Raw genomic sequence first — 57,671 nt, 5'->3', positions numbered from 1 at the left:
CGGTCCGCGTCGGCTACCAGAGTCCGAATGCGCGCCTGGCCGCAACGGTAGGCGCGATCGCCAAGGCGTGCGCACCCGCGGGCATCACCGTGCAGGACGTGGCCTCCGGCACCACCGGCCCGCTGGCGCTACGCAACAACGAGATCGACGTGCTCATCGCCAGCACGGGTGGCGCCGCGGGCAGTGGGTCCACCGGCTCCTCGGCGATGGACGCCTATGACCTGCATACCGGCAATGGCAACAACCTGTCGGGCTACGCCAACGAGCGGATCGACGGCATCATCGCCTCGATGGCCGTCACGTCCGATCCCAAGGAGCTGGCGCGGCTGCTGGGTGAGGCAGGACCGATCCTCTGGGCAGACATGCCGACGCTGCCGCTATACCGTCAACAGCGAACCCTGCTCACATCGAAGAAGATGTATGCGGTGAGCAGCAACCCGACTCGATGGGGCGCGGGATGGAACATGGACCGCTGGGTGCTCAGTCGGTGACGGGCTCGTCCGAGATCGGGCGGCTGATCGCCTCCCTGACGCGCGAAGTGCCCGACTTTCCCGAACCGGGCGTCGACTTCAAAGACCTGACCCCGGTGCTGGCCGACGCGCGCGGCCTGGCCGCGGTGACCGACGCGCTCGCGGAGATCGCCGAGGGCGCCGATCTGGTGGCCGGAGTAGACGCCCGCGGGTTTCTGCTCGGCGGCGCCGTGGCCGTCAAACTCGGCATCGGCGTGCTGGCGGTCCGTAAGGGCGGAAAGCTTCCGCCGCCGGTATTCAGCGAGACCTACCAGCTCGAATACGGCACAGCCACCCTCGAGGTGCCGGCCGACGGGATCGAGATCGCCGGGCGCTCGGTGGTGATCATCGACGACGTCCTGGCCACCGGCGGAACCGTCGCCACCACCGCCGCGCTGCTCCGGCAGGCGGGCGCGACCGTCCCCGGTGCCGCTGTGGTGCTCGAATTGTCCGCGTTGGGCGGCCGCGACGTGCTCAAACCGCTACCGGTCAGCAGCCTGTACACGGTCTGAGCGATATCCTCGAAGTCTGGCGCTGCGAACGGACGAGGACGAGGAGGTGACGATGGCCAGCGAGACTCACACGGATGCGAGCACGGCCCAGGCCGTGCAGTCACCGCCGGCGGGCGGGCAGATTCCCGAGATGCAGCCGCTGGAAATCCCGAAGGCGTCGACGAGCGCCTCGCGGCGGGTCCGGGCGCGGCTGGCGCGCCGGATGACCGCCCAGCGCAGCGCCGTCAGTCCGGTGCTCGAGCCGCTCGTCGCGGTTCACCGGGAGCACTACCCGAAAGCCAACCTGACTTTGCTGCAGCGGGCCTACGAGGTGGCCGAGCAGCGGCATGCCGACCAGTTGCGACGCTCCGGCGATCCCTACATCACCCATCCGCTCGCGGTGGCCAACATCCTGGCCGAGCTCGAGATGGACACCACGACGTTGATCGCGGCGCTGCTGCATGACACCGTCGAGGACACCGGTTACACCCTTGACGCGCTCACCGAGGAGTTCGGCGCCGAGGTCGGCCACCTCGTCGACGGCGTGACCAAGCTCGACAAGGTGGCGCTGGGCACCGCGGCCGAGGGCGAGACGATCCGCAAGATGATCATCGCCATGGCCCGCGATCCGCGCGTGCTGGTGATCAAGGTCGCCGACCGGCTGCACAACATGCGCACCATGCGGTTCCTGCCGCCGGAGAAGCAGGCCCGCAAGGCCCGCGAGACGCTGGAAGTCATTGCCCCGCTTGCGCACCGACTGGGAATGGCCACCGTCAAGTGGGAGCTCGAAGACCTGTCGTTCGCGATCCTGCATCCCAAGAAGTACGAGGAGATCGTGCGGCTGGTCGCCGATCGGGCGCCGTCGCGCGACACCTATCTGGCCAAGGTGAGTGCGGAGATCAGCGCGTCGCTGACCGCGATGAAGATCCATGCCGACGTGGAGAGCAGGCCAAAACACTACTGGTCGATCTATCAGAAGATGATCGTCAAGGGCCGTGACTTCGACGACATCCACGATTTGGTGGGTGTACGTATCCAGTGTGACGAGATCCGCGACTGCTATGCCGCTGTGGGCGTTGTGCATTCGCTGTGGCAGCCGATCGCCGGGCGGTTCAAGGACTACATCGCCCAACCTCGGTTCGGCGTGTACCAGTCGTTGCACACCACCGTCGTGGGCCCTGAGGGCAAGCCGCTCGAGGTGCAGATCCGCACCCGCGACATGCACAAGACGGCGGAGTACGGCATCGCGGCCCACTGGCGTTACAAGGAAGCCAAGGGCCGCAACGGCGTTCCCGCCGGACACGCCGCCGCCGAGATCGACGACATGGCCTGGATGCGCCAGCTTCTCGACTGGCAGCGGGAGGCCGCCGATCCCGGCGAGTTCCTGGAGTCGCTGCGTTACGACCTTGCCGTGCAGGAGATCTTCGTCTTCACCCCGAAGGGCGACCTGATCACGCTGCCAACCGGGTCCACGCCGGTGGACTTCGCCTACGCCGTGCACACCGAGGTCGGGCACCGGTGTATCGGCGCGCGGGTGAACGGCCGACTGGTGGCCCTGGAGCGCAAGCTCGAAAATGGCGAGCGAGTAGAGATTTTCACCTCCAAGGCACCCAATGCCGGCCCCTCGCGCGACTGGCAGACCTTCGTGGTGTCGCCCCGCGCCAAGGCCAAGATCCGGCAGTGGTTCGCCAAGGAGCGCCGCGAGGAGGCGCTGGAATCCGGCAAGGACGCGATCGCCCGTGAGGTCCGCCGCGGCGGGCTTCCGTTGCAGCGCCTGATGAATGGCGAGTCCATGGCCGCGCTGGCGCGTGAACTGCGCTACGTCGACGTGTCCGCGTTGTACACCGCGGTGGGAGAGGGTCACGTCTCGGCACGGCACGTGGTGCAGCGGCTGGTCGCTCAGCTCGGCGGTGACGACGATGCCGCCGACGAGCTGGCCGAGCGCTCCACGCCGACGACCATGCCGGTGCGGCAACGCAGCACCGACGACGTCGGCGTCTCAGTGCCCGGCGCCCCGGGCGTGCTGACCAAGCTGGCCAAGTGCTGCACACCGGTGCCCGGTGACAACATCATGGGCTTCGTCACCCGCGGGGGCGGGGTCAGCGTGCACCGTACCGACTGCACGAACGCCGCGTCGCTGCAAGAGCAATCCGAGCGCATCATCGATGTGCAGTGGGCACCGTCGCCGTCATCGGTGTTCCTGGTGGCCATCCAGGTCGAGGCGCTGGACCGGCACCGCCTGCTCTCCGACGTGACGCGCGTGCTGGCCGACGAGAAGGTCAACATCCTGTCGGCGTCCGTGACGACATCCGATGACCGGGTGGCCATCAGCCGGTTCACCTTTGAGATGGGCGACCCGAAACACCTCGGTCACCTGCTCAATGTGGTGCGCAACGTGGAGGGCGTGTATGACGTCTATCGGGTGACGTCCGCGGCCTGATCTCGACGTCGGCAAGGCGGTTGTCTGAGGGTGCCCGCAGGCGTTGTCTTGCTGTCAAGCGCCCGAACCCGTATGGCGCTCGCACAAGGGGACCGAGAGAACCACCCCGCCGAGTTCGGTTCAAAGTCCCCGAGCAAGGCTCCTTTCACGCGGTCCGGGGGGCGCAACCGAGCCGAGTCAGCCGACCCGCACCGACGTAATGGTCACGTCCATGGCGGGTTTGCCGTCCTGGCTGCCGCCGGCGACTCCGGCCGCGGCGACCTTGTCGATCGTGGCGAGCCCGGCGCTGTCGATCGTGCCGAACACCGTGTAGGTCGGCGGCAGCATCGAATCCCGATACACCAGGAAGAATTGGCTGCCGTTGGTGCCCGGGCCGGAATTGGCCATCGCCAGCGTGCCGCGCGGATACAACGCAGGCACCGTCAGCGCGGGGTCCGTCATCCGGAACTGGTTCGTGGGGTACTCGTTGGGGAACCGGTAGCCGGGGCCGCCGGAGCCCGTTCCCGTCGGGTCGCCGCACTGCAGCACGCCGAGATCCGCTGTCGTCGTCAGACGGTGGCACGTGGTGTTGTCGAAGAAACCCTGCTGGGCCAGGCTCGTGAAGTTGTTGACCGTGCAGGGCGTCCTGCCGTTCTCCAGCTGTAGCCCGATCGTGCCCCGGTTGGTGCGCAGCGTCGCGCTGACGAGCGCCGGGTCGGTCGGGATCCGCCCGTTGCGAGGAGGTTTGGCGGGTTTGCTGGCTGCTTCGGTGGTGGCCGGGTACTGACAGTTCGAGCCGAGGGTCGCCGGCGGCGCGAACGGCGGCAACGTGTGGTCCGGCGGCGGGAAGGGTGACGCGGTGAGGCCGGGATGGTCGGGGATCAACCCGTCCAGGCGCTCGAGATCCCGCGCCACCATCACCAGGAACAGCACGCTGAGCACCACCACGAGAACGGTGAGGGCGGAGATCAGGTATCCGATCACCAGGCCGGCGATCGCCAGCCCGCGCCCTTCCTCACCGGTCTTCTTGATCTGGGACAGCGACATGTGGCCGAACACGATGCCCAGCGGCGCGAACAGGAACCCGCACACCAGCGACACGATCGCCAGTGAGTTGGTCGACCGGGGCGGCGGATAGGCGCCTGGGTAGCCGTAATACCCGTCGTACGGCGGTGGTGAATACGCCCCGTACGGCGGGGGCGGTGTCGTCACGGCTTACTCGGTCCCGGTCAGTCGAGCAGAATCGTCTTCACCTGGACATCGTCCTTCGGCTTGCCGTCCTGGCCGCCGTCCGCGACGCCGGCCGCGGCGATCTTGTCCAGCGTCGCCAGACCGGTCTGGTCGATGGTGCCGAATACCGTGTAGTTCGGCGGGAGCTGCGAATCCTTGTACACCAGGAAGAACTGGCTGCCGTTGGTGCCCGGGCCGGCGTTGGCCATCGCGATGGTGCCGCGCGGATACAGCACCGGCTGCTGCAGCTTGGGGTCGTCCGGCTGGTACTGGTTGGTCGGGTACTCGTTGGCGAACTGGTAGCCCGGACCACCCGTGCCCTGGCCCGTCGGGTCACCGCACTGCAGCACCGACAGTCCTTCGGACGTGGTCAGCCGGTGGCACGGGGTGTCGTTGAAGAAGCCCTGCTGAGCCAGGCTGGCGAAGCTGTTCACCGTGCATGGCGACTTGGCGTTGTCCAACTGCAGGCCGATGTTGCCCTGATTGGTCGTCATGCTCACGCTGACCTGCGCCGGGTCGGTCGGTACCTTGCCGGTGCGCGGCGGGTTGACCGGCTTGCTGGCCTTTTCCGCAGCGGGGTACTGGCAGTTGGCGCCCAGGTCGGCCGGCGCCGCGAACGGCGGCAGCCCACCCGGAGCGCCGGGCGCGGGCGGCGCGCCGCCCGCCGGCGTGCTCGATGTCGGGGTCGAGGTGGAAGCCGACGCCGTCGTGTTGCCGGAGTCGCGGTTGGTGATGACGACCGTGGCCACCACGGCGCCGATCACGACGATCGCGCCCACGACCGACCCGACGATGGTGAGAAGGCGGCGCCGGCGCGCCTTCTGCGCCCGGCGTTCCAGCTGTCGCTCGAGTTTGCGCTTTGCTTTCGCACGCCGTTGTTCGTTCGTGGGCACCGCCGGTGTCCTCCTCGTGATCGTGTCAGTCGGCAACGAGTGTGCCAGGAGTTGCTGAGTGCGGGCGCTGCGACCCACTCCAACGCGGGGTGGAAAACTGGACGCCGTGTTGATCACCGGATTCCCGGCGGGCATGTTGGCTTGCAACTGCTACGTGCTCGCACAACGGGCCGGCTCGGATGCCATCGTCGTCGACCCTGGCCAGCGGTCGATGGGCCGGCTGCGAAAGATCCTCGACGAGAATCATCTGACCCCGGCGGCGGTGCTGCTGACGCACGGGCACATCGACCACATCTGGTCGGCGCAGAAGGTGGCCGATACGTACGGCTGCGCGGCCTACATCCACCCGGAGGACCGGTTCATGCTCGCCGACCCGATCAAGGACTTCGGTCCGCGACTGGCTCAGCTGGCGTTCGGCGCGCTGTTCCGTGAGCCGAGGCAGGTGGTCGAGCTCGACAAGGACGGCGACAAGATCGATCTGGGTGGCATCACCGTGATGGTCGATCACACGCCCGGCCACACCCGGGGCTCGGTCGCGTTCCGCGTCGAAGCAGGCCTCGGGGCGGACCCCGGGTCGGTGGTGTTCAGCGGGGATACGCTGTTCCGAAGATCCGTCGGCCGCACCGACCTGCCCGGAGGCAGCGGGCGGGACCTACTCGGCTCGATCGTGACAAAACTGTTGGTGCTCGATGACGACACCGTGGTACTACCGGGACACGGTGAGAAGACCACGATCGGCTTCGAACGCCGCACCAACCCGTTCCTCGAAGGTTTGACGTGATGAGTTCCTGTGAGTGACTTTCAGGCGCCCAAGGGTGTCCCTGACTACCTGCCGCCCGACTCGGCGCAGTTCGTACTCGTCCGCGACGGCCTGCTGGACGCCGCCCGCCGCGCGGGCTACGGCGACGTCGAACTGCCGATTTTCGAGGACACCGCCCTGTTCGCCCGCGGGGTGGGGGAGTCCACCGATGTGGTTTCCAAAGAGATGTACACGTTCGCCGACCGTGGCGACCGGTCGGTGACGCTGCGACCCGAGGGTACCGCGGGTGTGATGCGGGCGGTGATCGAGCACGGTCTGGATCGCGGTGCGCTGCCGGTGAAGCTTTGCTACGCCGGGCCGTTCTTCCGTTACGAACGCCCGCAGGCGGGTCGCTACCGCCAACTGCAGCAGGTGGGGATCGAGGCCATCGGCGTCGACGATCCGGCGCTCGATGCCGAGGTGATCGCGGTGGCCGATGCGGGCTTTCGATCGCTCGGGCTCGACGGATTCCGGCTGGAGATCACCTCGCTGGGTGACGACAGCTGCCGGCCCCAGTACCGGGAACTCTTGCAGGAGTTCCTGTTCAAGCTCGACCTCGACGACGAAACTCGCCGGCGTGCCGAGATCAACCCACTGCGGGTGCTCGACGACAAGCGGCCACAGATGCGCGAGATGACCGCCGACGCACCCGTGATGCTGGATCACCTCTCCGACGTAGCCAAGCAGCATTTCGACACCGTGCTCGGGCATTTGGACGCGCTCGGCGTGCCATACACGATCAACCCACGAATGGTGCGGGGGCTGGACTACTACACGAAGACCACGTTCGAATTCGTCCACGACGGTCTCGGCGCGCAGTCCGGCATCGGTGGCGGGGGCCGCTACGACGGGCTGATGCGACAGCTCGGTGGAAAAGACCTGTCCGGCATCGGCTTCGGCCTCGGCGTGGACCGCGCACTGCTGGCCCTGAAGGCCGAGGGCAAGACCGTCGGCGGAAACGCCCGCGTCGACGTCTACGGGGTGCCGCTCGGCGAGCAGGCCAAGATCACGCTGGCGGTACTGGCCGCCCGGCTACGGGCCGGCGGGGTTCGTGTGGACCTCGCCTACGGCGACCGTGGGGTCAAGGGAGCGATGCGCGCCGCCGACCGCTCGGGTGCCTCGCTGGCGCTGGTGGCCGGCGACCGTGACATCGAGGCGGGCACGATCGGTGTGAAGAACCTGGCGACCGGCGATCAGGTGAACGTAGCCGTCGACGACGTGCTGACCGAGGTCCTCTCGCGGCTCAGCCGCGTCTAGCGAACGTCATCCGGGACAGCATGTGGTCCCGGAGTGTGAGCGTGTGCAGCAGCACCGCACTCACGTGCGCGGCGATCACAGCGACCAACACGTACGCGAGGATGGAATGCGTCTGACGGAGTGCGAAGAACAGATTGGCGTCAAACGGCGCGATGGGCGGCAGACGCACCGCACCGAAGACGATCACCGGCCTGCCCGACGCCGACACCATGGCCCACCCGACCAACGGCTGCGCCAACATGAGTATGTAGAGGCCCAGTTCGGATCCCACCACCAGCTTGTGCTCGAACCGTCCGACCGTGTCGGGCAGCGTCACGGCGCGCTGGGTCGAGCGATTCGCAATGCGCACCACGACGATCGTCAGGATCGTCACGCCCAGCGTCATGTGCAGGCCGAACAGCGTCCGGTAGGAGCCGATCGAGTTCACCATCACGAACCCGACGAACAACCCGGAGAAGATCAGGACGGCGCTGAGCCAGTGCAGGATCCGGGTGCGCACCGGATACCGCAGCGCGTTCCCGGGCGCTTCCGTCAAATGGCCACCTCGTTGTCCACCTGGACCGCGGACGGGGATTTCGGTTCGCCCGAGCGGGCGCGATAGGACGCGCCGTACACCACGGAGCGGGCACTGAGCAGGGGATCGTCGGACGGTTCGATGCCATCGGGCAGGACGAGCGGGTCGAAATTGATGTCGCGGGCGTTGCCGGGTGCCTCGGTCTCGATGTCCGTCAGCGTCAGCACGCCGGCGTCGACGGTGCGGCGGTCGCTCGGCCAGGGAATCGTGGCATCACGGGTCGGATCATCCGGCGTGCCGACCGTCAGGATCAGCTTCCACCGCAGCGCTCCCTTGCGCATCTGGACGATCAGCGCGTCGAACAACGCGTTCTTCTTGTCCGGCCGCGGTGACATCGCCTTTTGCAGCGGGACGAACTCCCAGCGAACGGGGGTCTTCTCGCCCGCCTCGTTGACGAAGAAGAACGTGATGAGTCCACGGAACGTGCTGTCGGCAAACCCGGCCGACGGGGGAGTCTGCTCGATGAGCGCCATGGCAGCCGCCGATTCCGGATGGGCGGCGAAGAAGGCGGACATCGCGGCAGGATCGGGCTGGCCAGTCTCGGACACCACCTTTGTGGCCAGCAGCCGGTCGTAGAAGCCTTGCGGCGAATTGTCCGTGAAGACAGGGAGATTCATCATCGCCGTTCGCCACTGCGCGTTGCCGGGAAATCCGATGGCAAGCCCGAGGCCGCGCGTCGCGCGCGCGGTGTCGGCGACAGCGGGATCTCCACCGCTGCCCGAGAACCGGCCGATCACCGGTGTCTGCCCGGGCCGGAAGACCGCCGCCCGCGACAGCTCGCTGCCGTTTCCGTTGCTGTCGAAGTGTCCAGTGACGGCCACGCCCTTGGCGTGATTCCGGCGGAATCCCGGATGGAGGCCGAACACTGCGCGAAACCGGTCGAGAAACATCTCGCTGGTCAGGGCGCTGCTACCACCGATCCATCTGTTCGCGACCGCGACGGCGCCCAGGTCGGCGACGAGAAAGGCACCCACTGCACCGAGGCCCAGCAGAACCGAACGGCGGCTTAGCGGCCTCCCATGCCACGTCGACATCTCACGGGAAGACCTGGCCATTACACGCAAAACGCCACATGGTGGGCATTTCGTTTCCGGTGTGAGCCAGATCACATAGCCGATCAGCCGCGCTGCGCCACCGCTCGCAATGGGTCGCGACCCAGCCGAAGTCGCCGACGACGAGTGCGATCACGCCGAGGACGAAGGCCATTACCGACAGTGCACCGGTGCGGCGGTCGATGACGAGTACCCGACGACCGTCATCGGTGACGACCAGACCACCCATGTCAGCCAGGGTCCGTGTCTCCGTTGTCGCCTCCACACCGTGCACGGTGCGATCTCAGGGGCGGGAAGCGGGGTCGAACGCGGGGCGCCGCCAGAACGCCATCCGCGACAGCATTCCGTCGCGGAGCGTCAACGTGTGCAGCAGTACAGCACTGACGTGCGCGGCAACGACCGCAACGAGGGCGTATGCAAGTACCGAGTGGGTCTGGCGGAGCACGAAGAACAGGTCGGCGTCGGCGGGTGCGATGCGCGGCAGGTGTACCGATCCGAAAATGACCACCGGCCTGCCCATCGCCGATACCATCGCCCACCCGACCAGCGGCTGCGCCAGCATCAGCGCGTACAGCGTCAGCTCGGATCCCACGACGAGTTTGTGCTCGGCCCATCCGACGGTGTCGGGCAGTTTCGGGGCGCGGTGGGTGAATCTGTTGGCGATACGCACTACGACGATGCACAGGATCAGGACACCGAGCGTCATGTGAATGCCGACCAGCGCCGCATACGTGCCCAGCCAGCTCACCATGACGAACCCGATGAACAGCATGGTGAAGATCAGGATCGCGGTGAGCCAGTGCAGGATTCGGGTTCGCAGCGGGTAGCGGCCGGTCTGGTCCGTCATGGTGTCACCCTGTCCACCTGCACCGCGGACGGCGACTTCGGTTCGCCGGTCCGAGCGCGATAGGACGCCGCATACACCGTCGATCGTGCGCTGAGCAGTGGATCATCGGAGGGTTCGATGCCGTCGGGCAGCACCAGCGGGTCGAAGTTGATGTCGCGGGCGTTGCCCGCGGCCTCGGTCTCGACCCCCGTCAATGTCAGCACTCCGGCATCGACCGTACGGCGGCCGCTCGGCCAGGGCAGCGTGGCGTCGGTGACCGGGTCACCGGGAGAACCGACGGTCAGTATCAGCCGCCACTGCAGCGGACCGGTGCGGATCTGGCGTACCAGCGCGTCGAATAGATCGTTCTTTCCCGCGGACCGCGCCGGAAGCGCCGGCTGTTGCGGCACGAACGCCCACCGCACGGGGGTCCGCACGCCGGCGTCGTTGACCAGGAAGAACGTGATCAGACTGCGGAAGGTGCTGTCGGCGAAGCCGGGAGTGGGTGGGGACGTCTTCATCACCGCCATGGCGGCGGCGGTCTCTGGATGCGCTTTCAAGAATGCCGCCATCGCGGCGGGGTCGGGCTTCCCTGTCGCGGGCACGACCTTGGATGCGAGCAGTCGGTCGTAGAAGCCCTGCGCCGAATTATCGGGGAAGACGGGAAGGTTCAGCATCGACGTTCGCCACTGCGTGTTGTCGGGGAACGCGAACGCCAGCGCGAATCCGCGCGCCGCCGCGGGCATGTCGGCGACGGCCGGATTGCCCCCGGTGAGTGAGAAGCGCCCTGTCACCGGTGTCCGACCGGACCGGAAGACCGCCGCCCGCGACAGCTCACTGCCGTTTCCGTTGCTGTCGAAATGCCCGGTGACCGCGACGCCCTTCGCGTGATTGACCCGGAACCCGGGGTGCATTCCGAATACGGAACGAAACCCGTCGAGGAACGTCTCGCGCGTCAACGCGTTCCCGGGGCCGATCCACTTGTTGGCATACGCGACCGCAGCGAAGTCGATCGCCAAGAAAGCACCTACCGCACCGATGCCGATCAGTGCGGAGCGCCGGTTCAAGTCCACGACTACAGCACGCTCCTCGGGTTGGATTTGTTCACGTCCGTTCGGGAACGTGTAACAGATCACAGAACACCCCACCATTCTGTGAAGTGCCTGGTCGTCGCGGTGCGCCGAAGCCGATCTGACGGCCCGTGTAACGCTCGGGTACCGTGCGGCGATGTGACGGACATGCGAACAGCTACAGCCAGGGTCGGGGCGGCGCTCGCGGTTGCGGCCGCCGGAGTTGCCGGCAGTTTTGCCACGGTGCATGCCGAACCGGCCGGTCATCAGGTCCGGTACACGCTCACGTCGGCGGGTGATGCGGACTTCAACCTTTTCTATTTGACGACACAGCCGCCGAGCAAGGCGGCCTATAACGCCGATGCGTACTCGTTTGTGAAGCAGGAGCAGGTGCACCTCGCGGCGGGTGTGCCGTGGGTATTCGAAACCACGCTCGCGGACCCGCAATGGGCGATCTTCACCGTCAGCAGCACCACGCATGGCGGCCAGGCCGCGCCGAATCCGCATTGCGACATCGCCGTCGACGGTCAGGTCGCCGTCCAGCAGGACGGTCCGTACAACCTGCAGTGCCAGCTCGGCCAGTGGTAGTCGCTCCTCGCGTGCCCTGAACCTCGGGTTGACGCGGCGTGCCATAGGAGAACAGCCGTTCCGTCCGATCGAGCGTGACTGATAGTCAATCAGCGTACGTTCACAAGAGTCGGACGAAGGAGCTGGTAATGGCCGTCGACGACGACAAACTCAATGCATTTCTGGGCAAGGCGGTAGGCGATCTCGGGGCGGCGATGAGTGCCGCGCTGGTCCTCATCGGCGACGAGCTCGGACTGTATTCGGCTCTGGCCGAGGGGCGCCTGACCTCGTCGGAACTCGCGGAGCGCACCGGTACGAGCGAGCGTTATGTGCGCGAATGGCTCGCCAATCAGGCGGCCGGCGGATATGTCGAATACGACAGCGCCACCGACGAGTACTACCTGAGCAGGCGCTGTGCCTGGCGAATCCGAACGGGCCGGTGGATCTCCCCGGTGGCTACTCGATTGTCGAGGACGTCTTCCAGGTGAGACAGCGCGCCGTCGAGAACTTCCGTAGCGGCGCCGGAATGGAATGGGGAGAACATCATCCGCGCCTGTTCGAAGGCACCGAACGATTCTTCAGGGCCGGTTACAACGCGAACCTGCTGTCCCACTGGCTGCCTGCACTCGACGGTGTGGTCGAGAAGCTTCGAGCGGGAGCCCGGGTCGCCGACGTCGGATGCGGGCATGGCGTGACGACCCTTTTGATGGCGCAAGCCTTTCCGGAGTCACAATTCGTCGGCATCGACTATCACGACGCGTCGATCGACACCGCGCGCAAGCAAGCGACCGCGGCCGGCGTTACCAATGTCAGCTTCGAGGTGGCCGACGCGACGTCATACAAGGGCAATTACGACCTGATCGCGTTCTTCGACTGCCTGCACGATATGGCCGATCCGGTGGGCGTGGCCCGGCATGCGCGTGAATCGCTGGCATCCGACGGGCACTGCATGCTGGTCGAGCCCGCCGCCGGGGATTCCCTGTCGGACAACCTCAACCCGGTCGGCCGTGTCTGCTACGGGGCGTCGTCGCTCATCTGCGTACCCGTTTCGCTCGCCCAGAACGGGCCGGCGCTCGGAGCGCAGGCCGGCGAGCGGCGACTCACCGACGTGATGGTCAGCGGTGGCGGCTTCGGCCGGTTCCGGCGTGCCGCCGAGACTCCGTTCAACCTCGTCTTCGAAGCCCGCCCCTAGCCGGTTGATGCGCGTATCGCGCGGACGAACGAGGCGAGGGCCTTCCCGATCTCGTCCGCGCTGTCCTCCTGGATGAAGTGCACACCCGGCACAGCGACTTCGGTCTGATTGGGCCACGTGCGGGCGAAGTCGAGAGCGCGACCGCGGACGAGTGCCCCTGGCTCGCCTTTGATGAAGAGTTTGGGCACGGCGCTGCCCGACAACCACGCGCCGTACTCCTCGACGATCGTGGCAACGTCGGCCGGCTCACCCTCGATCGGGATGTTGCGTGGCCACGACAACGTCGGCCTGCGGTCCTCGCCCGGATCACGGAACGGTTCGCGGTAGTGGTCCATCTCTTCGTCGGTGAGTTGACGCTTGATCGAGGCCGGCAGCACCGCCTCGACGAACATGTTCTGCTCCAACACCATTGATTCGGCTTCCGGGGATCGGAAGCCCTGGAAAACGCTCCGCATCGGACCCGGAAAGTCCGACCACTCGATGGGCATGACGACGGCCTCCATGTACGCGATGCCCGCGACCCGGTCGCGGTGCTGATTGGCCCAGTCGAAGCCCAACGCCGAACCCCAGATCGTGCAGCACGAGGATCACCCGATCGCCGAGATCCAGCGTGTCCCACAGCTGGCAAAGATAGTCACGCTGCTCGGCGTAGTGATAGCGATCGGGTCCGGAGTCGTCGAGCTTTGCCGAGGCGCCCATCCCGATCAGGTCACAGGCGACGAGTCGGCCCAGCCCTTCCAGATGCGGCATCACGTTGCGCCACAGATACGACGAGGTCGGGTTGCCGTGCTGAAAGACGATGGCATCACCTCGCCCCTCGTCGACGTAGGCCATCCGCTTGCCGTTGATCTCTCGGTGCCGCAGCTGTCCGTATGGTGTGGCCCCTGCCATGGCGTCCTCTCAATCCCGTTCGGTGCCGGCTCATCATGGCATTGGTACGCCGGACACCGGGCGGCGCGGGCCTTGACATCGCGTCGAACATCAGTTCGAATAGAGTCATGCGGTGGGACGGGCAGGGTGTCAGCGTCGACGACGGCGCACTACCCGGCCTGCAACGGCTCGGTTTCGTGCGCAGTGTGCGTACCCCGCAGTTCGACGGGATCACGTTTCACGAGATTCTGTGTAAGTCGGCGCTGAACAAGGTGCCAGCCGCTCGGTCCAATGCCGCCGGCAGACCGGCTCCGTCGATGCTGCCATTCAGTTACACAGTCAACGGCTATCGCGGCTGCTCCCACGCGTGCCGCTATTGTTTCGCGCGTCCCACCCACGAGTACCTGGATCTCGATTGCGGCACGGATTTCGACACGCAGGTGGTCGTCAAGACAAACGTGGCCGATGTGCTGAGCCGCGAACTGCATCGGCGGTCGTGGCAGCGGGAGACCGTCGCACTGGGTACCAACACCGACCCGTATCAGCGCGCGGAGGGGCGCTACGCGCTGATGCCCGGGATCATCAGCGCGCTGGCCGAATCGGGCACTCCATTCTCGATCCTCACCAAAGGCACGCTTCTGCGACGCGATCTGCCGCTGCTCACCGAGGCCGCCGGGAGCGTCGACGTCAGCGTCGCGGTGTCACTGGCCGTCGGTGATCCCGGGCTGCACCGCGACGTCGAGCCCGGTACGCCGGCGCCGCAAGCGCGGCTCGGGCTGATCTCGGCGATTCGCGATGCCGGCCTGGCCTGCCACGTGATGGTGGCACCCGTGTTACCGCGGTTGACCGACTCCGTCGAGCACCTCGACTCCCTTCTCGGTCAGATTGCCGCTGCCGGTGCCAACGGCGTGACGGTGTTCGGACTCCATCTTCGCGGTTCGACCCGCGGGTGGTTCATGTCCTGGTTGGCTCGCTCACATCCGGAGTTGGTGGGGGAGTATCGCCAGTTGTACCGGCGCGGAGCGTATTTGCCACCGGATTATCGGGCGATGCTGCAAGAGCGAGCCTTACCGTTGGTGGCCAAGCACGGCCTGGCCCCAGACCGACGGTCGTTCCGGGCGGCCGCGATCCCGGCGGCGGCGAACGTCGAGGCGGATCAGCAGACGCTGTTCTAGACGCCGCTCGAGCGATTGCTCAGCGCCAGCGCGCCTGCTCTCCTAGGCTCTCCCTGTGCGTTTGACGTGGCCGCTGACCGGCCGCTCGCAGGAGATGCGAATCATCCAGGACGCCATATCGGACCATGGTTCGGCGGGAATCGTCATCCACGGCGCGGCTGGTGTCGGGAAGAGTCGGATCGCGAGCGAAGCGCTGTCATCGGTGACTTCGCAGGGTTACGAAGCCCGTTGGGCAGTGGGAACGTCGTCCGCGCGGGAACTGCCGCTCGGTGTCTTCGCGCAGTGGGTGGGCTCAGCGGGTCCGCACACTCTGCTCGTTGTCCGGGAGGTGCTGGAATCGTTGACCAATGTGTCGCCCGGCGCCAAAGCGGTGGTGGGTGTCGACGACGTCCACCTCCTCGATGACCTGTCGATATTCGTACTCCATCAGATTGCTGCGCGTCGGGCTGCGCACCTGGTGCTGACGGTTCGCGACGGCGAGCCGGTTCCCGCGGCGACGCACGAATTGTTGACCAGTGGCCAGCTCGAGCGACTTGATCTGCAACCGCTTTCACGCGAGGAAATGGCCACGTTGGTAGCAGCCAGCCTGCGCGGGTCTGTCGACCCGGACGCCCTGCGGCGTCTCTGGCAGATGACCCGGGGCAACGTGCTGTATCTGCGCAACATCGTCGATCAGGAGGTGGCCGCGGGTCGCCTCGAGGCGCTTGGACGCTTCTGGCGGTGGACCGAGGACCCCGTCGTCCCTCCCGGACTGGTCGAGACGATCGAGGTGCGGATCGGCGAATTACCCGCTCCGACGAGGGATGTGGTGGACGTACTGGCCGTCGGCGAGCCTCTCGAATTCTCCTCCCTGCACCGCATCACCGACCCGGCAGCGGTCGCCGACGCCGAAGCGCGCGGTCTCATCGTGATCGAAAAGGTCGACGACACGGCGGAAGTCCGTGTCGCGCATCCTCTTTACGGCGAGGTCCGCCGCCGTGGTGCGGCGCTGCTTCGGCTGCGTCGGCTGCGCGCGCTGGTCGCCAATGAGCTGGCGGCCGGCTATCGCGCCGACGACATGCGCGTCGTGGTCCGGCGCGCGGCGCTGAGCCTTGACTCCGACCTTGTTCCCGACCCCTGTCTCCTGCTCCGAGCGTCGCAGGGCGCGGTGATGCTCGCCGATCTGCCCTTGGCACATCGCCTGGCCGCCGCGGCGGTCCGCGCGGGCGGAGGCACGGAGGCGGATCTGGTGGTGGCCCACGCCTTGTCCTGGCTGGGTCGCGGTCAGGAATCCGACGCGGTGCTCGCGCACATGACGATCGACGACGGGGCAGCCTCGACGCGGGCCCGGGTGACCTTCCTGCGGGCCGTGAACATGTTGTGGCCGCTCGCCGATCCCGACGGCGCGAAGGAGTTCATCGACGGCGCGGCCCTCGGCACGCCGCCGCACGCCCAAGGCTTCATCGACGCGTTTCGCACCGTCTACTGGGCCACCATGGGCAGGCCCGATGCAGCGATTGCGTCGTCGAAAGACCTCGCACTCGACGGGTTTCCCGCCGTGGTGGGCGGCGTGACCGCATGGGGGATCACGGTGGCAGCGGGGGACTCTGGCCGCACGGGCGAGGCGTTGGCCGCGGCCACTGCCGGAGCCGCCATCACGACGTGCTCGTTCGATGCTGCCCAGATGGGGTACATCATCGCCGACGGCCACGTCGGAGCGCTCCTCCTCGCGGGCCGGATCGCCGAAGCCACTGAGGTCGCCGACCGGCTGCGAACGAATGCGGCCGATCTGCCCGGCGCGGCGTCGCTGCTGAGTGCGGGGATCGCGGGCCGCGCCGCCGTGAGTGCGGGGCGACTGGAGACCGGCTGCGCGCTGCTGGGGCCGGTGGTCGAATTCATGTTCTCCATCGGCGACACGAATGGATTCGGTTACCAGTACCAGCTGCCGCGCACGACCGCGCTCGCGATGCGCGGTTGCGATACCGAGGCCGGCGCCGCCCTCGAACAACTCGAGAAATGGCGGTATCCGAGTACCCGGCAACTCGACTATGCGTACGGGATCGCCCGCTCGTGGGTCGCGGCCAGCAAGGGCGCCATCAGCGAAGCGATCAGAATAGTGCTGGCCGCCGCCGAACTCGCAGGTACCAACGGGCAATTCGCGGCGGAGGTCATGTGCCTGCAGACGGCGGCCCAGTTCGGCGACGGTGCAGCGGCACCCCGTCTGCAGGAGTTGGCGGCGATCGTCGAGGGCCCCCGGGCTGGTATCGGTGCGCGCTTCGCCGAGGCTGTGCGCAGCGGTGATGGCGCCGTATTGTCTACGGTTTCAGCCGATTTCGAAAACATTGGTGACTTCGTCGCCGCCATCGATGCCGCCGGCCATGCCGCAGTCGCATACCGCCGAAGAGATCAGCGTGGGTCCGCGTTGGCCTGGTCGAAACGCGCCGCGGAGCTGGCCGAACGGTGCGGGGCGCGGACCCCGGCACTTCGCCTCGCGACCGAGGAGCTGCCACTGACCGACCGGGAACGCGAGATCGTCATGATGTTGGGCAACGGCCTGTCCAGCCGTGCGGTCGCCGACCGGCTCTGGCTGTCGGTCCGTACCGTGGAAGGTCACATCTACCGTGCGATGTCGCGGACCGGCACTACCAGTCGTGACGAGCTCGCGGCGCTTCTCCGGCGGCCCGGTTCGCCCCGCGCCCCGGGAGAATCCGGATGACCGCTGCCTGCCGCTCGTGCGGTGCCGATGCGCTTGCGGATGCCCGGTTCTGCCATCGCTGTGGTTCTCAGATCGTCCCGGCCGACGCGCGCGCAGAGTACAAGCAGGTGACGGTGCTGTTCGCGGATGTGGTGCGTTCGATGGACATCGCGGCGACGGTGGGTACCGAGCGGTGGCGAGAGATCATGGCCGACTTGGTCAGTGGCTCAACGCGAGTTGTGGATCGGTACGGTGGGACGGCTGAACAGTTCACCGGCGACGGGGTCATGGCGGTGTTCGGCGCGCCGGTGGCACTGGAGGACCACGCGCTTCGAGCCTGTCTGGCCGCGCTGGCCGTGCAGTCGGAGGCGGCGTCGCTGTCGAGTGAAGTCCGAATCCGGGACGGTGTCGATTTGCGACTACGGGTGGGGCTGAACTCGGGAGAGGTGATCGCGGGCGATATGGGCCCGGGTGCCCTTCGTTACACGGCGATCGGCGAGCAGGTCGGAATGGCCCAGCGGATGGAGTCGGTGGCGGCGCCGGGCGGCGTCATGCTCAGCGCGTCGACGGCCCGGTTGGTCGAGGACGCCACCGTCCTGGGGCCAACGGAAATGGTGCACATCAAAGGAGTGGCTCAACCGGTCGTCGCACGACGGCTCGACGCCATCGCATCGCAGCGGCCTCGGACCGAACTGCGCGAGCCGACGCTGGTGGGGCGCCAATGGGAACTCGATGCGCTGGTCGGCCTCCTCGACCGGTCGGTCGCCGGGCAAGGTTGCGTGGTCGGTGTGGTCGGTCCGGCCGGTATCGGCAAGAGTCGACTGAGCCGAGAGCTGATGTCGGCCGCGGCGGTGCGCGGTGTGGACGTCTATTCGACCGTCTGTGAGTCCCATGCCAGCGACATTCCATTCCACGTCGTCGCGGACCTCCTGCGCACGGCGTTCGGAGTGGAGGCCATGGACGAGGTTGCGGCGCGAGCCCGGCTGAGATCGGCAATACCCGACGCGGCCATCGACGATCGGTTGTTGTTCGACGACCTGCTGGGGGTCGCCGATGCCGCCGTCGCGCTGCCCAAGATCGACACCGACGCTCGTCGCCGACGCCTGACCGCGCTGGTGAACGCGGCGGCGCTGGGACGGCGCACACCGGCGGTGTACGTCATCGAGGACGTGCACTGGATCGATGAGATCAGCGACTCGATGTTGGCCGAATACCTGGCGGTGATCCCGCAGACGTCGTCGCTGGTAGTCGTCACCTACCGCCCCGAGTATCGGGGCGCGTTGACCGGACTGACCGGCTCGCAGACGATATCTCTTGCGCCCTTAGGGAATTCGCCGTCCGTCACGCTGACCACCCAGCTGCTCGGGGTTCACTCTTCGGTGGCGCAGGTCGCCGAACGGATTAACGCACAGGCCGCCGGGAACCCCTTTTTCATCGAAGAAATGGTGCGCGAGCTAGCGGCACGTGGCGTGCTTCGAGGCGCCCGCGGCACCTACGAGTGCCGTTCGGACGTCGGCGAAATCGCGGTGCCCGCCACACTGCAGGCGACCATCGCCGCCCGTATCGATCGGCTCGGTGTTCCCGCCAAACGAACACTGGGTGCGGCAGCCGTGATCGGAACGCGCTTCGATCCCGGATTGCTCGCGAGCCTCGGCATCGACCCGGTCATCGATGAATTGGTCGAGGCTGAATTGATCGACCAGGTGTCATTCACTTCCCGAGTGGCGTATGCGTTCCGCCATCCGCTGATCCGCACCGTGGCCTATGAGTCACAGCTGAAGGCCGATCGCGCCGATGTGCATCGCCGCCTCGCTGCGGCCATCGAATCGAAAGAGCCCGATTCGGTGGGCGAGAACGCCGCCGTGATCGCCGAGCATCTGGAAGCCGCGGGCAATCTGCCGGGCGCCTATACGTGGCACATGCGTGCGGGGCGGTGGTCATCGCAGCGCGATCTTTCGGCCGCACAGGCGAGTTGGCGACGTGCGCGTGATATCGCCGACCGGCTGTCCGCAGATCACCCGGACCGGACAGGGAAAAGGATCGCGCCCAGAGTCATGCTCTGTATCAGTGCCTGGAGAACGGAGGCGACGCTCGCCGACACCGGTTTCGAAGAGGTCCGCGACCTGTGCAACACATCCGGCAACGCGGCGGCGTTGGCTTTGGTCATGGCGGGCCAATCGCAGGCACTGCTGTTCCGCGGCCGCTATGCGGAGTCGTCACGTCTGGTCTCCGACTGGCTCGCACTTGTCGACGCGGAAAAGCAATCTCCACCGGACATGGGTTTTTACCTCGCAGGCAGCAACACCAAATTACAAGCCGGAGAGGCCGCCCAAGGGTTGCACCTCGCCGAGCGCGTCATCGAGATCGTCGATGGTGATCCGACGAGGGGACAAAACCTCTTCGTCGGTGGATCACCGCTGGCGCTTGCGCTCGGTTTGCGGGGGGCGTACGGACTCTGCCTGGGGACGCAGGGCTGGCGAGACGAGTTGGACGAGGCAGTCGAATTGGCGAGGGGACTCGACGCGAACAGTTATGCGTCGGTCATCGCCTATAAGTCGTTCGCCGTGTTGAACGAGGCGCACATCCCCGATGACGCCACGATCCTTGACACCGCAGAAGCACTCAAGCGGGCCGAGCAGTCCGGTGACGACCTCGCGCTCATCGCGGCCCGATTCGCACGCGGAGCCACTCTGGTCAATTGCGCAGACCCGGACATCGACGTATCCGACGAACTCGATCAACTCCTCGAGGCCATCGTCAGTCGGCGGTACGCGCCCGGTGAGGTGGTGCGGTTCCGCATCCACATCGCCAAACAGAAGGCCAGGTCCGGTGACATCGACGGGGCAATCGAAATTTCGCGGAGCATCATCGACAGTCTCACCGAGTCCGGGGAGATGCTCTGCCGCGGCCCCGCGACCATGATCCTGGTCGAGTCACTGCTGCGCCGGGGCGCCGACGGGGACATCGCGGAGGCCAGGGCCGCGATCGCCCGACTCGAAGCCGTGCCCACCGAACCCGGCTTCGTGTTGCACGAACTCCCGTTGCTCAGACTGCGAGCGCTGGTGGCGCCCGCCGACGGCGACGAGCCCGGCTATCGCAGCTTGGTCGACAGGTACCGGGCCCGGGCAACGGAATTGGCCTTCGAAGGGCATATGGCGTTGGCCGACAGCATGTCGTGATGCGCCTCGCTCAGGACTTGTTGCGCTTGACCTGATTGAACGGCACGCCACGATCGGCGGCGTGCTCGCGGAAACCCCAGCACCCGTTCGCCGATGATGTTGCGCGCGATCTCGGTGGTGCCGCCGCCGAGCGCCGCGGTCTGCCGCGACAGGTAGCGCTCGCCGTAGCGGATGCGGCCGTCGTCACCGTCGACCACGCCGGCACTGCCCGAAATCGCCACCGCGGTGTCGAACTCCAGAGGATGGGTCTCGGCGCAGTCGCATCGCGCCGAGCGTCGACTGCATGATCAGGGCGGCCGTGGCGTCGACGTCGAGGCCGGCCCGGAAGGAACCTTCGGCGATACCGCGGTCGATGATGTCCTTGATCAGCTCATGCAACGGGAGGAGCACACGGGCGTACTCGCTGGGCAGCGCCCCGGCCAGGCGGTCGTTGTAGTCGGTGACGCCGCGGTTGACTCGGTCCTGGGTCGTCAATTCGGCGGGTGTGCAGATGCGATCGATGAGCACCCGAAGGGCCGCAATGCTCGGCAGGGCGGCCGTGTCGTCGCGCCACTTGCGCGTCGACTCGGACATGATCTTGTCGACCAGCGCGAGAAGCAGCTCATCCTTGGTGGAGAAGTGCTGGTAAAAGGACCTTAGCGAGGTCTTCGACCGCTCTACGACCTCGAGCACGGTGAAGTCGGTGCGGCCGGTTTCGCCCAGGATCGCCAGCGCGGACTTCATGAAGCGCTTGGGGCGCGACTCCGGGTCGACGCCGGCGATCTCCGTCGCGGACGCTCGGCCGCTCGGCTTCGCCATGGTGGACACCTTCCGGCTCGTGGTGATGAGTGGTAATGACGTTACCGGTTTTGCAGAAGCTCGGTTACTGTTCCTTCCCATGACGACAGACGCAGCGCCGAGGCCGTGGACCGTCCAGCGATTGCTCGACCTGCTCGACGTGGCGCCCGACGGCGAGAACCGGTTCACCGCCCAGACGGGTCCTGCGGGGCAGGACGAACGACAGGCGGTGGAGGGCACCCAGGTATTGGCACAGGTGACTGTCGCTGCGGCCCAAAGGTTTCCGGAGAAAGTCGGTGCGGGCGGTCTGTGCGGTGTTCGCCCGCGCTGTCATGGTCGGCGCCGGACCCGTCGACCTGAAGATCGATGTCGTCGGTGAAGGCCGTTCGACGGCCACCGCGATCGTGACGGCCAAGCAGAACGGGAAGCGCTGCATCACGGTGACGGTGCTCCTGGACGTCCCGACCGGCGACGTGGTCCGTCATCATCTGCCTCGTCCCGAGGTGGCCGCACCCGCCGATGCCAACGTGTCGGGAATGGCGATGACCGGACGCGAGCTGCGCCTGGTCGACGTGGTGGACGTCGACAGCCCCGATGAAGTCGGGCCGCCGGAGTTGCACGCCTGGCTGCATTACGACCTGATCCCGACGCGTGACGATCTGGCCAAGGCGTTGGTCGCCTATTTCACCGGCCACCTTGGTATTTGGCGATGCGGGCGCACGAGGGCATCGGAACCAGCCAGGCGCACTTGACGGTGTCGACCCCGCCGATGACGGCGTCGGTCAGCTTCCACGAACCGGTTCGGTGGGACGGCTGGCTGCCCTACACTCACGAGAGCAGGCAGGTGGGTGCCGGCATGTCCTAGGTCCGTGGCGCGGTGCACACCGAGGACGGTGAGCTCATTGCGTCGTTCGCACAGGACGCGCTGATCCGGCCCCTGCGGACCACCGACACCGGCATCAAGGAACAGTCACGGCTGTAGCAAGTGGCCCCAGTTCGCCGCTCGGAAGTGGCCCACATTGAATGCCGGATCCGGACTAGCGTCGAATGCATGTTGGCTGCAGGTAGCGTCAAGATCTCCGATCTGCTGAGCGTCACCCCTCCGTCGATCGCCGCGGGGGCGCATGCGATGACACAAATGGTCGAACTCCCGCCGGCGGACGCCGGTCTGGCCCCGCATCGCCATTCCGGTCCGGTGTTCGGTTACGTCCTCGAAGGCAGGATGCTGTTCGAGCTCGAGGGCGAAGAGCCTCGAGAAATCGTTGCCGGGGAGGCATTTTGGGAACCCGGCGGTGATGTGGTGCATTACCAGATGGTCAACCTCGACGAGAGCACCTGGACTCGATTCCTGGCGGTGTGCATCTGCGCACCCGGGGTCGAGATGATCACCATGCTCGACTCGGATGAGATCACGGCCCGCGACCATCTGCGCCACCCGAGCGCCCGCCGGCACCAGAACTGAGCACGATGCAGGCGATCATCGCGCGTGACCAGGCTGCCGGCGTCGACGGACTGTCGTTCTCCGAGATGCCCCATCCGCACGCCGCCGAGAATGACGTCATCGTCCGGGTGCACGCGGCCGGCTTCACCCCGGGGGAGCTCGACTGGCCCGCAACCTGGGTGGACCGGGCCGGCCGCGACCGGGCACCCAGCATTCCCGGGCATGATGTCTCCGGTGTCGTCTCCGAACTGGGATACGGAACCACCGGATTGTCGGTCGGCCAACGAGTCTTCGGAATCACCGACTGGGCCCGCAACGGTTCACTAGCGGAATACGTTGCGGTGGAAGCGCGTAACCTGGCACCGCTGTCTGCCACGATCGAGCACACCGTGGCTGCTTCGATACCGATTTCGGGACTGACGGCGTGGCAGGGGTTGTTCGACCACGCCAACCTCGCGGCAGGGCAGACCGTTCTGATCCACGGCGCCGCCGGCGCGGTCGGTTCCCTGGCGGTGCAACTCGCACGCGAGGCGGGCGCCTCGGTGATCGGGAGCGGACGTGGGACGCAGCGAGACGCGGTGCTCGATCTCGGTGCCGACGGGTTCGTGGATTTGGATCGGGATGAACTGGACGGCGTCGGTGAGGTTGATGTCGTATTCGATGTGATCGGCGGCGAACTTCTCGATCGATCCGCAACGCTGGTCCGCTCCGGTGGCATCCTGGTGACCATCGCTGAACCACCGCGAGTGCGGCCGGACAATGGAAGGGCAGTCTTCTTTGTCGTCGAAGCCGATCGCGCCCAGCTGGCCCTCCTCGAACAGAGGGTGCGCGACCAACGGCTCATCCCGAGGGTAGGGACGGTGTACCCACTGGCCGACGCCGTCACAGCGTTCGATCCGGCCCGTCGCACCCACGGCAAGGCCATCGTCCGTGTCATCGGTGACGAATAATCCACGCCGGGCCACCGCATTCGACGGGCGCGGTGGAGGATAGGCCAATCGTCCGGCCCGCCGAGCATCTTTGTGCCCCGCTGCTCGTCCACCTCGCCCGTCGGATGCAAACCGAGGCCGACATCGCGATGGCTACCGGAGTCGGCCTGCGCGCGCGTCACGTCATCGCGCTGACCCTGCTGCGCGACCTCGGCGAGCAGAACCAGTCGGACCTGGCGGCTACCCTCGGGATGAACCCCACCAATGTCGTCGCGCTGCTGAACGAACTGGAGGCGGAGGATCTGCTGCGGCGACTGCGGTCACCGCAGGATCGTCGGCGCCACAGCGTCGCCCTCACCGCCGCAGGCAGGGCATTGTTGAAGGACATCGAGGACCTCCTCATCGGCGTCGAGCAACGGGTGCTCGACCCGCTGACCCCGCAGGAACGACAGACGTTGTACACCTTGCTCAGACGATCGACACTGACTCGATCATCGATGTCGGCAAGTCCTGACGAGTGAACTCGTATCTCGATGACAGCGACCAGCGACGGGCGAAAAGGCCCCTGCGATCAGCACTGAGAAAGCTTGGCCGCGGCAGGCGCCATCTTGGCCTGCTCGGACTCTGCCGCAGCCTGATCAGTACGAACGGGTATGTCCGGTGAAACTCGCCGAGGATTCTCGGCGGGAGAGTGTCATGTCGGCAGGTGCGGTGATCGCTGAGAACGCTTGCCTTGCAAATGAATGCGGACCTGCCGGTTACCCCACAAGCGCAGCACGTTGACGACTACCTGGTTCACGGTGGTCACTCCGTGCTGGCAGCGCCGCGGATGTCGACGGTGTGGTGAACGACGTCGTGGAGGTGATAGACGGCGATGGACGCGACGGTGAATTCGCTGCCGTTGCTGCGCAGACCGCGCCGCGACCATGCATCGGCGGCCACGCCGTCGTAGGTGTCGGCGACGACGCGGGCGGCGTCCAGCACCTGGTCCGCCACGACTGCGGGGTTTTGCGATGCGTAGTCGTCGGCTACGGCCGTCTCATCCTGATCCCAGTCGGGAAAGACCGGGACATCCACGGTGAGCATGAGCCGGACCCGCTGGTCGAAGATCCGGTGCACGTCGCGAATGTGGCAGCCGTATTCCAGCGGTGACCAGACTGACGGCCGCGGTCTGGCGCGGACATCGGGTGCCTCGAGCGCGCTGGCCCACACCACCGCATTGCGACGGATCCGACCCGGCACGTCGGTGGGGTGGACGGCCGACGGGTCGAAGCTGCATTCGTCGCACGACCGGGTGATCACCCACGTCCAGTCCTTGGTGTCGGGGGCGATCGCGTCGTCGTTCGCGCTCACTATCGCGCCTGCGTGACCACGAAAGGCAATTCGGTGAGCGGCAGCATGCCGGCCTTGTCGGCGTACAGGCCCAAGGTATAGGGGCCCTCCTGCTGCACGTGGAATTTCAGCACCTTCGGACCAGCAAGATATTTGTACGCACGGTCGGGCTCATCCGCCCAGTGGAAGTTCCACTCCTCACCGCCGACCACCTCGCCATCCGGTGACTTGCTGAGAATGAAGAGATGCGGGTCGTTGTCTTCGCCGTTCTTTGCCAGTAGCACCACGACAAGCGGTATGGCGACCGGCCCGGGTATGTGGTCCGCGGCGAACGCCGGCATCGGCATGCCCGTAGCGCTGACGCCGAGGTCGGCGAGATCGGTCCAGTGCACCGGCACAAAAGCAACGACTTTCACCACGCTGACCCTAATCGACCATTGGCGCGCCGCCCGACTCTGCCGCGGGCGAACGGTTGCCGCGTCGCGAAGCCGCGGGTTGGCGACGGGCGTCGTGGGTACAAGTTCCACGGCCTCTGAGCCGCAGGAAGGACCACCCATTCATGTCGGAGATAACCGCTCACCATCCTGGTCTGCCCAGGCCGACGTGCTGCACTCGGCGGGTTACCGGGTGATCGCCTACGACCGCCGAGGATTCGGTCGCAGCGACAAGCCGCTCATCGGTTACACCTATGAAGTCCTGTCGGATGACCTGTCCGCGCTCATCGAGGAGCTCGATCCCCGCGATGCAACGCTGGTGGGGTTCTCGATGGGCGGCGGAGAAGTGGCCAGCTACTGCGCCCGCAAGGGCGTCGGGCGGCTTCGTAGCGTGGTCTTCGCCTCATCGGTCACGCCGTACATGCTCAACAGAGAGGACAACCCTGACGGACCGTTGAGCAAGACGCAGGCGGCGCAGATGGCGGCCGCGTTGACAGCAAATCAGGATTCCTTCTATGACCAGTTCATCACCGAGTTCTTCTCCGTCGACGGCACTTTGAAGGTCGGCGAGCAGCAACGCAAGGAGGCGCTGGCAATGTGTCACCAGGCCGGCAAGGCGGCCGCGCTGGCATGTCTGACCACATTCGGCGCCACCGACTTCCGTGAAGACCTCCCCACGGTGTCGGTGCCGAGCATGGTGATACACGGCGACGGTGACCAGACGGTGCCCTTCGCCGGGTCTGGCAAACGCACCCACGAAGCACTTCCGGGGAGCCGGCTGCACGTCATCGCCGACGGCCCGCACGGCGTCAACGTCAGTCACGCCGATGAGTTCAACGACGCGTTGCTGGCGTTCCTCGGCGACGATGCCGCCGACGGTAACTGACGGTCAGTCGTCGCCGAGTTGGACTGCGGCGTCCCGAATCCGGTCACCTGCACCCGACCCGATGGGGTCGCCGTGGCCGAAACATGCGGTCGCGACATCGAGGGCGGCCAGACGCCGGAACGACGCGACGGCGCCGAGCCGGTCCTGATTGAAGGTGCCCAGGATGACGGTTCCGACGTTGGCGATCGCATCGCCGGTGAACAACACGCCGTGCGCGGGGAGGTGGACTGCGATGCTGCCCTCGGTGTGACCGGGTACGGCCAGGATTTCGGCTCCGCCGCCGAAGTCGAGCACCTCACCGCCCGTCAGTTCACGGTCCACCGGCACCGGCGGCGCGACGTGTCGGAGATCCGCCGAGACGCGTTCCAGGATCGGTCTCTCCCAATCCTCCAGCACCGGGGGCGGCATGGTCGCCGTTCCGCGTATCGCCGCGGCGTCACCGGCACCGGCCATCACCGGTGCCCCGGTCGACGCTCGCAGATCAGCGGCCGAGCCGACATGATCGACGTGGCCGTGGGTCACCACGATCCGGTCGATGCCGGGGAGTTCCGCAAGGATCTCGGCGGCCGATCCCGGTGCGCCCGTATCGATCAGGGTAACCGAATCGCGGTCCCGCCATACGTAGAGCTGCCAGCCGTTCACCCGCAGCATGGTCAGATGGGGGGTGACGTCGATCGACTCCATGCCTCGACGCTAGGCGGCGGTGTCGGCGGGCGACAGCGGATCAGCTGGTGGCGAAATCGCGTGTCAATGCCGATCTGAGCACATCGAGCGGCAACCCGCCGAGATCCAATGCACGGCTGTGAAACTCCTTCAGCGACAGCCCGCGGGTGGTCAGTTCGTCGCGGAGTTGCTGCCAGATTCGTTGCCCGATCGCATAGGACGGCGCCTGGCCGGGCCAGCCCAGATATCGGTCGAGCTCGAACCGCAGGTTGTCCTCGGCCATAGCGCTGTGCGACTGCAGGAAGGCCCACGCGCGGTCGGCGTCCCAGACGCCGCCGTCGGGTGCGGTGAATCCGCAGTGCACGCCGATGTCGATGACCACCCGGGCCGCCCGAAAGCGTTGGGCGTCAAGCATTCCCATCCGGTTTCCGGCGTCGTCGAGCCAACCGAGTTCGGCCATCAACCGTTCGGCGTACAGTGCCCAGCCCTCGCCGTGACCAGACACCCAACAGCCCAGTCTGCGCCATCGGTTCAGCTGATCGGCCAGCACCACCGCACGTCCGATCTGCAGGTGGTGGCCCGGTACGCCTTCGTGGAAAACGGTCGTCGTTTCCTGCCACGTGTGAAAGCTGTCTGTGCCGGGCGGGACCGACCACCACATCCGGCCGGGCCGCGAGAAGTCCTCCGAGGGCCCGGTGTAGTAGATGCCACCCGTCTGCGTCGGTGCGATGCGGCATTCCAGCCGGCGAAGCGGCTCCGCGATGTCGAAGTGGGCGCCCGCGAGGGTCTGGACGGCGCGGTCGGACAACTCCTGCATCCAGGCCTGCAGCGCGTCCGTGCCATGCACCAGGTAGCGCGGTTCGTCGTTCAGCCGTCTCAACGCCTCGGCCACCGACGATCCGGGGTACAGCAGATACGCGATCGACTCCTGTTCGGCGACAATGCCTTCCAGCTGGGCAAGTCCCCACTGGTAGGTCTCGTCCAGATCGACCTCGGTGCCGAGGAACTGACGTGACATCAGCCGGTACGCATCACGGCCGAACGCGTCTTGTTGGCGTGCGTGCGGCGCGACGTCGTCGCGCAACACCGCGGCCAGGTCGTGGTATGCCGTGGCCGCGGCGGTGGCACTGCCATGAAGTTGGCTGCGCAGCCTGTGGTTTCCCGGTGCGGCATCGGTGACCATCTCGACGAACAACTGCTGTATCTGGGCGGCCTGATCGATGGCGCGATTGACTTGGCGCAGCGCCGGCGCGTGCCCGGTTGCCGCCGCGGCGCGCAACGACTCGGCATAACCCGCAACGCGCTCGGGCAGGCGCGACAGCCGGCGGTTGATCGTCGCCCAGTCGTCGTCGGTCTCGGTGTCCATCAGATCGAACACATCGCGCATCGTCTGAAGCGGCGAGGCGATCACGTTCAACTCCCCGACGTCGAACCCGGCATCGTGTATTTCGATCTGCGTGCCGAGCCGCTCCCGCATCGCGGCCACCGTGACCGAGTCGACCTCATCCGTCGCCGTGGTGCCGTCGAGCTCTCGAAGCGCCGACCGGGCGGCGTCGACGCGGGCCGCCACGCCGTCGGGGGAATAGTCGGTGATGTCGTCGTCGTGGCCTGTGATGCCCGCTTCGGTTGCCGCGCAGGGGTCGAGCTCGGCGAACGTCTCGAGATAGCGCTCGGCGACGGCGTCCACGGCCGTTAAGGGCCTACCCAAGGTTGTCGGTCGCGAACGTATTGCATTTCTTCGGGTCACCGGTCTGATAGCCGACGGTGAACCACTTCTGCCGCTGCTCGGATGAACCGTGGGTCCATGCCTCGGGATTGACGCGGCCGGTGGCGGACTTCTGGATCCGGTCGTCGCCCACGGACGAGGCAGCCGATAACGCGTCGGCAATATCTTTGTCGCTCAACGGTTCCAGGAACGTAACCCCCGTGCTCTCCTGCTTGTCGATGGCCGCGTAATGCGCCCAGACGCCGGCGTAGCAGTCCGCCTGCAGTTCGGTGCGTACACCGCCGCCCTCCGCGCCCTGGGGGTCCTGCTGGGCCCGGCCCAGGTCACCCAGGAGGTTTTGCACGTGGTGGCCGTATTCGTGCGCGACCACATACTCCTGCGCCAACGGTCCACCACTGGAACCGAATTGGTCGACGAGCACCTGGAAGAAGTCGGTGTCGAAGTATGCCGTCTGGTCCACCGGGCAGTAGAACGGCCCGACGTCGCTGGTTGCCGGACCGCAACGGGTATCGACCTGGCCGGTGAACAGGCGGGTGTGGGGGCGCTTGTAGCCGGGGAGTAGCTGTTGCCACACGCTGTCCACCGAGTTCGTGGTCGCCACCACCCGGCACTGCACAATGCGGTTGGCGTCCTCACCGGTCTTGCACTGGGTCAGGTCGAAGCCGGGCGCCTCGACACCTTCGGTGCTGCCGATCTGTCCCTGTTGCGGTATCACCGTGCTGGGATCGACGCCGAGAAACAGCGCTACCACCACGATCACCAATCCACCGAGTCCACCGCCGATGGCGATCCCGCGGCCGGGTCCGCGGCCGCCGCCACTGGTCGACGTGGTGCTCGTGTCGATCTGCATACCTTCGTTGAAGGTCATCGCACCACTCCGTCGCTCGCACCGTTTGGACCAGGTCACTCCAGCTTTGCACACTACGATTTGGGTGTGGCGGTCGTTGCCGGACATTCCTCTGTTGTGCACACCGGGTTGGGTGACCTGCGCGGTACCACCGAAGGAGGCGTGGGTGTCTGGCGCGGTGTCCCCTACGCCGAACAGCCGGTGGGCCGGCGGCGGTTTCTGGCGCCCTCGCCGCTGGAGCCGTGGACCGGTCTGCGGGATGCCCTCGAGCACGGGCCACTGCCGCCGCAGACGAAGTCCTTCGTCGGCGGCGGCCGAGACGACCCCAAGGTGCGCGACGAGGCGTGCCTGACGCTGACGGTGTGGTCGCCCGATACCACCGCGTCGCTACCGGTGATGGTGTGGATACCCGGTGGCGCCTTCGTCTACGGAGCGGGCCAGTTCCAGCTGTACAACGGGTCGAGGTTGGCCGCGAACGGAAACGTCGTGGTCGTCAACGTCACGTACCGGATCGGGGTATTCGGAGGCTTCGAGCTCAGCGACCTCGGTGCGGGATTCGACGACAACCTGGCGCTGCGTGATCAATTGGCCGCGCTGCTGTGGGTCCGCGAGAACATCGCCGCCTTCGGAGGTGACCCCGACCGGGTCACCGTGTTCGGCGAATCGGCCGGTGCCACCTCGGTGCTGGCCCTTTTGGCCAGTCCCGCCGCCGACGGCCTGTTCAGCCGTGCCATCGCGCAGAGTCCGGCACTGCCGCTGATCGCAGACCGCGAGGTCAGGGCCGAACGTGCCCACGAGTTTCTGCGGCGGCTCGGGGTCGGCGCCGACGAGGTGAAGGCACTTCCTCAGCGCCAGCTCCGCCGCGCTGCGGGTCGACTACAGCTGCGCAGCGCGGCCGTGACGCCGACCCTCGCCTACGGGCTGACCTACGGTGTCGACCTGCTGCCGCACCATCCGGTGGATGCCGCGCGCGCGGGAGTGATTTCCCGTGTTCCGCTGATCATCGGCACCAACAGTCACGAGGCGTCGATGTTCGCGTGGACCAAGCCACCGATGTTGCCGACCACACAGGCCTCCGTCAGCGCCTACTTCGACCGCGTCGCGCCCGGCAAGAAGGACCGCGTGCTGGCGGCGTATCCGGACTACCCGAGTCGGCGGGCACTGGTGGCCTTCGGTTCCGATGTCATGTTCGGCGGACCGGCGTGGGCGTTCGCCGACGCCTACAGCGGGGTCGCGCCGACCCACGTGTACCGGTTCGACCACTTCGGCTGGAGCTTGCGGGTGCTCGGGCTCGGCGCCACCCACGGCAGCGAGATCGTGCACGTGCAGCACAGCTATGCGTCCTTCGTCGGGCGCAAGCTGCATCCACTCGGGCGGCGGCTGCAGCCGCCGGTCGGGCGGCGGATGCAGCGGGCCTGGCTCGACTTCGCGACCAAAGGCTGGGAGACCTCCGAGATCCGTTGGTCCAGTGGGCACGACTGGCCCATCTACGACACCGAAAAACGCGCTACGCGCATCATTCTGTCCGCCCATGACAGCGTGGTCTCCGATCCCGACGCCGAGCGCCGCAAGGCCTGGGCGGGGCTTTACTGACCGAGTTTCTAGCCGGGACCGTCGCTGGCGGCGGCCAGCAGCGGCACGATCACGTCGCTGATCGGCGTGGCGATGCCCTGCCCGGCCGCCTTGCGCCGGATGACATCGTTGCGGATGTCCCACTCCAGGCGTCGGCCGGCCTCACGGTCGGTGAGCATCGAGGTGGTGACATCCGGCGGTGCCTGCGCCAGCATGCCGACGATGTCATCGATCACCCCATCGCCGAGATTCGCGCCGTCGGCCCGCGCCACCACAAGGCATTCGGTCAGGTAGCGGCGGGCGAGCGCGTCGACGTCGTCGCGGCGGAACATTCCGGAACGACGGCCGGTGAGCACCATGAAACCGACCACCGAGTTGAGGATCAGCTTGCGCCATGCGGCGGTCGCGAAATCGCGTTCGAGTTCGATAGTCATCGCGGTATCGCGGAAAAGTTCGGCGATCGTTTCGCCCGCAGGGGTGTCCGGCAGCACCAGCCGCGTCTCGACGCGCACCCGAACCCAGCCTTCGGGTTGTCGCTCGCCTGAGATCCACACCGCCGCGGGCACCACGTGCGAGGTCGGGCAGAAGCGGCCGACCCGCTCCACCTGTTCGACACCGTTCTGGAGCGCACACACCACGGAGCGCTCATCACACAGCCGGGCCAGCCATGGCGCCGCATCTTCGTTCTGGGTGTCCTTGACCGCGAGGAAGACCACATCGCGGGGGCCGTCGACCTCGCCGGGATCGGTCAGCACCGGTCCCGGCACGATGATCGGCTCCCGGTCCTCCAACCGGACCTCGATGGACTCGCGCGGAGTATGCCCGCACAACAACACCTGATGACCGGCGGTATGCAGAAACGCTGCCACGGTCGAACCGATCGCCCCTGGACCCACGACTGCGGTGCTCGTACCCACGAAGGCCAAGGTACCGGCGGTTGGGCCCCCACTACACTGTGGCAGTCCTCATCTCAGGTCTTTCCCAGGGAGTTTTTCGTGCTGCGCACTCATGCCGCCGGTTCGCTGCGGATCACCGACGCCGGGCAGACGGTGACGCTCGCCGGCTGGGTGGCCCGGCGCCGTGACCACGGCGGTGTCATCTTCATCGATCTGCGCGACTCGTCCGGGGTGTCGCAGGTGGTGTTCCGCGAGAGCGGCGTGCTGGAGCAGGCGCACCGACTGCGCGCGGAGTTCTGCATCGCCGTCAACGGCGTCGTCGAGATCCGGCCCGAGGGCAACGCCAACGCCGACATCCCCACGGGCGACATCGAGGTGAACGCGACGTCGCTGACCGTACTCGGGGAGAGTGCGCCGCTGCCGTTCCAGCTCGACGAGGTCGCCGGTGAGGAGGCCAGGCTCAAGTACCGCTACCTGGATTTGCGACGCGAAGGCCCGGGTAACGCAATTCGCCTGCGCTCCAAGGCGAATGCGGCCGCCCGCGACGTGCTGGGCCGCCACGACTTCATCGAGATCGAAACACCGACGATGACCCGGTCGACGCCGGAGGGGGCGCGCGACTTCCTGGTGCCCGCGCGGCTGCAGCCCGGTTCGTTCTACGCGCTGCCGCAGAGCCCGCAGCTGTTCAAGCAGCTCCTGATGGTGGCAGGCATGGAGCGGTACTACCAGATCGCCCGGTGTTACCGCGACGAGGACTTTCGCGCCGACCGCCAGCCCGAATTCACCCAGCTGGACATGGAATTGAGCTTCGTGGATTCCGAGGACGTCATCGCGGTCGCCGAGGAGATCGTCACGGCCCTGTGGGCGTTGATCGGCTACGACGTGCCCCTGCCTCTGCCGCGGATGACCTATGCCGACGCGATGCGGCGCTTCGGCTCGGACAAGCCCGATCTGCGGTTTGGTCTCGAACTTGTCGAATGCACCGAATTCTTCACAGACACCCCGTTCCGCGTGTTCCAGGCGCCCTACGTCGGCGCGGTGGTGATGCCCGACGGTGCCGCTCAGCCGCGCCGCACGCTGGACGCCTGGCAGGAGTTCGCGAAACAACGCGGGCACCGCGGATTGGCGTACGTGTTGGTGGGCGAGGACGGCACCTTGAGCGGTCCGGTGGCCAAGAACCTGTCCGACGCCGAACGCGACGGTGTGGCCGGTCATGTCGGCGCGTCGCCCGGTGACTGCATCTTCTTCTCGGCGGGTCCGCCCAAGTCGTCGCGCGCGCTGCTGGGTGCCGTGCGAATCGAGATCGCCAGGCGGCAGAATCTGATCGATCCCAGCGCATGGGCGTTTACCTGGGTGGTCGATCCGCCGTTGTTCGAGCCGGCCGACGAGGCGACCGCACACGGCGACGTTGCCGTCGGGTCCGGGGCATGGACCGCCGTGCATCACGCGTTCACTGCGCCCAAGCCCGAGTACGCCGGCGGCATCGACACCGACCCTGGTGCCGTTCTGGCCGACGCCTACGACATCGTGTGCAACGGCAACGAGATCGGCGGCGGCTCGATCCGTATCCACCGCCGCGACGTCCAGGAGCAGGTGTTCAAGGTGATGGGCATCGACCAGGACGAAGCAAACGAGAAGTTCGGGTTCCTGTTGGACGCCTTCACCTTCGGTGCGCCGCCCCACGGCGGTATCGCCTTCGGCTGGGACCGGATCAATGCGCTGCTCTCGGCGACGGACTCGATTCGCGAGGTCATCGCCTTCCCCAAGTCCGGAGGCGGTGTGGACCCCCTGACCGGTGCACCCGCGCCGATCACACCGCAACAACGCAAGGAATCCGGAATCGACGCCAAGCCGGAGAAGCCCGAGAAATCGTGACCGGTCCGAAGACGAGCGCAGCGGACTTCAACGCCGAGGTCGTCGCGGAGTTTCGTGCCAACGGCGGTCAGGTCGCGGCGTTCGAGGGCAATGAGCTGTTGCTGCTGACGACGACCGGCGCCAAATCCGGTCGGCCGCGGCTTTCTCCGCTGTCGTGCAAGCGAATCGACGGAAAGATGTTCGTCATCGCCGGATACGGCGGCGCGGACGTCAACCCGGCCTGGGTGTACAACCTGCGGTCGCACCCGAAGGCGCACGTGGAATCGGGCGAGGCGTCATTCGACGTGACGGCGCGCGAATTGCCGCCCGCGGAGCGCAACGAGATCATTCCCAAACTCACCGCTGCAGTGTCGGCTTTCGCGGAGTACCAGGCCAAGACGAGCCGCATGATTCCGATCTTCGAACTCCAGCGCGCGGATTAGGTCGCAGTCGGCCCGCATTAAGTAGGGCATGACCGAATCGCTGGACATGGAAGGGTGGCGGGCGATCAACGTCCCGGTCACCGAGGAGTTCCGCGCCAACCAGGGCAGGGTGGGTGGCCGCTTCGAGGGCAGGGATCTGCTGCTGCTCACCACCACAGGTGCGAAGTCGGGGCGGCCGCGTGTGGCACCCCTGACGTACTTCACCATCGACGGCAAGGTGATCGTCGTCGGCTCGCGGGCCGGCGCGCCCAAGCACCCCGACTGGGTGCACAACCTGCGGGCGAATCCCGCGGCACATGTGGAGATGGGAGGAACGGACTACGACGTCGTCGTTCGCGAGTTGCCCGCCGCAGAGCGCGACGACACGTTCGGCAAGATCGTTGAGCAGGCCCCGCGTTTCGGGGATTACCAGGCGAAGACCGGGCGCGTCATCCCGCTCTTCGAGCTGCAGCGCGTCTGATTGCGCCGACGACGGAATAGATCCGCAGACCCCACGGCTGGAGGAATCATGACCGAGTCCACAGAAGAAGTCGCCGCGTTTCGCGCGATGAACGAGCCAGTCGTCGATGAGTTCCGGGCCAGCGGGGGCAGGGTGGGCGGCCAGTTCGAGAACATCAACCTGCTTCTGCTCACCATGACAGGCGCAAAGTCCGGGCAGCCGCGCCTGGCGCCGCTCGCGTACTTCGTGATCGACGGTAAGACGATCATCGTCGGATCCAAGGGCGGTGCGCCCAGCGATCCGGACTGGGTGCGCAACATCCGGGCGAACCCGCGTGTGCAGGTCGAGGTGGGAACCGACACGTACGAGGCAATTGCCCGCGAGCTGCCATCGGAGGAGCGCGACGAGACCTACCCGAAGGTCGTTGCGGTGCAACCAGGCTTCGGAGAGTATCAGGCCAAGACCAGCCGTGTCATCCCGCTCTTCGAGCTGCAAAGGGTCTGATTTGCCGGCCTCGGCACCTCGCCGCCGGCTGGCATCACACGCTGACTTTTCGTTAGTCTCAGAAGTAACAGCCGTTACATTCGAAGAAGGTGATGAGTGAGCGCCGCGGCTCTGTTTTTCGCGGTCTTCCTGGCCTGTGCGGTCGAGGCCGTGGAAGCCCTGACCATCGTGCTGGCCGCGGGCACCGCCCGCGACTGGCGCTCGGCCATCACCGGCGTTGTCGCCGGAATGGGTGTCCTGGCCGTCGTCGTCGCAGTGCTCGGACCCGCGCTCTCGGCGATTCCGCTCGACGGACTGCGCTTGTTCGTCGGCGCACTGCTGCTGGTTTTCGGGCTGCAATGGTTACGCAAGGCGATCCTGCGGGCCAGCGGGCATAAGGCCATACACAATGAGACGCTGGCCTTTGCCGCGGTCCTGGCCGACGCCCGGCAGGCGGAGACCCGGCGCCGCTGGGCGGTGACCGATTGGTACGCGTTCACCCTGGCGTTCAAGGGCGTCGTGCTCGAAGGACTCGAGGTGGCTTTCATCGCGCTCACGTTCGGCAGCAATCAACACAACATCCCACTGGCCGCGATGGCGGCAGTGGCCGCGGCACTGGCGGTGACCGCGGTGGGCCTGGCCATCCGCGCGCCGCTGGCGCGCGTCCCGGAGAACAGCATCAAGTTCGTCGTCGGAGTGATGCTCACCGCGTTCGGGTTGTTCTGGAGCGCCGAGGGTGCCGGCGCGCACTGGCCGGGGCAGGACGCGGCACTGCTGGTGATCATTCCTGCGATCGCGATCTACGCCCTTGTCCTCGTCGCCGTCTTCCGCCGTCCGACCACCGCGGCGGGTCAGAACATCACCCCCGGGAGGGCCTCCGCATGATCGCGAGATTCCGTGCCTTCGCGGGGTTCTGGTACGCCTTCGTCATCGGTGACGATTGGCGGGTGGCGTTCGGGGTGGCCGTCGCCCTCGCGCTCACTGTCGCGCTCAGTGCAACGACCCACCTGCCCGCGTGGTGGATCGTGGTGGCGGCGGTCGCCGCGCTGCTGCCGCTGAGCATCCGCCGGGCCATCCGGCCCAAATCCTGAAATCAGCCGCCACAGTCCTGCCCGCCGTTCGATCTGCAAGGGACGGAATAGGGTGCGGTTTGTCAGGCATTGAGCAAGGCGTGACCGAAACCAGAGATGCGGCGGGGTGGCAAGCGTACAACAACGCCATCGCCGAGGAGTTCCGCGCCAACAAGGGGCGGGTGGGCGGCGAGTTCGACGGCGCAGATCTGTTGTTGTTGACCACAACCGGCGCAAAGACGGGCCGAAACCGGCTGGCGGTGCTGGCCGATGTGAGTGTCGAGGGCCGGATGATCATCGTCGGCTCGTTGGGCGGCGCCCCCAATCACCCCGACTGGGTGCACAACTTGCGGGCGAACCCGCGCGCGTCCGTCGAGGTGGGGGGAGTCCGGTCACGACGTCGTCGCCCGCGAGCTACCGCCCGCGGAACGCAATGAGATGTTCCCGAAAGTTGTTGCACTGCAACCACTCTTTGGTGAATACCAGAACAGGACCACGCGAGTCATCCCGCTGTTCGAGTTGCGGTGCGTCTGACGCCGAAACAGAAGCCAGGGTCGTGAAAGGCACTTGAGTAGCCTCGTGGTAAGTGCGCCGGTGAGGCGCCCAGCTTCCAGGCCACCAACGCCGCGATCGACCGCGCCCCGGTCGACCCGCACAACCCGTCGTGATCCAACTCCGCGACGATCTGCACAATGCGCCCATCAATGGCATTGCGCTGCCCCGCCAACTCCGACAACTCCCCGAACAACACCTCAACCCGCTCCCCAGCCCGCACCACCGGCACCTCAAGCGAAGCGGTCGACGACATAACCCCAACATCGCAACCAGGTCCGACAAATCAGGACCGCCGATCCACACCCGGCCAAGGCCCTCATCAGATACCAAGAGAAACAGCGTGATTGGCCACCAACCGCTGCGCAGCCGTAGCTTTCGGCGCGGAGAAGCTGCCTTGAATGGTTCATCCCCGGACCGCCACGCATGCTGATCCGGTCGATCTCCTCACTCGCATTAGTGGTAACGCTTATCGAGTTGGGGCACCGTGAAACCGGCGAATGGCGGTGGTATGCGAGACGGTCGGATGCTCCTCTCGTCGGCGCCGTTGCGCGCTCACCCGGATCGCCGCGGCTGAATCTGGATCACCGGACAACGTCTTCACCAAATGCCCGGCCAGTGACGAGAAATTTCTGACGATGCCGGCCAGATCTGGGGTGCCGGTCTTGTTCTCGACGAGCTGGAGGCGCTCGGGGTGCGGATCGCTACGGTGATCCACCGCTCGACCGCCGCGCGTCGAGCATGGCGAGTGTCCGCGACGCCAGTTCGTCTCGAATCCCGCTCTGCGCATAAGGAATGAAGGCGCGCAGCAGATCAGGATTCGTCATCGGGGTCCGCGTCTCCAGAGCCATTTGAAAGTTGGATCGGTGGGCTTACAGCGGTTTCGGTGATGGTGGCGTTCGCCGTTTGGCCGCCCGCGGGACTGTTGAGGGGTTAGTTATGACGGGCGTGAGGCGGTCTGGGTCGGCGCGACGCGGTCAGACGGTTGTCATCGCGTAGTCGAGGTCGAACAACGCGCGATGTTCGTCGATGAAGTCCTCGACCGTGCTGAGGGGGCGCCCAATGATAGTCGGTGCTGCAGAGCTGACGCCGGCCAGGCGTCCCTCTTGTTGGTCGATTGTCACGGCCTCGAAGTGCCTGAGCTTGGCCGTGTCATCAGGTATGCCAATCAGATCCAGGAACGTCGTTACGGTGACTTGCTCGAACGGGAGGTCCTTCCCGAGGACGCGGCTGACCTCTGCGGCTAGTTCCAGGTGGCTGTATTCAACGGGTCCGGTCAAGGTGTGGACGCGGCCGCCGTGCTGCTCGGGTTCGGCCAGAATGGTCGCAGCGGTCAATGCGATGTCTCGTCCGGCGATCGGAGCGAAGCGGCTGTCAGCGTCAAAGGGCATGACGTAACGGCCGGATCGGATCAGCTCGGCGATGTAGGTCAGCCATTCCATGAAGAACGTGACCCTCAGATTGGTGGTCGGGACTCCTGACCAACCGAAGATCTGCTCGGAGAGCCAATGGTTCTGCGTCGCCTTACTGCGGGCCTGAGGGCGCGATTGGATTTGTGACATGTTCACGATCGCTTCAAGGCGTTCTTCCTTGGCGGCCTGGGCGAACATGACCGCCGCTTCGACGAGTCCTTCGCCGAGTGGAAAGTTGAAATAGGCACGCTGCACACCGTCGAGCGCCGCGCGAACATCGCGGAAAGTCAGCAAGTCGCCGAATACAACTTCGACACCGTTATCGCGAAGCCGTTGGGCACGAGCGTCATCCCTGCGCACCATTGCCCTGACCTGTAGCCCACTCTTGAGTAAGTACTCGACCATTGGACGTCCGGTATCACCATTGGCAGTGGTCACCAGGATTCTGGTCATGGATGTCCTCTTCTCCTTGGGTGTTTGAAGACTGCACTCAGGGTCGTGAAAGGCACCGGATCACGACCCTGAGTGCAATCGGTGGGCTTACAGCCGTTCGATGATGGTGGCGTTCGCCATTCCGCCGCCTTCACACATCGTCTGCAACCCGTAGCGGGCACCCCGCTGTTCGAGCGCGTTGACCAACGTGGTCATGATCCGTGCACCGCTGGCCCCGAGCGGATGCCCGATCGCGATTGCGCCGCCATTCACATTCGTCTTTGTCAGATCGGCGCCGGTGTCATGGGCCCACGCCAGCACCACCGGCGCGAACGCCTCGTTGACTTCGAAGAGGTCGATATCGGCGAGCGTCAGGCCGGCGCGCTGCAGCACCTTTTCGGTGGCCGGGATGACACCGGTCAGCATGTACAGCGGGTCGGATCCGACGACGGTCGTCGTGTGGATGCGGGCGAGTGGACGCAGTCCCAGCCGGTTGGCCACCTCGCTGGTGGTGATCAGCACCGCAGCGCTGCCATCCGACAACGGCGACGAGTTGCCCGGGGTGATCTCCCACTGAATCTGCGGGAAGCGCTCTTCGTAGGCGGGGCCGTAAAACGCGGGCCTGAGACCGGCCAGGGTGTCGACAGTGGTTCCAGGGCGAATGATCTCATCGGTCGTCAAGCCGGCGATCGGTGTCAGCTCGTTGTCGAAGCGGCCCTCTTTGGTTGCGGCCGCGGCCTTCTCGTGGCTGCCTGCCGAGAACTCGTCGAGCTGCGCACGGGAGAAGCCCCATTTCGCGGCGATCAGCTCGGCGCTGATACCCTGCGGCACAAGGCCTTCGGGGTAGCGCTGCGCCATCGCACCGAACGGGTCGCTGCCCGGCAGCACGCTGGAACCCATCGGCACCCGCGACATGGACTCCACGCCCGCGGCGACGACGATGTCGTAGGCGCCGGAGATGACGCCCTGAGCGGCAAAGTGGATCGCCTGTTGGCTGCTGCCGCACTGGCGGTCGACGGTCGTGCCGGGAACGCTCTCGGGGAAGCCGGCGGCCAGGAGCCCGTTGCGGGCGATGTTGACGGCCTGGTCTCCGACCTGGGTGACGGCACCGGTGATCACATCGCCGATCTGCACGGGGTCGATACCGGTGCGGGTGATCAGCTCGCGCAGGCTGTGCGCCAGCAGGTCGACCGGCAACACATCGTGGAGCGCGCCGCTGGCCTTGCCTTTCCCGATCGGGGTGCGTACCGCCGAAACGATGACCGCGTCGCGTACCGCATATCCGGCCATTTCTGCCTCCTATGACTCCCCGCTGAGTAAACTTTGCTGTACCCAGCTATACCACCTAGGTATAGGTAGAACAACTCAGAGGTAGAGTGAATTCCATGACAGTGCTGCAGGGAACACTCGCCGACCGGGACGCCTGGTCGGCGGTCGGCGGATGTCCGATCGAGAAGACGATGGCGCTGCTGGGCACCAAGTCGGCGATGTTGATCATGCGTGAGGCCTATTACGGCACCACCCGGTTCGACGACTTCTGGCGGCGCGTCGGGGTGACGAAGGCCGCCGCGGCCGCGCGCCTTGCCGACCTGGTCGAGGCGGGACTGCTCGAGCGCAGCCCGTATCAGGAGCCCGGGCAGCGCAGCCGCGACGAGTACGTGCTCACCGATGCCGGCCGTGACTTCATGCCGGTGATCTGGGCGATGTTCGAGTGGGGACAGCGCCACCTGCCGCCCTCGGCGCCGCTGCGGATGACCCACGCCGGCTGCGGCGCCGAGGCGACGGTGTCCATCCGCTGTGCAGAAGGCCACGACGTTCCGGCCGACGAGCTGGCCATCCGGTTGGTCAAGCGCGGTCGCTAGACGAGCTGGCGCGATACGCCTTCGCCGCGGTCATCAACTCCTCGACCCGTGATTTTTCGGCCCGGTTCTCGAACACCCCGTCGGCTTTGAAGTAGGTGCCGACGATGGCGCCGTCCGCGATGTCGAGTTGGGCAGCCACGTTCTCGGCGCGCACCCCCGTGTTCACGAACACCGGCACGTCGCCCGCCGCGGACTTGACCACCCGCAGCGCCTCGGAGTCGGTGGGGGATCCGGCCGTTGCTCCCGACACGCAGATCGCGTCCGGCAGCGTGGCGAACACCGTGGTCCGTGTGATCGACGCGAGGTCGCGGTCCGCGAGATAGGTCGCGGACTCGGGCACGATGTTGAAGAACAACTTGACGTCGGAGCCGCCGACCCGGGCCCGGTGCCGCGCGACCTCACCGACGTTGGTGTTCCAGAGCCCGAAGTCGCTCGCGTATACGCCGGTGAAAATCTCCCGGACGAATCTCGCACCGGTGGCGACCGCCAGGTCGATCGAGGCGCGGCCGTCCCACAACACGTTGACGCCGTACGGCACCGAGAGATCGGGCAGAAGCTCACCGATGATCCTGGCCATCGTGATCGCGGTGATCGGTTCGGTCTTGGTCAGATACGGCAGGCTGAATTCGTTGCTGATCATCACACCGTCGACACCGCCGGCCTGCAGCGCCTCGAGTTCTTCCCGGGCGCGGGTGACGACGGCGGCGATGCCGCCCGAGCCGTCGTAGCCCGGATCCCCGGGCAGTGCGGCGAGGTGCAGCATGGCGATGACGGGCTTGCGGGTGTTGAAAACCTCGTCGAGCCAGGTGGTGGTCACGGTGTGCCTTTCTCTCTTGGGAAGCAAGTGTTCTCGGGACGCGGTGGGGGTCAGTCCATGTAGGCGCCGCCGTTGACGGCCAGCGCCTCACCGGTGATGAAGCGCGCGTCCTCGGACAGCAGGAAGGCGACGGCGCGGGCGACATCCTCTGGCTGCTCCAGGCGGCCCAGCGGTGTGTCGTCGATCATCATCGTCCGGACTCCGTCGGTGGTGATGCCGCGCAGCTCCGCTTCCCATTCCAGTTCCCTTGACTGCATAGGGGTTTCGACGAAACCCGGGCACACGCAGTTGACTGTGATGCCGTGTTCGCCGAGTTCGTAGGCCATTGCCTGGGTGAGCCCGACGACGCCGAACTTCGACGCCACATAATCCGACAGAAAGGGCACCCGGCCCTGTTTGCCCGCCATCGATGCGGTGTTGACGATGGCGCCGGCCGTCCCGGTGCTGATCATGGCGCGGGCCGCGGCCTGACCACAGACGAACACACCCTTGAGGTTGACGTCCATGGTCTGGTCGTAGCGCTCGATCGGGGCGTCGAGGAACCGGTGCATGAAAGAGATGCCGGCATTGCTGACCCAGGCGTCGAGTCCGAGGCGGTCGGCGACCCCGAGGGCGACCGTGGTGGCGTTCTCCGGCGCGCTGACGTTCAGCACGGCGGACTCGTGTCCGGCCTCCGGTTTCGGCAGAGCAGCGGCGACAGCGCTCGCGGCGTCACCGTCGACGTCGGTGACGACGACGCGCCAATCCCGTTGCGCCAGCGTCATCGCGATGGCTCGTCCGATCCCTGATCCTGCGCCGGTCACTACCACTGTCCTGGTCATCTGATGCGTTCGTTCCTCATCGGTTGGGGTTGCCAACATGTCGTTGGCCGGTTTCGGGATCGAAGACGTGGACGGCGCCGGGTCGGGCCGACACGGTGACCCGGGCGCCTTCGCCGATCCCGGACAGGCGGCCCGCCTCCACCACGCTGGTGAGTTCGGTGCCGCGGGCGTCGATCGTGACAATGGCCCTGGGCCCGAGCAATTCGATCAGTTTCACCTGGGCGGCGCCGTCGCCGTCGGACGCCGTGAGCACCAGGTCGTCGGGTCGCACGCCGAGTGTCACCGGTCCACTTGTGTCGACGGATTCGACGCCGATCGTGAATCCCGTTGGCAAGGTGAAGTATTCGCCTGTCAATTCGCCGTCCAACAGGTTCATCTTAGGACTGCCGACGAAGGTCGCGACGAACGTGTCCGCCGGGTTGGCGTAGACGTCCAGCGGCGTCCCCTCCTGCGCGGTGCGGCCGTCGCGCATGACCACCATGTGGTCCGACAGCGTCATCGCCTCCTCCTGATCGTGCGTGACGTACACCGAGGTGATCCCGAGCCTGCGCTGGATCTGCAGCAGCTCGGTCCTGGTCTCGACACGCAATTTGGCGTCGAGGTTGCTCAACGGTTCGTCGAACAGGAAGACAGACGGTTCACGGATGATCGCCCGCCCGATCGCGACACGCTGCTGCTGTCCGCCGCTGAGGTCCTTCGGCTTGCGCCCCAACAGCTTTCCCAGTCCGAGCGACTCGGCCACCTCATCGGCCCGCTTCAGCGCGTCACCGCGCGGCGTCTTGGAGGCGCGCAGCGGGAACGCGATGTTCTCCCGCACCGTCAGATGCGGATAGAGCGCGTAGTTCTGGAACACCATTGCCACGTCACGGTCGCGTGGTTGCAGGTCCGTCACGTCACGGTCGCCGATCGCGATGGTGCCCGACGTCACCGACTCCAGACCGGCGAGCATGCGCAGCGACGTCGACTTGCCGCACCCCGAGGGGCCGACGAGCACCGTGAACGAACCGTCGGGCAGTTCGATGTTCAGGTCGCTGACGACGGATGTCGATCCGTACGACTTGTTGACGCCGGAGAATCGGACGGTTGCCATGAAGCGCGAATCACCACCTATTTCTGGCCTTGTCAGGCCTTGACCGCGCCGCCGCTGATGCCTTGCACCAGCCTGCGCTGGATGAAGAAGCTCGCGATGACGACGGGGACCACCGCGATGAGGATCGCCGCGCTCATCGAGCCGATCTGCACCCCGCGGAACGTGTTGAACCCGGCGATGGCCACGGGCAGGATCGCTGCCTTGCCGGGCGCCAGGATGAGCCCGTAGAACAAGTCGTTCCAGGACAGCGTGAACCCGAAGATGGCGGCCGCGCCGATCCCCGGTAGCACCTGGGGCAGCACTACCAGGCGGAACGCCTGGAACCGGGTGAAGCCGTCGACCTGGGCCTGCTCCTCCAACGACCGCGGAACGGCCTCGAAGAACCCGATCAGGAACCAGGTCACCACGGGCAGGACAAAACTGAGGTGCGCGAAGATCACCGGCACCAGAGTGTCGGTGAGCCGCAGCGCGTAGGCCATGGTCAAGAACGGGAACACCAGAACCGCAGGCGGCAGCACCTGGGCGGCCAGCATGCCGAACCGGGTGGCGGTACCGCCGGCCCGGAAACGGGCGATCGCGTAGGCGCCCATGCTGCCGATCACCACGCTGATGCTGACCGTGACGACGGCGACCAGCGCGCTGCGACCCGCTGCGGCGAGAATCCCCGACGACAGCACGTTGCGCCAACTCGCGAAGTCGGGTGTGAAGGCCAACAGGTACGGATCATTCAGCTCTTCAGGAGTCTTGATGCTGGCCAATGCGATCCACACCACCGGAAACAGCACCGAGATCCCGGCCGCCCACAGCAAGGTGATCCGGCAGACGGTCAGCACACGCGAATCCGTCACGACCGCTTCGCCTTCTCCATGCGCCGGAACGCGATCACGATGATCGTCAGCACCGCGATGAGGACGACGAAGGCCATCGACGACGCCGACCCGAGCCGGAAGAACTGAATTCCGGTCTGGTACACGAAATACTGCAGTGTCTCGGTCTCGGTGCCCGGGCCGCCGCGGGTGGTGGCGAACACGTACTCGAACACCTTCATCGCGTCCAGGCAACGCAGCAGGATCGCCACGACCAGCACCGGGGCCAGCAGTGGCAGCGTGACGCGCCGCAGGACGTACCACCCGCTGGCGCCGTCGACCCGGGCGGCGTCCAACGGTTCCCGCGGGATGGACTGCAGGCCGGCCAACAACAACAGGACCATGAACGGAGTCCACTGCCAGACGTCGATGAGCGCCAGCGTGTACAACGCCCGGCCCGGGCCGAAGAAGTCGTAGTCGAGGCCGAGCGACCGCAGCAGGTGCGGGATCGCGCCGAGTTGATCGTTGAGCAGGAAGCGGAAGATCAGCCCGACCGCGATCGGAGTGATGAACATCGGGGCCAGCAGCATCGATCGCGTGAGATCCCTTGCCCAGCGCTGTTTCTGCAGGGCCAGCGCGATCGTCAGCCCGATCACCAGCTCCAGTCCGACCGCCAGGCACACGTACAACGCGGTGGTGCCGAACGCCTGCCAGAACTCACTGTCGCCGAACGTGGCGACGTAGTTGTCGGCACCGACGAGCGCGGGTGTGCCGTGCTCGGTGAGCTTGTAGTCGGTGATGCTCAGATAGAACGCATAGCCAAGGGGGAAACCGACCACCCCGACGAAAAGTGCGACGAGGGGAGCGACCATACCGTGCTGAAATCTCACGATGGTCATCGCTCCTTTCGCGGGGTGGTCGGTTCCATGGTGGGCTAGCCCTGGGGGGAGGAGGCTAGCCCTGGATCTTGTCGGCCTGAGACTGTGCCGCGGCCAGCGCGTCATCGACGCTCTTGGTGCCCGCCACCGCCTCGTTCAGTTCGGTGCCGACCGCCTGGATCATCTCCTCGCCGCTCGGTCCCTGGCTCAGCGGCGAGGCGTTCCCGAGGATCTGTTGCACGGTCTTGTAGTAGTCGGCGCCGAGCGGACCGTTGAGCACCGCGGGATCCTTGACCGTGCTCTGCCGGATCACCGCGCCACCCTTTTCGGTGCGCTGGACATCATGCGGTTTGGAGGTGATCCACGACGCGAATGCCCATGCGGCGTCGGAGGCGCCGGAGTTGGCCGGGATCGCCCAGCTCCACGAGCCCAATACCTGCTTGCCGCCGGGGATGGGCGCCAGCTTGTACTTGCCCGCCGACGGACCGGAGCCTGGCTCGTTGAGGGCGGGGAGGTTCCAGTTGTAACTGATCATCGACGCGGCCTGACCCGACGACACCGACCGGAACGCCTCGTCGAACGCCCAGCTAAGGCTGTTCGGCGGCGCCGCGGTCTTGTAGGTGTCGATGTAGGCGTTCAGCGCCCGCTTGGCTTCCGGGGTGTTCAGCGTGACCTTGCCGTCGGCGCCGTAGATCGACCCGCCCGCTGCGAACAGCCAGTTGCCCCACTCCTCGAAGATCTTGTAGCCGCGCTGCGGCTGCATCGCGATGCCCGCGCGGTCGCCGACCTTGAGCGCCTTGGAGGTGCTGACCAATTCGCCGAGACTGCTGGGCACCGGCAGCTTCGCCTGCGCGAGATCGTCGGTGTTGTACAGATACCCGAGCGCGTAGTTGTAGAACGGCACCCCGTAGCGCACCCCGTCGACCTTGGTGATGTCGGTGAGCGGCGGGAAGAAGTCGGCGGCGTCGTAGTTCGGCGTGCCGTCGATGCGCGTGTCCAGTGGCTGCAGGAACTTGGCCTTGGCGAAATCCACCATCCAGGGGTTGTCCACGATGATCAGGTCGTAGGTGGGTGACGGTGACTGGAAGGACGAGACCAGCTTGTCGCGCATCTGGTCATACGTCAGGGTTTCGATGTCCATCTTGACGTTGGGGTAGTCCTTGTTGAAGTCGGCAACCATCGACTTGACGATGTCGGTGTCGGGCACGTTCTCCATCAGGATGCGCACCGTCCCCGAGACGTCCTTGGGAACTTCGCCGCTGCCGGTGGCCTGCGGCTGCTCGGGCCCGCCGCTACCCGCGCAGCCGGCCAGCACCAGCGCGATCGCGGACAGGAGTGCGACAAGGACGACGCCGAAGAGTGGCCGCCCCCGCCGTGGTGTCGTAGATCGCGACTTTCGCAATGTTTTCATAGCGGCACTGTTCCTTTCACTGTCGGTCACTCTCGGTCTCTTCTCATCGGGTGCTGCGGGCCACGGCATGGGAGATGGGCGCGACGGCGTCGCCGAGCTCACGCCACGTCGCATAGGTGAGGTCGTAGACCCCGAACCGGGCGGGGTCGGGTACGACGGGCGGATCGAGGCTGATGAACCGGGAGACGTCCGACCAGCTGTCCAGGGCACCGATGCCGATCGCTGCGATCACCGCCGCGCCCAGCGATGCGCCCGGGTGGCCCCGGACCGGCAGCATCTCGAGGCCCAGGACATCGGCATGAATCTGTTTCCACAGCGTGGACTTGGATCCGCCGTTGGTGATCATCACCCGCGACGGCGGGATGCCGATGTCGGTGAACACATCGATGTGGTGGCGGAACCCGAACGCGATCGCCTCCAGCACGGACCGGTACATGTCGGCCCTGGTGTGCCCGAGATGCAGGCCGGCGAACACGCCCCGCAGATCGGGATCGTGGATCGGGCTCTTCTCTCCGAGGAAATAGGGAAGACAGAGGATCTCGGCCGGTGCGCGGTCGGCGGCCTCTTCGTCGAGAACGGTCAGCGGGTCACCCCCGATCATCAACTGGAACCACCGGATCAGGCTGCCGCTGGTCGCCATGCATCCGTTGGGTAACCAATGGCCGGGGACGGGATGGGCGTCGAGATATAGCCGCTCGTCGACCACCGGGGAGCCGCTGGCGACCAGAATGTCGCCCGCGCCACCGAGTTTCACCAGCGCGTCGCCCGGACCGAAGACTCCGGCGGCGTATGCCGACAGCACGTGGTCGGCGCCGCCCACCACCAGAGGGGTGCCCGCGGGTAGGCCGGTCTGGCCGGCTGCGCTCCTGCTCAGTTCGCCGACCTGTGTTCCGGGCCGGCGCGTGGGTGCCAGGGTGGCCGGATCGAGATCTGCGGCCGTCAGCACCGGATCGGCGGTGTCGCCGTCGATGGTGAACAGACCCGACTCCAGCGCCCAGTTCTGCTCGACGTGGGTCTCGGCCCCCAGGGTGGCCAGCATCCAGTCGTACGAGCCGAGCCAGTGGGTCGTACGCGCATACACGTCGGGCTCGTTCTCTCGCAACCACATCACCGTCGGCGCCACCGACTGCTGGGTGAGCGCCGAACCCGTCATCGTCACGAGATCGATCGTGGCCAGCTTGTCGGCGAGCGCGGCCACCTCGCGATGTGCCCTGGCGTCGTTCTGAAGGATCGCCCGGCGCAACGCATTTCCGTGTTCGTCAACGGGGACGACGGCGGGCACCATGCCCGACGTGGAGAGTGCGCCGACGTCGGCCGGCGCCACCCCGCTGGTGGTCAGCACCTCCCGGATCGACTCCACCACGCCGGTCCGCCACTGTTCCGTGTCGGCCTCGGCGATGCCGGGACCCGACGAGTGCAGGGCCGTCTCGCGGGCGGCGGTCGCCACGATGCCGCGGGTGGTGTCCAACAGCACGGTCTTGGTGCCGGTGGTACCGATGTCGATGCCAATGGTGTGACCGCTCATCCCGACTCCACCTGACGACCGGACGCAGCCGAATCACGCTGTCCGGCAACGCAGACCACCTCGACGCCGACGCCCCGCGCGGCCACCAGCGTGGGGTGGTCGGGAGGCCCGTCGGTGACGATCATGTCGACATCCGCAAGGGCGGCGATGCTCACGAACGTGACGCGGCCGAGCTTGCTCTTGTCCGCGGCGACGATCACGCGATCCGCTCGATTACTCGCCGCGCGTTTCACGCGGCTCTCGCCCTGGTGGTAGTCGGAGATCCCGCGGTCGCCGTCGATGCCCGCCACGCCCATCACGAAGGTGTCGCAGTTGTAGTTGGCGAGCGTGTCCTCGGTGCTCGGGCCGATCAGGCTGAGCTCCGAAGGCCGCAGCTCCCCGCCGGTGAGCATGACGGTGGTGTTCGGTTCGTCGACGAGGGCCAGCGCCACCAGCACGCTGGGTGTGACGACCGTGAGCGCGAGCTCGCGGCCCTTCACGGAGCGGGCGACGGCCAACGCGGTGCTGCCGGAGTCGAGGATCAGTGTCTCGCTGGGACCGATGAGGTCGGCCACCGCATCGGCGATGTGGCGCTTTTCCACGGCGGCCTCGGCAACGCGGGTCTCGAAAGAGGGCTCGGCGTCCTTACCCTTCAGCGCGATCGCGCCGCCGACCACCCGGCGGAGCACACCGCTGGCTTCCAGCGCCTCCACATCGCGACGGATCGTCATCTCGGACACGTCGAACTCCCCGGCCAGCTCGGCGTATCCGACCTCGAAGTCGGTCCGCACGCGCTGTTCGATGCGCGCGCGTCGAGTCTTCGCGTCCACGCTCAGCTCCGTCGAAAATGTGGAAAATTCACAAAAAGAACTCCCGTCCCTGGGCATTTCGACATTGACACCGTCGGCTAACTGTGAATTTACAACACACCTTGTGGACTGGCCACACCTGGCGGCAACTTTTCTGGCGATAGCCGAGTTCAGCCGCGATCGGCGAGAAACGCCTTGGCCAAGGTTTTCGGGGCCTGCGCGAGCCAGGCCTCGGTGATCAGCTGCTCCAGGTCCGTTACGCCGATCTCCGCCAGCCGGACCAGCACCGCGGGGTAGCCGTCGAAGTGGGGCGTGGTGAAGAACACCGAGGGATCGTCGGCGATCAGCGCGAACTTGACGCCCTCGTCGGCGACGCGGGCACCCAGGATGTCGCCGGTGGGTGCGGCCGCGCCGAGCGCGTCGTGGTCGGCCCTGCGCAGCGGGCGTTCCCACCCGATGAGCTTCTTGCGCACCCGCCAGTTCCTGGCCGGGGCCTCGCTCGTCTCGGGTAGCCCGGCCACGATGCGCGCGACGTCCTCCCAGCTGGCCACGCAGGAGATTGTCCGCCGTTAGGGTTCACCCGTGCTGCATTTGCGGGTGATCGTCCCGACCGACCTGAGCGAACGGGTGATCGAGCTTCTCACCGAGAATCCCGGTGTGACGCACCTCGTCGTTCACCCTGGTGCTGCCGTCGATCCGGCGGGCGATGAAATCACCGCCGACATCGCCAGGGAATCGGCGAACGACGTCATCGACGGGCTGAAGTCGTTCGGTGTGAAGGAGCGCGGCGCAATCACCCTCGATGTCGTCGACACCGTGCTGTCGACTCGGGCCTATCGGGCCGAGGACAAGGCCGAAGGTGACCCCGCCGACGCGGTCGTCTGGGATGAGCTGGCCGCACGCACCCGCGAAGAATCCACCCTCAACGGGACCTTCCTGACGTTCTTGTGCCTGGCCTGTCTCATCGCGGCGGTCGGCGTGGTCACCGATTCACCTGTGACGGTGGTGGGCGCGATGGTGGTGGGTCCCGAGTTCGGTCCGCTGGCAGCGCTGGCCGTGGCCCTGGTGCGGCGGCGGGGATATCTGGCGCGCCGCGCAGCGCTGGCCCTGCTCGTCGGCTTCCCGGTGGCCATGGTCGTGACGGCGATCGGCGTGCTGGCGGGGGAGGCCATCGGGTGGATCACGGTGGAGAGCACCCGGGAACTCTCCGAAGTGGACTTCATCTTCCAGGTCGGCCCGTTGTCGTTCGTGGTGGCGCTGTTCGCCGGCGCAGCGGGGATGTTGTCGTTGGTGTCGGCCAAATCCGCCGCGCTCGTGGGGGTCTTCATCTCGGTCACCACCGTTCCCGCCGCGGGCTACGCCGTCGTCGCCGCAACAATCGGAGACTGGGACGTCGCCGCGAAGTCGGCCGCCCAACTCGCGGTCAACCTGGCCGGCATCGTGCTCGCCGGGGTCATGGTCCTGTGGGTGCGACGCGTCACCGACCGTCAGCACCGCATCGTCGCGACCTGAGGGCGACGTCCCCTGCGCGGTTGACGACGTTGTGATGTGATCAGCGGATGGGCATCAAGGTGGCGCTGGAGCATCGCACCAGCTACACGTTCGACCGGCTGGTCGAGGTGCATCCCCACGTCGTGCGGCTGCGTCCGGCGCCGCATTCACGCACTCCGATCGAGGCCTACTCGATGCGGGTGGAGCCCGCTGACCACTTCGTCAACTGGCAACAAGACGCGTTCGGCAACTTCCTGGCTCGCCTGGTGTTTCCCAGTCGGGCCCGCAGCCTGACCGTCACCATCGGACTGATCGCCGATCTGAAGGTCATCAACCCGTTCGACTTCTTCATCGAGCCCTATGCCGAACACATCGGCTTCGCTTACCCCAAGGCGCTGGCCGAGGACCTCAAGCCGTATCTGCGGCCGGTCGACGAGGAGGGCGAGGGCACGGGGCCCGGTGACCTCAGCGAGGCGTGGGTGAAGAATTTCTCCGTTGCGCCCGGCACCCGAACCATCGACTTCCTGGTCGCGCTGAACCGGGCGGTGAACGCCGATGTCGGCTACAGCGTGCGGATGGAACCCGGTGTGCAGACACCAGATCTGACTCTGCGGACCGGCATCGGATCCTGCCGTGACTCGGCCTGGCTGCTCGTGTCGATCCTCCGCCAACTCGGGCTCGCCGCCCGCTTCGTGTCCGGCTACCTGGTTCAGCTGACGTCCGACGTCGAGGCGCTCGACGGCCCGTCTGGTCCGGCGGCCGACTTCACCGACCTGCACGCCTGGACCGAGGTATACATCCCCGGCGCGGGCTGGATCGGCCTCGATCCGACATCCGGGCTGTTCGCGGGCGAAGGTCACATCCCGCTGTCGGCGACACCGCATCCAGATTCCGCCGCGCCGATCACCGGCATGACGGAACCGTGCGAAACCACCCTGGACTTCTTCAATGTGGTGACTCGGGTACACGAAGACCCACGGGTGACGCTGCCCTACACCGAGACCGCCTGGGCTGCGATCTGTGCGCTGGGGGCCCATGTCGACGACCGATTGGCCGGCGCCGACGTCCGGCTCACCATGGGCGGTGAGCCGACCTTCGTGTCGATCGACAACCAGGTCCACCCCGAATGGACCACCGACGCCGACGGTCCGCACAAGCGGCAGCGCGCGTCGGACCTGGCCGCGCGGCTGAAGAACCTCTGGGCCCCGCAAGGCCTGATTCAACGCAGCGACGGCAAGTGGTATCCGGGAGAACCCTTGCCGCGGTGGGAGATCGGATTGCACTGGCGAACCGACGGCCAGCCGTTGTGGCGCAACGGCGACCTGCTGGCCGACCCCTGGCCGACCGATGGCAGCTTTATCCAGGCGCCGCCCGACGCGGGGCTGCAGGTGCTCGGCGCCATCGCCTCGGACCTGGGCCTGCCACCCTCTCAGGTGCGGCCGGCCTACGAGGATGCACTTGCCCGGCTGGCCCGGGCGGTGCGGCAGCCCGAGGGCCAACCCGTCGCGGCCGACGATGATCTGGCGAAGGATTTTGCGGGCGCGCGGGCCGCGCTGGTCGATCGGCTCGAGACGGCCGTCACCGAGCCCGCCGCCTACGTGCTGCCGCTGCACCGGCGCGACGACGGATCCGGGTGGGCCAGCGCCGACTGGCAACTGCGCCGCGGTCGCATCGTGCTGCTCGCGGGCGACTCACCCGCGGGCCTGCGGCTGCCCCTGGATTCCATCAGCTGGCATCCGCCGCGCCCGTCCTACGAGGCCGACCCGCTGGCCGGACACGGCGAACTGTCTGCCGATGCGGAGTCCGACCCAGCGGTCGTCGATGACGCCGATCCGACACCCACCACCGCGATGGTCGCCGAGGTCCGCGACGGACTGCTGTACATCTATCTGCCGCCCACCGAGGAACTCGAGCACTTCGTCGATCTGGTCGGCCGCATGGAAGCGGCCGCTACGAAAGCGGACTGTGCCGTCGTCGTCGAGGGGTACGGACCGCCACCGGATCCGCGGATCCGATCCATGTGCGTGACCCCCGATCCCGGTGTCATCGAGGTCAACGTCGCACCGACGGCCAGCTTCGCCGAGCAGAAGCAGCAGCTGGAGGCGCTCTATGAACAGGCGCGGCTGGCCCGATTGTCCACCGAGTCGTTCGACGTCGACGGCTCCCACGGCGGCACCGGAGGCGGCAACCACATCACGCTCGGTGGCCTCACCCCGGCCGACTCCCCACTGTTGCGCAGGCCCGACCTGCTGGTGTCGCTGCTGACCTACTGGCAGCGGCACCCGGCGCTGTCGTATCTATTCGCCGGCCGGTTCGTCGGCACGACATCGCAAGCGCCGCGCGTCGACGAAGGCCGTGCCGAGGCGCTCTACGAGTTGGAGATCGCGTTCTCCGAGATCACCCGGCTGGCAGCTGTTTCCGGCGGGCGGCCGGCTTCGGGCAAGCCGTGGATCACCGACCGGGCGTTGCGCCACCTGCTCACCGACATCACCGGCAACACCCATCGCGCGGAATTCTGCATCGACAAGCTCTACAGCCCGGACAGCGCACGGGGCCGGCTCGGCCTGCTGGAGCTGCGTGCCTTCGAGATGCCACCGCACCATCAGATGGCGATGGTGCAGTCATTGCTCGTCCGGTCGCTGGTCGCCTGGTTCTGGGACCAACCGCTGCGCGCCCCGCTGATCCGGCACGGAGCCAACCTGCACGGCCGGTACCTGTTGCCGCACTTTCTGATTCACGATATCGCCGAGGTCGCCGCCGACCTCCGCGCCCACGGCATCAATTTCGACACCAGCTGGCTGGACCCGTTCACCGAGTTCCGGTTCCCGCGCATCGGCGCTGCGGTGTTCGACGGTGTGGAGATCGAGCTGCGCGGCGCCATCGAACCGTGGAACGTGCTCGGCGAAGAGGCCACCGCCGGCGGCTCCGCGCGCTACGTCGACTCGTCGGTGGAGCGCATCCAGGTTCGGCTGATCGGTGCGGACCGCCAGCGCCACATCGTCACCGTGAACGGTCATCCCATCCCGTTGTTGGCCACCGACAGTCCGGATGTCCAGGTCGGGGGTGTGCGCTTCCGCGCCTGGCAGCCGCCCAGCGCGCTGCACCCGACCATCACCGTCGACGGGCCGCTGCGGTGCGAACTCGTCGACGGGGTCACCGGCATGTCGCGCGGTGGCTGCACCTACCACGTGTCACATCCGGGTGGGCGGTCCTATGACGAACCGCCCGTCAACGCGGTCGAGGCCGAATCCCGGCGTGGCAGGCGGTTCGAGGCCATCGGGTTCACCCCGGGCCAGGTCGACATGTCCGACATCCGCGAGAAGCAGGCTCGTCAATCGACGGATGTGGGGGCGCCGGGCATCTTGGACCTTCGGCGGGTGCGGACCGTGCTTCAGTAGCAAGCCTCTCCCGGCGTAGGCGCAGATCCCTTAGGTGCTTCGATTGCCGCCGTTGATATTTGGTGTGCGTGGGTCCGGCTGCGGGGAAGCCGGTCAGCACCGGTGGTGGTTGATTCAGTGCTTGCCGTGTTTGGCTCCAATGTTATGGGGCTTGCCGGCTGGGGAGTGCTTGCCCGTGCTGGTGCCGTCTACGCCGCCGCGTCGTCGGGTCGATTCGGTCCTCGTCTCCGGGGTGTGCGAGGACCCGTTGTGCGAAACCTTCGTGGCAGCGGCACTGGCCGTCTCGTGGTTGTGCACTGCGGCAGGGTTGTGGTCTGCGCTGACCGCTTCGGCGCCGCGTGTCGAGGATGTCGGCTTGGCGACGACGGGTCGTGGCCCGATTTTGCCCGGGCGCGGCTGCGCCGGCGCCGCTGCGGCGGTCCTGGCTGCGGCCAGGGAACCAGCGGCTCCGGTCACCGAACTCGCTGTACCGACTTGGCCGGTGGTGGTGCTCGACGTTCCCACCAACCGGGCCAGGGCCGCCCCGATGTTGTTCGTGTCGTCAGTGATCCGAGTCTGCGCCTCGGTCAAGCCGGCCTGCAAGATGGTGGTGAAAGCCTCTTGTGCTGCCTGAATTTCACCCGCACCAAGGTCAGTTGACGCCGCCGCAAGCGCTCGGGTCCATGTCTGCGTGACGGCAAACGGAGAGGCGGCCATGTCCACGTTCAGGATCGCGACATCACCGATCAGGGGGCCGAGGGCGGACGGGTCGGGCGCGCCGGTCGCGGCGGCGACCGCGCCGGAATTGGATGAGGCGACCGTGCCGGTGTTGACGCCGCTCTGGGTGCCTGAACCGTCATCCCCGGGACCGGACTGCAAGATGCCGGTGATGTGGTTTATCGCAGTGGTCAGATTGTTGAGATCAGCCGAGATGAGATTGAGTCGTTCGGCGACGCCGAAACTTGGTGGCACGTTCTCCGCCGTGGCGCCGGTGAGGGTGGCAATGGTGGCGTCTGCCAGAAAACGGAGACTGTTCATGAACGCGGCCGGGGTACCGGTCAGGTCGAAGTTCAACGCCAGAAGGTCACCGACCGCAGCACTCACAGCGGACGCCGGGATGCTCACGGCCGCCGCGGACGCCGTGGTGCGCGCCTCGACGGCGTGCACCGCGGCTGCGATGTGCGATTCCGCGGCCGCCAGGCGGATGTCGGCCTCATGGATGTCTGACAGATGAACGCTGGGTCGTGGAGCGAACGGGATGATGGCGACGATGCTGGCGGCGGTGAAGCCGGCAAGCAGGTAGGAACGCGCAGTGAGATACACAATGGTCCTTCGGGGAAGAGTTGAACACGGAAGATGTGGCACCTGCGGGTGTGTTCGGCATCGCGCTGTGGCCCAGGCGAACACTCGGGATTCCCAGATTGTCCGGATACCCCGGGTGTGGCCGGCGCGAGGCCGCCCGCCCACGTTGAACACGTTGGTGCTCAACCTATCGAAGGATTCTGGGTATTCGAGCGACGAGCCTTGTGAGTTCACCGTCGCTTCAGTGATCGCCCCCCTCCTATACGTTCACCCGTCGGACAACAGACACCCCCACCGGTGGGACGACAGCCGGGCGACCGAACCGTGAACGCGGTCAAGCCCCTTTGTTTGCTGGCGGCTGGTGCGCAGGTCGCAGGCAGTCGGCACGAGGCGCGTGGCCATCGTCCCCTCCCAAACCGGTGTGACACCACATCGGCGCAGGTGGGGGATGCTTTTCGAGCCGCCTCGTGTTCGGTCGGTTGTTGCTCTACCGTTCTGCAGTAATGGCACTTCCCGCAAGCGGTCCGTCGCAGCGACGTCCGGCCGCGCATGCGCATGACATAGACAACCTGCTGGCCCGCTACCGCACGGCCAGGGCACAGCAGGCGCTCTTCGATGTCCGCACCCGGGGAGCGGCGACCGGCTACGACGAGTTCGTCGATGCGGCGGGCGATATCCGCCCGGCATGGCACGAGCTGGCCGAATGCGTGGGGGAGCGGGGCCGCGATGGTCTGAACCGGCTGCGGGCGGACGTGCGCAACTTGGTCGACAACGACGGCATCACGTATATCGCCGACGGCGATGGGGCGGAGGTGGCCGGTCCCTGGCACCTCGACGCGCTGCCGCTGCTGATCTCGGCGCCGGAGTGGGACACCCTGGAATCCGGTCTGGTACAGCGCTCCAGGTTGCTCGACGCGGTGCTGGCCGATCTGTACGGACCCCAGCAGTCGATCACCGGCGGATTGCTGCCGGCCCCGCTCCTGTTCGCACATCCGGGTTACCTGCGCGCCGCCCGGGGCATCGACGTGCCCGGCCGCCATCAGCTGTTCCTGCACGCCTGTGACATCAGCCGAGGCGGTTCGGGCTGCTTCCTGGTCAACGCCGACTGGACGCAGGCTCCCTCGGGCGCCGGCTATGCGCTGGCTGACCGACGGGTGATCGCCCGCGCGATCCCCGATCTCTATGAGCGAGTCGGACCGCGGCCCTCCTCACCCTGGGCACAGGCGCTGCGGCTGGCGTTGATCGACTCCGCGCCCGAGGCGGCCGAAGAACCCGTGGTCGTCGTGCTGAGCCCGGGCATCCATTCCGCGACCGCCTTCGACCAGGCCTATCTCGCAAGCATGTTGGGCTTTCCCCTGGTGGAGAGCGCCGACCTGGTGGTCCGCGACGGCAAGTTGTGGATGCGCTCGATGGGCACGCTCAAGCGGGTCGACGTGGTGCTGCGCCGCGTCGACGCGGCGTACGCCGACCCGCTGGATTTGCGTGCGGACTCCCGACTCGGCGTGGTCGGGCTCGTCGAGGTGCTGCGGCGCGGTGCGGTGACGGTCGTCAACACGTTGGGCAGCGGGATTCTGGAAAGCGCTGGGCTGTTACGGTTTCTGCCTGAGCTGGCCGAGCGACTGCTCGGCGAGACGCCGTTGCTCGCGACCGCGCCGCTGTACTGGGGTGGCATCAACACCGAACGATCACACCTGCTGACGAATCTGTCGTCCCTGATGATCAGGCCGGTGACGGGCGGGACGTCGATCGTCGGACCCGCGTTGTCGGCCGGTCAGCGCGCGTCGCTGACGGCGCGCATCGAGGCCACCCCGTGGCAGTGGGTCGGCCAGGAGCTGCCGGAGTTCTCGTCGGCACCCAGTGACTACTACCCGGGCGGGCTGTCGTCGGCCAGCGTGGGAATGCGGTTGTTCACGGTGGCCCAGCGGGGTGGGTACGCGCCGATGATCGGTGGCCTCGGCTACTTACTGGCACCGGGTGATGCCGGGTTCAACTTGAATACCGTTGCAGCAAAAGATATCTGGGTACGTACGCCGACGCGGGTCACGGTTGAGCGCATTCCGGTGTCGCCCGCTGCCGAGCTGCCGGGGATGACGCCGAGTCCGACTCGCGGGATCAGTTCGCCGCGCGTGCTCTCCGATCTGTTCTGGATGGGCCGCTACGGCGAACGGGCGGAGAACATGGCCCGGCTGCTGACCGTCACCCGCGAGCGCTATCACGAGTACCACTACCGCCGGGAAATGGAGGGCAGCGAGTGCGTGCCCGTCCTGCTGGCCGCGCTGGGACACATCACCGGGACCGCCACCGGCACCGACGGCGACTACACCGAGATGGTGGCCACCGCGCAGAGCACACTGTGGTCGCTGACCGCCGACCGGCGCCGTGCGGGCTCGCTGGCCCAGTCGGTCGAACGGCTGGGACTGGCCACGCGCGCGGTGCGGGACCAGATGTCCAACGACACGTGGATGGTGCTGGCGGCCGTGGAACGGGCGTTGCTGAACGCGCCCGATGCGCCGCCCGATTCGAGGGCGGAGGGCGACG

General features: G+C 66.7%; 54 protein-coding genes and 5 pseudogenes (2 of these 59 only partly in view). 28 read left to right on the top strand and 31 right to left on the bottom strand.

Annotated elements, in window-relative coordinates:
• The 3 genes in view from ACVWWN_RS27095 to ACVWWN_RS27085 are tightly spaced (at most 52 nt apart) and all read left to right on the top strand, a layout consistent with a single transcriptional unit that may run on beyond the window.
• Nucleotides 1-491: the 3' end of an ABC transporter substrate-binding protein gene (locus ACVWWN_RS27095; protein ID WP_457146604.1), read on the top strand. It extends 1,165 nt beyond the left edge of the window; the window shows 491 of its 1,656 coding nt (coding positions 1,166-1,656); the start codon falls outside the window, past its left edge; the stop codon is at nt 489-491.
• Nucleotides 458-1,021 carry an adenine phosphoribosyltransferase gene (locus ACVWWN_RS27090; protein ID WP_457146603.1) on the top strand — a complete coding sequence of 188 codons (564 nt, stop codon included), beginning with the start codon at nt 458-460 and terminating at the stop codon, nt 1,019-1,021. Before ACVWWN_RS27095 ends, ACVWWN_RS27090 begins: the two co-directional genes overlap by 34 nt.
• 52 nt (nt 1,022-1,073) lie before the next feature.
• A complete protein-coding gene (locus ACVWWN_RS27085) occupies nt 1,074-3,440 on the top strand; it encodes a RelA/SpoT family protein (protein WP_457146602.1) in 2,367 nt (788 codons plus the stop codon).
• Between the two features lie 177 nt (nt 3,441-3,617).
• Here the strand turns inward: ACVWWN_RS27085 and ACVWWN_RS27080 are convergent, their stop codons facing one another.
• The gene (locus ACVWWN_RS27080; RefSeq protein WP_457146601.1) at nt 3,618-4,631 is read right to left on the bottom strand and encodes a peptidylprolyl isomerase; all 1,014 of its coding nucleotides are present in this window, start codon (nt 4,629-4,631) and stop codon (nt 3,618-3,620) included.
• 17 nt (nt 4,632-4,648) lie between these two features.
• A complete protein-coding gene (locus tag ACVWWN_RS27075; RefSeq protein ID WP_457146600.1) occupies nt 4,649-5,542 on the bottom strand; it encodes a peptidylprolyl isomerase in 894 nt (297 codons plus the stop codon).
• Between the two features lie 106 nt (nt 5,543-5,648).
• On the opposite strand from ACVWWN_RS27075, the gene ACVWWN_RS27070 reads away from it, so the two are divergent.
• Together ACVWWN_RS27070 and hisS are read left to right on the top strand one after the other, a co-directional pair.
• Nucleotides 5,649-6,323: an MBL fold metallo-hydrolase gene (locus ACVWWN_RS27070; protein WP_457146599.1), complete on the top strand. Its 675-nt coding sequence runs from the start codon at nt 5,649-5,651 to the stop codon at nt 6,321-6,323.
• 9 nt (nt 6,324-6,332) lie between these two features.
• Complete coding sequence (hisS, locus tag ACVWWN_RS27065; protein ID WP_457146598.1) at nt 6,333-7,598, top strand: histidine--tRNA ligase; 1,266 nt, start codon at nt 6,333-6,335, stop codon at nt 7,596-7,598.
• Here hisS and ACVWWN_RS27060 read toward each other — a convergent pair.
• The 5 genes from ACVWWN_RS27060 to ACVWWN_RS27040 form a co-directional block, all read right to left on the bottom strand.
• Nucleotides 7,585-8,133 (bottom strand): cytochrome b, encoded by a 549-nt coding sequence (locus ACVWWN_RS27060; protein WP_457146597.1) that lies wholly within the window; start codon nt 8,131-8,133, stop codon nt 7,585-7,587. The two genes, hisS and ACVWWN_RS27060, sit on opposite strands and share 14 nt — an antisense overlap.
• Entirely contained in the window at nt 8,130-9,146 is a 1,017-nt protein-coding gene (locus ACVWWN_RS27055; protein WP_457146596.1) for a catalase family peroxidase, read from the bottom strand. Before ACVWWN_RS27055 ends, ACVWWN_RS27060 begins: the two co-directional genes overlap by 4 nt.
• 61 nt (nt 9,147-9,207) lie before the next feature.
• The gene (locus tag ACVWWN_RS27050) at nt 9,208-9,489 is read right to left on the bottom strand and encodes a hypothetical protein (protein ID WP_457146595.1); all 282 of its coding nucleotides are present in this window, start codon (nt 9,487-9,489) and stop codon (nt 9,208-9,210) included.
• Between the two features lie 18 nt (nt 9,490-9,507).
• Nucleotides 9,508-10,071: a cytochrome b gene (locus ACVWWN_RS27045; protein ID WP_457146594.1), complete on the bottom strand. Its 564-nt coding sequence runs from the start codon at nt 10,069-10,071 to the stop codon at nt 9,508-9,510.
• Nucleotides 10,068-11,123, bottom strand: coding sequence for a catalase family peroxidase (locus ACVWWN_RS27040; protein ID WP_457146593.1), 1,056 nt, complete (start codon nt 11,121-11,123; stop codon nt 10,068-10,070). The genes ACVWWN_RS27045 and ACVWWN_RS27040 overlap by 4 nt, the downstream gene beginning before the upstream one ends.
• A gap of 165 nt (nt 11,124-11,288) precedes the next feature.
• Between ACVWWN_RS27040 and ACVWWN_RS27035 the strand changes: the two genes are divergently transcribed.
• From ACVWWN_RS27035 to ACVWWN_RS27025, 3 genes are all read left to right on the top strand, one after another.
• Nucleotides 11,289-11,708: a hypothetical protein gene (locus ACVWWN_RS27035; protein ID WP_457146592.1), complete on the top strand. Its 420-nt coding sequence runs from the start codon at nt 11,289-11,291 to the stop codon at nt 11,706-11,708.
• Nucleotides 11,709-11,836: 128 nt separating this feature from the next.
• Nucleotides 11,837-12,175, top strand: coding sequence for a hypothetical protein (locus ACVWWN_RS27030; RefSeq protein WP_457146591.1), 339 nt, complete (start codon nt 11,837-11,839; stop codon nt 12,173-12,175).
• On the top strand, nt 12,127-12,879 hold the full coding sequence (locus ACVWWN_RS27025) for a class I SAM-dependent methyltransferase (protein ID WP_457146590.1): 753 nt from the start codon (nt 12,127-12,129) through the stop codon (nt 12,877-12,879). Before ACVWWN_RS27030 ends, ACVWWN_RS27025 begins: the two co-directional genes overlap by 49 nt.
• Here ACVWWN_RS27025 and ACVWWN_RS27020 read toward each other — a convergent pair.
• Nucleotides 12,876-13,770 (bottom strand): annotated as a pseudogene (locus tag ACVWWN_RS27020) (haloalkane dehalogenase). The gene ACVWWN_RS27025 and the pseudogene ACVWWN_RS27020 overlap by 4 nt on opposite strands.
• A 107-nt stretch (nt 13,771-13,877) precedes the next feature.
• Between ACVWWN_RS27020 and ACVWWN_RS27015 the strand changes: the two are divergent.
• From ACVWWN_RS27015 to ACVWWN_RS27005, 3 genes are read left to right on the top strand one after another with little or no spacing between them, the layout of a single operon-like run.
• Nucleotides 13,878-14,924, top strand: a complete 1,047-nt coding sequence (locus ACVWWN_RS27015; RefSeq protein WP_457146589.1) for an Rv2578c family radical SAM protein — start codon at nt 13,878-13,880, stop codon at nt 14,922-14,924.
• A gap of 55 nt (nt 14,925-14,979) precedes the next feature.
• A complete protein-coding gene (locus ACVWWN_RS27010) occupies nt 14,980-17,619 on the top strand; it encodes a LuxR C-terminal-related transcriptional regulator (RefSeq protein WP_457146588.1) in 2,640 nt (879 codons plus the stop codon).
• Nucleotides 17,616-20,777 (top strand): ATP-binding protein, encoded by a 3,162-nt coding sequence (locus tag ACVWWN_RS27005; protein WP_457146587.1) that lies wholly within the window; start codon nt 17,616-17,618, stop codon nt 20,775-20,777. Before ACVWWN_RS27010 ends, ACVWWN_RS27005 begins: the two co-directional genes overlap by 4 nt.
• A gap of 10 nt (nt 20,778-20,787) precedes the next feature.
• On the opposite strand, the pseudogene ACVWWN_RS27000 reads toward ACVWWN_RS27005, so the two are convergent.
• Together ACVWWN_RS27000 and ACVWWN_RS26995 are read right to left on the bottom strand one after the other, a co-directional pair.
• Nucleotides 20,788-21,043, bottom strand: a pseudogene (locus ACVWWN_RS27000) (acyl-CoA dehydrogenase family protein); the annotation flags it as partial.
• Complete coding sequence (locus tag ACVWWN_RS26995) at nt 20,961-21,575, bottom strand: TetR/AcrR family transcriptional regulator (protein WP_457146586.1); 615 nt, start codon at nt 21,573-21,575, stop codon at nt 20,961-20,963. The pseudogene ACVWWN_RS27000 and the gene ACVWWN_RS26995, both read right to left, overlap by 83 nt.
• Before the next feature lie 79 nt (nt 21,576-21,654).
• Here ACVWWN_RS26995 and ACVWWN_RS26990 point away from each other — a divergent pair.
• The 4 genes and pseudogenes from ACVWWN_RS26990 to ACVWWN_RS26975 all read left to right on the top strand — a co-directional run bounded on the left by ACVWWN_RS26990 (nt 21,655) and on the right by ACVWWN_RS26975 (nt 24,445).
• Nucleotides 21,655-22,536: pseudogene (locus tag ACVWWN_RS26990) on the top strand (acyl-CoA thioesterase).
• Nucleotides 22,537-22,605: 69 nt separating this feature from the next.
• The gene (locus ACVWWN_RS26985; protein WP_457146585.1) at nt 22,606-23,016 is read left to right on the top strand and encodes a cupin domain-containing protein; all 411 of its coding nucleotides are present in this window, start codon (nt 22,606-22,608) and stop codon (nt 23,014-23,016) included.
• A gap of 5 nt (nt 23,017-23,021) precedes the next feature.
• Entirely contained in the window at nt 23,022-23,945 is a 924-nt protein-coding gene (locus ACVWWN_RS26980; RefSeq protein WP_457146584.1) for an NADP-dependent oxidoreductase, read from the top strand.
• Nucleotides 23,946-23,977: 32 nt separating this feature from the next.
• Entirely contained in the window at nt 23,978-24,445 is a 468-nt protein-coding gene (locus tag ACVWWN_RS26975) for a MarR family winged helix-turn-helix transcriptional regulator (RefSeq protein WP_457146583.1), read from the top strand.
• Nucleotides 24,446-24,728: 283 nt separating this feature from the next.
• Here the strand turns inward: ACVWWN_RS26975 and ACVWWN_RS26970 are convergent, their stop codons facing one another.
• Together ACVWWN_RS26970 and ACVWWN_RS26965 are read right to left on the bottom strand one after the other, a co-directional pair.
• Nucleotides 24,729-25,277, bottom strand: coding sequence for a DinB family protein (locus ACVWWN_RS26970; protein WP_457146582.1), 549 nt, complete (start codon nt 25,275-25,277; stop codon nt 24,729-24,731).
• The gene (locus tag ACVWWN_RS26965) at nt 25,277-25,672 is read right to left on the bottom strand and encodes a hypothetical protein (protein ID WP_457149491.1); all 396 of its coding nucleotides are present in this window, start codon (nt 25,670-25,672) and stop codon (nt 25,277-25,279) included. The genes ACVWWN_RS26970 and ACVWWN_RS26965 overlap by 1 nt, the downstream gene beginning before the upstream one ends.
• A gap of 13 nt (nt 25,673-25,685) precedes the next feature.
• On the opposite strand from ACVWWN_RS26965, the gene ACVWWN_RS26960 reads away from it, so the two are divergent.
• Nucleotides 25,686-26,576, top strand: a complete 891-nt coding sequence (locus tag ACVWWN_RS26960; RefSeq protein WP_457149299.1) for an alpha/beta fold hydrolase — start codon at nt 25,686-25,688, stop codon at nt 26,574-26,576.
• 3 nt (nt 26,577-26,579) lie between these two features.
• Here ACVWWN_RS26960 and ACVWWN_RS26955 read toward each other — a convergent pair whose 3' ends face one another.
• From ACVWWN_RS26955 to ypfJ, 3 genes are read right to left on the bottom strand one after another with little or no spacing between them, the layout of a single operon-like run.
• The gene (locus tag ACVWWN_RS26955) at nt 26,580-27,260 is read right to left on the bottom strand and encodes an MBL fold metallo-hydrolase (RefSeq protein ID WP_457146581.1); all 681 of its coding nucleotides are present in this window, start codon (nt 27,258-27,260) and stop codon (nt 26,580-26,582) included.
• A gap of 40 nt (nt 27,261-27,300) precedes the next feature.
• Nucleotides 27,301-28,947: a DUF885 domain-containing protein gene (locus tag ACVWWN_RS26950; RefSeq protein ID WP_457146580.1), complete on the bottom strand. Its 1,647-nt coding sequence runs from the start codon at nt 28,945-28,947 to the stop codon at nt 27,301-27,303.
• Entirely contained in the window at nt 28,940-29,833 is an 894-nt protein-coding gene (gene ypfJ / locus ACVWWN_RS26945) for a KPN_02809 family neutral zinc metallopeptidase (RefSeq protein ID WP_457146579.1), read from the bottom strand. The genes ACVWWN_RS26950 and ypfJ overlap by 8 nt, the downstream gene beginning before the upstream one ends.
• 66 nt (nt 29,834-29,899) lie before the next feature.
• Here ypfJ and ACVWWN_RS26940 point away from each other — a divergent pair, with 66 nt between their 5' ends.
• Entirely contained in the window at nt 29,900-31,405 is a 1,506-nt protein-coding gene (locus tag ACVWWN_RS26940; RefSeq protein ID WP_457146578.1) for a carboxylesterase/lipase family protein, read from the top strand.
• A gap of 8 nt (nt 31,406-31,413) precedes the next feature.
• On the opposite strand, the gene ACVWWN_RS26935 is transcribed toward ACVWWN_RS26940, so the two are convergent.
• The gene (locus ACVWWN_RS26935; RefSeq protein ID WP_457146577.1) at nt 31,414-32,301 is read right to left on the bottom strand and encodes an oxidoreductase; all 888 of its coding nucleotides are present in this window, start codon (nt 32,299-32,301) and stop codon (nt 31,414-31,416) included.
• A 78-nt stretch (nt 32,302-32,379) separates the two neighbouring features.
• On the opposite strand from ACVWWN_RS26935, the gene aspS reads away from it, so the two are divergent.
• The 7 genes and pseudogenes from aspS (at nt 32,380) to ACVWWN_RS26900 (ending at nt 37,103) form a co-directional block, all read left to right on the top strand.
• The gene (gene aspS, locus ACVWWN_RS26930) at nt 32,380-34,155 is read left to right on the top strand and encodes an aspartate--tRNA ligase (RefSeq protein ID WP_457146576.1); all 1,776 of its coding nucleotides are present in this window, start codon (nt 32,380-32,382) and stop codon (nt 34,153-34,155) included.
• On the top strand, nt 34,152-34,577 hold the full coding sequence (locus ACVWWN_RS26925; RefSeq protein WP_457146575.1) for a nitroreductase family deazaflavin-dependent oxidoreductase: 426 nt from the start codon (nt 34,152-34,154) through the stop codon (nt 34,575-34,577). Before aspS ends, ACVWWN_RS26925 begins: the two co-directional genes overlap by 4 nt.
• 28 nt (nt 34,578-34,605) lie before the next feature.
• Entirely contained in the window at nt 34,606-35,037 is a 432-nt protein-coding gene (locus tag ACVWWN_RS26920; protein WP_457146574.1) for a nitroreductase family deazaflavin-dependent oxidoreductase, read from the top strand.
• Nucleotides 35,038-35,085: 48 nt separating this feature from the next.
• On the top strand, nt 35,086-35,520 hold the full coding sequence (locus ACVWWN_RS26915; protein WP_457146573.1) for a nitroreductase family deazaflavin-dependent oxidoreductase: 435 nt from the start codon (nt 35,086-35,088) through the stop codon (nt 35,518-35,520).
• 96 nt (nt 35,521-35,616) lie between these two features.
• A complete protein-coding gene (locus tag ACVWWN_RS26910; RefSeq protein ID WP_457146572.1) occupies nt 35,617-36,384 on the top strand; it encodes a COG4280 domain-containing protein in 768 nt (255 codons plus the stop codon).
• Nucleotides 36,381-36,590, top strand: a complete 210-nt coding sequence (locus ACVWWN_RS26905; protein ID WP_457146571.1) for a hypothetical protein — start codon at nt 36,381-36,383, stop codon at nt 36,588-36,590. The genes ACVWWN_RS26910 and ACVWWN_RS26905 overlap by 4 nt, the downstream gene beginning before the upstream one ends.
• Nucleotides 36,591-36,670: 80 nt before the next feature.
• Nucleotides 36,671-37,103: pseudogene (locus ACVWWN_RS26900) on the top strand (nitroreductase family deazaflavin-dependent oxidoreductase).
• 52 nt (nt 37,104-37,155) lie between these two features.
• On the opposite strand, the pseudogene ACVWWN_RS26895 reads toward ACVWWN_RS26900, so the two are convergent.
• The 5 genes and pseudogenes from ACVWWN_RS26895 to ACVWWN_RS26875 all read right to left on the bottom strand — a co-directional run.
• A pseudogene (locus ACVWWN_RS26895) lies at nt 37,156-37,377 on the bottom strand (DUF222 domain-containing protein); the annotation flags it as partial.
• A 213-nt stretch (nt 37,378-37,590) separates the two neighbouring features.
• Entirely contained in the window at nt 37,591-37,839 is a 249-nt protein-coding gene (locus ACVWWN_RS26890; protein WP_457146570.1) for a hypothetical protein, read from the bottom strand.
• Nucleotides 37,826-37,972, bottom strand: coding sequence for a hypothetical protein (locus ACVWWN_RS26885; protein WP_457143540.1), 147 nt, complete (start codon nt 37,970-37,972; stop codon nt 37,826-37,828). Before ACVWWN_RS26885 ends, ACVWWN_RS26890 begins: the two co-directional genes overlap by 14 nt.
• A 126-nt stretch (nt 37,973-38,098) precedes the next feature.
• A complete protein-coding gene (locus ACVWWN_RS26880) occupies nt 38,099-38,986 on the bottom strand; it encodes an NmrA family NAD(P)-binding protein (protein ID WP_457146569.1) in 888 nt (295 codons plus the stop codon).
• A gap of 87 nt (nt 38,987-39,073) precedes the next feature.
• Nucleotides 39,074-40,255, bottom strand: a complete 1,182-nt coding sequence (locus ACVWWN_RS26875) for a thiolase family protein (RefSeq protein ID WP_457146568.1) — start codon at nt 40,253-40,255, stop codon at nt 39,074-39,076.
• 95 nt (nt 40,256-40,350) lie between these two features.
• On the opposite strand from ACVWWN_RS26875, the gene ACVWWN_RS26870 reads away from it, so the two are divergent.
• The gene (locus ACVWWN_RS26870) at nt 40,351-40,827 is read left to right on the top strand and encodes a winged helix-turn-helix transcriptional regulator (protein WP_457146567.1); all 477 of its coding nucleotides are present in this window, start codon (nt 40,351-40,353) and stop codon (nt 40,825-40,827) included.
• On the opposite strand, the gene ACVWWN_RS26865 is transcribed toward ACVWWN_RS26870, so the two are convergent.
• The 9 genes from ACVWWN_RS26865 to ACVWWN_RS26825 form a co-directional block, all read right to left on the bottom strand.
• Nucleotides 40,811-41,644 (bottom strand): BtpA/SgcQ family protein, encoded by an 834-nt coding sequence (locus tag ACVWWN_RS26865; protein ID WP_457146566.1) that lies wholly within the window; start codon nt 41,642-41,644, stop codon nt 40,811-40,813. The two genes, ACVWWN_RS26870 and ACVWWN_RS26865, sit on opposite strands and share 17 nt — an antisense overlap.
• Nucleotides 41,645-41,694: 50 nt before the next feature.
• On the bottom strand, nt 41,695-42,465 hold the full coding sequence (locus ACVWWN_RS26860) for an SDR family NAD(P)-dependent oxidoreductase (protein WP_457146565.1): 771 nt from the start codon (nt 42,463-42,465) through the stop codon (nt 41,695-41,697).
• A gap of 16 nt (nt 42,466-42,481) precedes the next feature.
• The gene (locus tag ACVWWN_RS26855; RefSeq protein WP_457146564.1) at nt 42,482-43,555 is read right to left on the bottom strand and encodes an ABC transporter ATP-binding protein; all 1,074 of its coding nucleotides are present in this window, start codon (nt 43,553-43,555) and stop codon (nt 42,482-42,484) included.
• Nucleotides 43,556-43,587: 32 nt separating this feature from the next.
• A complete protein-coding gene (locus ACVWWN_RS26850) occupies nt 43,588-44,403 on the bottom strand; it encodes a carbohydrate ABC transporter permease (RefSeq protein WP_457146563.1) in 816 nt (271 codons plus the stop codon).
• The gene (locus ACVWWN_RS26845; RefSeq protein ID WP_457149298.1) at nt 44,400-45,251 is read right to left on the bottom strand and encodes a carbohydrate ABC transporter permease; all 852 of its coding nucleotides are present in this window, start codon (nt 45,249-45,251) and stop codon (nt 44,400-44,402) included. Before ACVWWN_RS26845 ends, ACVWWN_RS26850 begins: the two co-directional genes overlap by 4 nt.
• Nucleotides 45,252-45,315: 64 nt before the next feature.
• Entirely contained in the window at nt 45,316-46,650 is a 1,335-nt protein-coding gene (locus ACVWWN_RS26840; RefSeq protein ID WP_457146562.1) for an ABC transporter substrate-binding protein, read from the bottom strand.
• A gap of 43 nt (nt 46,651-46,693) precedes the next feature.
• Entirely contained in the window at nt 46,694-48,175 is a 1,482-nt protein-coding gene (locus tag ACVWWN_RS26835) for an FGGY-family carbohydrate kinase (RefSeq protein ID WP_457146561.1), read from the bottom strand.
• On the bottom strand, nt 48,172-49,041 hold the full coding sequence (locus tag ACVWWN_RS26830; RefSeq protein ID WP_457146560.1) for a DeoR/GlpR family DNA-binding transcription regulator: 870 nt from the start codon (nt 49,039-49,041) through the stop codon (nt 48,172-48,174). Before ACVWWN_RS26830 ends, ACVWWN_RS26835 begins: the two co-directional genes overlap by 4 nt.
• A 92-nt stretch (nt 49,042-49,133) precedes the next feature.
• A complete protein-coding gene (locus ACVWWN_RS26825) occupies nt 49,134-49,514 on the bottom strand; it encodes an MmcQ/YjbR family DNA-binding protein (RefSeq protein WP_457146559.1) in 381 nt (126 codons plus the stop codon).
• 31 nt (nt 49,515-49,545) lie between these two features.
• Between ACVWWN_RS26825 and ACVWWN_RS26820 the strand changes: the two genes are divergently transcribed.
• Nucleotides 49,546-50,475, top strand: coding sequence for a DUF389 domain-containing protein (locus tag ACVWWN_RS26820; RefSeq protein WP_457146558.1), 930 nt, complete (start codon nt 49,546-49,548; stop codon nt 50,473-50,475).
• A 47-nt stretch (nt 50,476-50,522) separates the two neighbouring features.
• On the top strand, nt 50,523-53,852 hold the full coding sequence (locus ACVWWN_RS26815; RefSeq protein WP_457146557.1) for a transglutaminase family protein: 3,330 nt from the start codon (nt 50,523-50,525) through the stop codon (nt 53,850-53,852).
• A 114-nt stretch (nt 53,853-53,966) separates the two neighbouring features.
• Here the strand turns inward: ACVWWN_RS26815 and ACVWWN_RS26810 are convergent, their stop codons facing one another.
• Entirely contained in the window at nt 53,967-55,154 is a 1,188-nt protein-coding gene (locus ACVWWN_RS26810) for a hypothetical protein (RefSeq protein WP_457146556.1), read from the bottom strand.
• Between the two features lie 482 nt (nt 55,155-55,636).
• On the opposite strand from ACVWWN_RS26810, the gene ACVWWN_RS26805 reads away from it, so the two are divergent.
• Nucleotides 55,637-57,671, top strand: partial view of a circularly permuted type 2 ATP-grasp protein gene (locus tag ACVWWN_RS26805; RefSeq protein WP_457146555.1) — the 5' portion only. The gene runs 611 nt beyond the window's last position; 2,035 of the gene's 2,646 nt are visible here — the first part of the coding sequence; it begins with the start codon at nt 55,637-55,639; its stop codon lies off the right edge, out of view.

The organism is Mycobacterium sp. URHB0021, assembly GCF_054057895.1.
This window is presented reverse-complemented; position numbering and strand designations above follow the sequence as displayed.

Coding starts and splice junctions, on each gene's coding strand:
- ACVWWN_RS27090 (WP_457146603.1), top strand. CDS start 458: ATGGAACATGGACCGCTGGGTGCTCAGTCGGTGACGGGCTCGTCCGAG.
- ACVWWN_RS27085 (WP_457146602.1), top strand. CDS start 1,074: ATGGCCAGCGAGACTCACACGGATGCGAGCACGGCCCAGGCCGTGCAG.
- ACVWWN_RS27045 (WP_457146594.1), bottom strand. CDS start 10,071: ATGACGGACCAGACCGGCCGCTACCCGCTGCGAACCCGAATCCTGCAC.
- ACVWWN_RS27035 (WP_457146592.1), top strand. CDS start 11,289: ATGCGAACAGCTACAGCCAGGGTCGGGGCGGCGCTCGCGGTTGCGGCC.
- ACVWWN_RS27030 (WP_457146591.1), top strand. CDS start 11,837: ATGGCCGTCGACGACGACAAACTCAATGCATTTCTGGGCAAGGCGGTA.
- ACVWWN_RS27015 (WP_457146589.1), top strand. CDS start 13,878: ATGCGGTGGGACGGGCAGGGTGTCAGCGTCGACGACGGCGCACTACCC.
- ACVWWN_RS27005 (WP_457146587.1), top strand. CDS start 17,616: ATGACCGCTGCCTGCCGCTCGTGCGGTGCCGATGCGCTTGCGGATGCC.
- ACVWWN_RS26995 (WP_457146586.1), bottom strand. CDS start 21,575: ATGGCGAAGCCGAGCGGCCGAGCGTCCGCGACGGAGATCGCCGGCGTC.
- ACVWWN_RS26985 (WP_457146585.1), top strand. CDS start 22,606: ATGTTGGCTGCAGGTAGCGTCAAGATCTCCGATCTGCTGAGCGTCACC.
- ACVWWN_RS26980 (WP_457146584.1), top strand. CDS start 23,022: ATGCAGGCGATCATCGCGCGTGACCAGGCTGCCGGCGTCGACGGACTG.
- ACVWWN_RS26955 (WP_457146581.1), bottom strand. CDS start 27,260: ATGGAGTCGATCGACGTCACCCCCCATCTGACCATGCTGCGGGTGAAC.
- ypfJ (WP_457146579.1), bottom strand. CDS start 29,833: ATGACCTTCAACGAAGGTATGCAGATCGACACGAGCACCACGTCGACC.
- ACVWWN_RS26920 (WP_457146574.1), top strand. CDS start 34,606: ATGACCGAATCGCTGGACATGGAAGGGTGGCGGGCGATCAACGTCCCG.
- ACVWWN_RS26915 (WP_457146573.1), top strand. CDS start 35,086: ATGACCGAGTCCACAGAAGAAGTCGCCGCGTTTCGCGCGATGAACGAG.
- ACVWWN_RS26905 (WP_457146571.1), top strand. CDS start 36,381: ATGATCGCGAGATTCCGTGCCTTCGCGGGGTTCTGGTACGCCTTCGTC.
- ACVWWN_RS26885 (WP_457143540.1), bottom strand. CDS start 37,972: ATGGCTCTGGAGACGCGGACCCCGATGACGAATCCTGATCTGCTGCGC.
- ACVWWN_RS26880 (WP_457146569.1), bottom strand. CDS start 38,986: ATGACCAGAATCCTGGTGACCACTGCCAATGGTGATACCGGACGTCCA.
- ACVWWN_RS26875 (WP_457146568.1), bottom strand. CDS start 40,255: ATGGCCGGATATGCGGTACGCGACGCGGTCATCGTTTCGGCGGTACGC.
- ACVWWN_RS26870 (WP_457146567.1), top strand. CDS start 40,351: ATGACAGTGCTGCAGGGAACACTCGCCGACCGGGACGCCTGGTCGGCG.
- ACVWWN_RS26860 (WP_457146565.1), bottom strand. CDS start 42,465: ATGACCAGGACAGTGGTAGTGACCGGCGCAGGATCAGGGATCGGACGA.
- ACVWWN_RS26855 (WP_457146564.1), bottom strand. CDS start 43,555: ATGGCAACCGTCCGATTCTCCGGCGTCAACAAGTCGTACGGATCGACA.
- ACVWWN_RS26840 (WP_457146562.1), bottom strand. CDS start 46,650: ATGAAAACATTGCGAAAGTCGCGATCTACGACACCACGGCGGGGGCGG.
- ACVWWN_RS26835 (WP_457146561.1), bottom strand. CDS start 48,175: ATGAGCGGTCACACCATTGGCATCGACATCGGTACCACCGGCACCAAG.
- ACVWWN_RS26830 (WP_457146560.1), bottom strand. CDS start 49,041: ATGCCCAGGGACGGGAGTTCTTTTTGTGAATTTTCCACATTTTCGACG.
- ACVWWN_RS26815 (WP_457146557.1), top strand. CDS start 50,523: ATGGGCATCAAGGTGGCGCTGGAGCATCGCACCAGCTACACGTTCGAC.